General features: G+C 64.0%; 53 protein-coding genes and 1 pseudogene (1 of these 54 running past the window's edge). 36 read left to right on the top strand and 18 right to left on the bottom strand.

All coding sequences use genetic code 11. From position 1 onward, the window contains the following. The 8 genes from coxB to AB4097_RS02290 form a co-directional block, all read left to right on the top strand. Positions 1-423: the final stretch of a cytochrome c oxidase subunit II gene (gene coxB, locus AB4097_RS02325; protein ID WP_442036867.1), read on the top strand. The gene continues 432 nt to the left of window position 1, outside the view; only the last 423 of its 855 coding nucleotides appear in the window; its start codon lies beyond the left edge, outside the window; the stop codon is at positions 421-423. Positions 424-451: 28 nt separating this feature from the next. Continuing rightward, entirely contained in the window at positions 452-2,071 is a 1,620-nt protein-coding gene (gene ctaD / locus AB4097_RS02320; RefSeq protein WP_442036865.1) for a cytochrome c oxidase subunit I, read from the top strand. 132 nt (positions 2,072-2,203) lie between these two features. Further along, positions 2,204-3,160, top strand: a complete 957-nt coding sequence (locus tag AB4097_RS02315; protein ID WP_442036863.1) for a heme o synthase — start codon at positions 2,204-2,206, stop codon at positions 3,158-3,160. Positions 3,161-3,164: 4 nt separating this feature from the next. Then, entirely contained in the window at positions 3,165-3,326 is a 162-nt protein-coding gene (locus AB4097_RS02310; protein WP_442036861.1) for a hypothetical protein, read from the top strand. A gap of 8 nt (positions 3,327-3,334) precedes the next feature. After that, complete coding sequence (locus AB4097_RS02305; protein WP_442036859.1) at positions 3,335-3,925, top strand: cytochrome c oxidase assembly protein; 591 nt, start codon at positions 3,335-3,337, stop codon at positions 3,923-3,925. A gap of 68 nt (positions 3,926-3,993) precedes the next feature. Continuing rightward, a complete protein-coding gene (locus AB4097_RS02300) occupies positions 3,994-4,854 on the top strand; it encodes a cytochrome c oxidase subunit 3 (RefSeq protein ID WP_442036857.1) in 861 nt (286 codons plus the stop codon). 116 nt (positions 4,855-4,970) lie between these two features. Beyond that, complete coding sequence (locus tag AB4097_RS02295; protein WP_442036855.1) at positions 4,971-5,339, top strand: DUF983 domain-containing protein; 369 nt, start codon at positions 4,971-4,973, stop codon at positions 5,337-5,339. After that, positions 5,339-6,103: an SURF1 family protein gene (locus AB4097_RS02290; RefSeq protein ID WP_442036853.1), complete on the top strand. Its 765-nt coding sequence runs from the start codon at positions 5,339-5,341 to the stop codon at positions 6,101-6,103. The genes AB4097_RS02295 and AB4097_RS02290 overlap by 1 nt, the downstream gene beginning before the upstream one ends. On the opposite strand, the gene AB4097_RS02285 is transcribed toward AB4097_RS02290, so the two are convergent. Further along, the gene (locus tag AB4097_RS02285; protein ID WP_442036851.1) at positions 6,089-6,442 is read right to left on the bottom strand and encodes a hypothetical protein; all 354 of its coding nucleotides are present in this window, start codon (positions 6,440-6,442) and stop codon (positions 6,089-6,091) included. The two genes, AB4097_RS02290 and AB4097_RS02285, sit on opposite strands and share 15 nt — an antisense overlap. A gap of 182 nt (positions 6,443-6,624) precedes the next feature. Between AB4097_RS02285 and thrC the strand changes: the two genes are divergently transcribed. The 3 genes from thrC to AB4097_RS02270 all read left to right on the top strand — a co-directional run bounded on the left by thrC (position 6,625) and on the right by AB4097_RS02270 (position 12,400). After that, a complete protein-coding gene (gene thrC / locus AB4097_RS02280) occupies positions 6,625-8,040 on the top strand; it encodes a threonine synthase (protein ID WP_442036849.1) in 1,416 nt (471 codons plus the stop codon). Beyond that, positions 8,037-9,320 (top strand): M16 family metallopeptidase, encoded by a 1,284-nt coding sequence (locus tag AB4097_RS02275; RefSeq protein ID WP_442036847.1) that lies wholly within the window; start codon positions 8,037-8,039, stop codon positions 9,318-9,320. Before thrC ends, AB4097_RS02275 begins: the two co-directional genes overlap by 4 nt. Before the next feature lie 200 nt (positions 9,321-9,520). After that, on the top strand, positions 9,521-12,400 hold the full coding sequence (locus AB4097_RS02270) for an EAL domain-containing protein (RefSeq protein WP_442036845.1): 2,880 nt from the start codon (positions 9,521-9,523) through the stop codon (positions 12,398-12,400). Here AB4097_RS02270 and AB4097_RS02265 read toward each other — a convergent pair whose 3' ends face one another. Beyond that, complete coding sequence (locus tag AB4097_RS02265) at positions 12,401-13,012, bottom strand: YqgE/AlgH family protein (RefSeq protein ID WP_442036843.1); 612 nt, start codon at positions 13,010-13,012, stop codon at positions 12,401-12,403. It lies immediately after the preceding gene. A 103-nt stretch (positions 13,013-13,115) separates the two neighbouring features. Here AB4097_RS02265 and AB4097_RS02260 point away from each other — a divergent pair, with 103 nt between their 5' ends. Together AB4097_RS02260 and AB4097_RS02255 are read left to right on the top strand one after the other, a co-directional pair. Next, complete coding sequence (locus AB4097_RS02260) at positions 13,116-13,943, top strand: protein-disulfide reductase DsbD domain-containing protein (protein WP_442036841.1); 828 nt, start codon at positions 13,116-13,118, stop codon at positions 13,941-13,943. A gap of 40 nt (positions 13,944-13,983) precedes the next feature. Next, the gene (locus AB4097_RS02255; RefSeq protein ID WP_442036839.1) at positions 13,984-14,466 is read left to right on the top strand and encodes a peroxiredoxin; all 483 of its coding nucleotides are present in this window, start codon (positions 13,984-13,986) and stop codon (positions 14,464-14,466) included. Positions 14,467-14,601: 135 nt separating this feature from the next. On the opposite strand, the gene rnhA is transcribed toward AB4097_RS02255, so the two are convergent. From rnhA to ispH, 3 genes are read right to left on the bottom strand one after another with little or no spacing between them, the layout of a single operon-like run. Continuing rightward, entirely contained in the window at positions 14,602-15,069 is a 468-nt protein-coding gene (rnhA, locus tag AB4097_RS02250) for a ribonuclease HI (RefSeq protein WP_442036837.1), read from the bottom strand. Then, complete coding sequence (locus AB4097_RS02245; RefSeq protein ID WP_442036835.1) at positions 15,066-16,031, bottom strand: homoserine kinase; 966 nt, start codon at positions 16,029-16,031, stop codon at positions 15,066-15,068. Before AB4097_RS02245 ends, rnhA begins: the two co-directional genes overlap by 4 nt. Before the next feature lie 3 nt (positions 16,032-16,034). Next, the gene (gene ispH / locus AB4097_RS02240; RefSeq protein ID WP_442036833.1) at positions 16,035-16,994 is read right to left on the bottom strand and encodes a 4-hydroxy-3-methylbut-2-enyl diphosphate reductase; all 960 of its coding nucleotides are present in this window, start codon (positions 16,992-16,994) and stop codon (positions 16,035-16,037) included. Between the two features lie 330 nt (positions 16,995-17,324). Between ispH and AB4097_RS02235 the strand changes: the two genes are divergently transcribed. The 3 genes from AB4097_RS02235 to AB4097_RS02225 are packed head-to-tail and all read left to right on the top strand — an operon-like array spanning position 17,325 to position 21,308. Continuing rightward, positions 17,325-19,175 (top strand): monovalent cation:proton antiporter-2 (CPA2) family protein, encoded by a 1,851-nt coding sequence (locus AB4097_RS02235; RefSeq protein ID WP_442036832.1) that lies wholly within the window; start codon positions 17,325-17,327, stop codon positions 19,173-19,175. Then, positions 19,175-20,554, top strand: coding sequence for an MATE family efflux transporter (locus AB4097_RS02230; protein WP_442036830.1), 1,380 nt, complete (start codon positions 19,175-19,177; stop codon positions 20,552-20,554). Before AB4097_RS02235 ends, AB4097_RS02230 begins: the two co-directional genes overlap by 1 nt. A 37-nt stretch (positions 20,555-20,591) precedes the next feature. Then, the gene (locus AB4097_RS02225) at positions 20,592-21,308 is read left to right on the top strand and encodes a DUF937 domain-containing protein (RefSeq protein WP_442036828.1); all 717 of its coding nucleotides are present in this window, start codon (positions 20,592-20,594) and stop codon (positions 21,306-21,308) included. 98 nt (positions 21,309-21,406) lie between these two features. On the opposite strand, the gene AB4097_RS02220 is transcribed toward AB4097_RS02225, so the two are convergent. Continuing rightward, positions 21,407-21,961 carry a DUF1127 domain-containing protein gene (locus AB4097_RS02220; RefSeq protein WP_442036826.1) on the bottom strand — a complete coding sequence of 185 codons (555 nt, stop codon included), beginning with the start codon at positions 21,959-21,961 and terminating at the stop codon, positions 21,407-21,409. On the opposite strand from AB4097_RS02220, the gene AB4097_RS02215 reads away from it, so the two are divergent. Further along, the gene (locus AB4097_RS02215) at positions 21,956-22,846 is read left to right on the top strand and encodes a LysR substrate-binding domain-containing protein (RefSeq protein ID WP_442036824.1); all 891 of its coding nucleotides are present in this window, start codon (positions 21,956-21,958) and stop codon (positions 22,844-22,846) included. The two genes, AB4097_RS02220 and AB4097_RS02215, sit on opposite strands and share 6 nt — an antisense overlap. Positions 22,847-22,903: 57 nt before the next feature. Here AB4097_RS02215 and AB4097_RS02210 read toward each other — a convergent pair whose 3' ends face one another. Continuing rightward, positions 22,904-23,836 carry a DMT family transporter gene (locus tag AB4097_RS02210; protein WP_442036822.1) on the bottom strand — a complete coding sequence of 311 codons (933 nt, stop codon included), beginning with the start codon at positions 23,834-23,836 and terminating at the stop codon, positions 22,904-22,906. A gap of 565 nt (positions 23,837-24,401) precedes the next feature. Here AB4097_RS02210 and AB4097_RS02205 point away from each other — a divergent pair. Then, the gene (locus AB4097_RS02205) at positions 24,402-25,052 is read left to right on the top strand and encodes a hypothetical protein (RefSeq protein ID WP_442036820.1); all 651 of its coding nucleotides are present in this window, start codon (positions 24,402-24,404) and stop codon (positions 25,050-25,052) included. A gap of 107 nt (positions 25,053-25,159) precedes the next feature. On the opposite strand, the gene AB4097_RS02200 is transcribed toward AB4097_RS02205, so the two are convergent. Continuing rightward, a complete protein-coding gene (locus tag AB4097_RS02200) occupies positions 25,160-26,164 on the bottom strand; it encodes an AraC family transcriptional regulator (RefSeq protein ID WP_442036818.1) in 1,005 nt (334 codons plus the stop codon). A gap of 241 nt (positions 26,165-26,405) precedes the next feature. Here AB4097_RS02200 and AB4097_RS02195 point away from each other — a divergent pair, with 241 nt between their 5' ends. The 6 genes from AB4097_RS02195 (at position 26,406) to AB4097_RS02170 (ending at position 32,250) form a co-directional block, all read left to right on the top strand. After that, positions 26,406-26,777 carry a hypothetical protein gene (locus AB4097_RS02195; RefSeq protein WP_442036816.1) on the top strand — a complete coding sequence of 124 codons (372 nt, stop codon included), beginning with the start codon at positions 26,406-26,408 and terminating at the stop codon, positions 26,775-26,777. A 194-nt stretch (positions 26,778-26,971) separates the two neighbouring features. After that, the gene (locus AB4097_RS02190; RefSeq protein ID WP_442036814.1) at positions 26,972-27,229 is read left to right on the top strand and encodes a DUF6894 family protein; all 258 of its coding nucleotides are present in this window, start codon (positions 26,972-26,974) and stop codon (positions 27,227-27,229) included. Between the two features lie 465 nt (positions 27,230-27,694). Further along, positions 27,695-28,045 carry a hypothetical protein gene (locus AB4097_RS02185; RefSeq protein ID WP_442036812.1) on the top strand — a complete coding sequence of 117 codons (351 nt, stop codon included), beginning with the start codon at positions 27,695-27,697 and terminating at the stop codon, positions 28,043-28,045. 277 nt (positions 28,046-28,322) lie between these two features. Then, positions 28,323-30,080 (top strand): adenylate/guanylate cyclase domain-containing protein, encoded by a 1,758-nt coding sequence (locus AB4097_RS02180; protein ID WP_442036810.1) that lies wholly within the window; start codon positions 28,323-28,325, stop codon positions 30,078-30,080. Positions 30,081-30,419: 339 nt separating this feature from the next. Continuing rightward, positions 30,420-30,683, top strand: a complete 264-nt coding sequence (locus tag AB4097_RS02175; protein WP_442036808.1) for a DUF6894 family protein — start codon at positions 30,420-30,422, stop codon at positions 30,681-30,683. 697 nt (positions 30,684-31,380) lie between these two features. Further along, positions 31,381-32,250 carry a hypothetical protein gene (locus tag AB4097_RS02170; RefSeq protein ID WP_442036806.1) on the top strand — a complete coding sequence of 290 codons (870 nt, stop codon included), beginning with the start codon at positions 31,381-31,383 and terminating at the stop codon, positions 32,248-32,250. 230 nt (positions 32,251-32,480) lie between these two features. On the opposite strand, the gene AB4097_RS02165 is transcribed toward AB4097_RS02170, so the two are convergent. Beyond that, positions 32,481-34,241 carry an adenylate/guanylate cyclase domain-containing protein gene (locus AB4097_RS02165; RefSeq protein WP_442036804.1) on the bottom strand — a complete coding sequence of 587 codons (1,761 nt, stop codon included), beginning with the start codon at positions 34,239-34,241 and terminating at the stop codon, positions 32,481-32,483. A 392-nt stretch (positions 34,242-34,633) separates the two neighbouring features. Here AB4097_RS02165 and AB4097_RS02160 point away from each other — a divergent pair, with 392 nt between their 5' ends. The 4 genes from AB4097_RS02160 (at position 34,634) to AB4097_RS02145 (ending at position 38,119) form a co-directional block, all read left to right on the top strand. Next, positions 34,634-35,458, top strand: a complete 825-nt coding sequence (locus AB4097_RS02160) for an alpha/beta fold hydrolase (protein WP_442036802.1) — start codon at positions 34,634-34,636, stop codon at positions 35,456-35,458. After that, entirely contained in the window at positions 35,455-37,119 is a 1,665-nt protein-coding gene (locus tag AB4097_RS02155) for an ATP-binding protein (protein ID WP_442036800.1), read from the top strand. Before AB4097_RS02160 ends, AB4097_RS02155 begins: the two co-directional genes overlap by 4 nt. A gap of 234 nt (positions 37,120-37,353) precedes the next feature. Next, positions 37,354-37,827 (top strand): VOC family protein, encoded by a 474-nt coding sequence (locus AB4097_RS02150; RefSeq protein WP_442036798.1) that lies wholly within the window; start codon positions 37,354-37,356, stop codon positions 37,825-37,827. A gap of 28 nt (positions 37,828-37,855) precedes the next feature. Continuing rightward, positions 37,856-38,119, top strand: coding sequence for a hypothetical protein (locus tag AB4097_RS02145; RefSeq protein ID WP_442037065.1), 264 nt, complete (start codon positions 37,856-37,858; stop codon positions 38,117-38,119). Between the two features lie 81 nt (positions 38,120-38,200). Here AB4097_RS02145 and AB4097_RS02140 read toward each other — a convergent pair whose 3' ends face one another. Next, the gene (locus AB4097_RS02140; protein ID WP_442036796.1) at positions 38,201-38,449 is read right to left on the bottom strand and encodes a DUF6894 family protein; all 249 of its coding nucleotides are present in this window, start codon (positions 38,447-38,449) and stop codon (positions 38,201-38,203) included. Positions 38,450-39,129: 680 nt separating this feature from the next. On the opposite strand from AB4097_RS02140, the gene AB4097_RS02135 reads away from it, so the two are divergent. The 7 genes from AB4097_RS02135 to AB4097_RS02105 all read left to right on the top strand — a co-directional run bounded on the left by AB4097_RS02135 (position 39,130) and on the right by AB4097_RS02105 (position 46,059). Next, positions 39,130-40,473, top strand: a complete 1,344-nt coding sequence (locus AB4097_RS02135) for an MFS transporter (protein WP_442036794.1) — start codon at positions 39,130-39,132, stop codon at positions 40,471-40,473. Between the two features lie 3 nt (positions 40,474-40,476). After that, complete coding sequence (cyoA, locus tag AB4097_RS02130) at positions 40,477-41,727, top strand: ubiquinol oxidase subunit II (protein WP_442036792.1); 1,251 nt, start codon at positions 40,477-40,479, stop codon at positions 41,725-41,727. A gap of 17 nt (positions 41,728-41,744) precedes the next feature. Then, on the top strand, positions 41,745-43,748 hold the full coding sequence (gene cyoB, locus AB4097_RS02125) for a cytochrome o ubiquinol oxidase subunit I (RefSeq protein WP_442036790.1): 2,004 nt from the start codon (positions 41,745-41,747) through the stop codon (positions 43,746-43,748). 4 nt (positions 43,749-43,752) lie between these two features. After that, positions 43,753-44,379, top strand: a complete 627-nt coding sequence (gene cyoC, locus AB4097_RS02120) for a cytochrome o ubiquinol oxidase subunit III (protein WP_442036788.1) — start codon at positions 43,753-43,755, stop codon at positions 44,377-44,379. Next, the gene (gene cyoD, locus AB4097_RS02115; RefSeq protein ID WP_442036786.1) at positions 44,376-44,786 is read left to right on the top strand and encodes a cytochrome o ubiquinol oxidase subunit IV; all 411 of its coding nucleotides are present in this window, start codon (positions 44,376-44,378) and stop codon (positions 44,784-44,786) included. The genes cyoC and cyoD overlap by 4 nt, the downstream gene beginning before the upstream one ends. Positions 44,787-44,821: 35 nt before the next feature. Beyond that, positions 44,822-45,538, top strand: coding sequence for an SURF1 family protein (locus tag AB4097_RS02110; protein WP_442036784.1), 717 nt, complete (start codon positions 44,822-44,824; stop codon positions 45,536-45,538). Between the two features lie 197 nt (positions 45,539-45,735). Continuing rightward, complete coding sequence (locus tag AB4097_RS02105) at positions 45,736-46,059, top strand: hypothetical protein (protein ID WP_442036782.1); 324 nt, start codon at positions 45,736-45,738, stop codon at positions 46,057-46,059. Positions 46,060-46,117: 58 nt separating this feature from the next. Here the strand turns inward: AB4097_RS02105 and AB4097_RS02100 are convergent, their stop codons facing one another. Then, the gene (locus tag AB4097_RS02100; RefSeq protein WP_442036780.1) at positions 46,118-48,658 is read right to left on the bottom strand and encodes an arylsulfatase; all 2,541 of its coding nucleotides are present in this window, start codon (positions 48,656-48,658) and stop codon (positions 46,118-46,120) included. Between the two features lie 362 nt (positions 48,659-49,020). On the opposite strand from AB4097_RS02100, the gene AB4097_RS02095 reads away from it, so the two are divergent. Continuing rightward, positions 49,021-49,287, top strand: coding sequence for a hypothetical protein (locus AB4097_RS02095; protein ID WP_442036778.1), 267 nt, complete (start codon positions 49,021-49,023; stop codon positions 49,285-49,287). A gap of 90 nt (positions 49,288-49,377) precedes the next feature. Here the strand turns inward: AB4097_RS02095 and AB4097_RS02090 are convergent, their stop codons facing one another. From AB4097_RS02090 to AB4097_RS02060, 7 genes and pseudogenes are all read right to left on the bottom strand, one after another. After that, on the bottom strand, positions 49,378-49,935 hold the full coding sequence (locus AB4097_RS02090) for a hypothetical protein (protein ID WP_442036776.1): 558 nt from the start codon (positions 49,933-49,935) through the stop codon (positions 49,378-49,380). Between the two features lie 117 nt (positions 49,936-50,052). Next, a complete protein-coding gene (locus tag AB4097_RS02085; protein ID WP_442036774.1) occupies positions 50,053-51,075 on the bottom strand; it encodes a hypothetical protein in 1,023 nt (340 codons plus the stop codon). 15 nt (positions 51,076-51,090) lie between these two features. Then, complete coding sequence (locus AB4097_RS02080; RefSeq protein ID WP_442036772.1) at positions 51,091-52,464, bottom strand: MBOAT family O-acyltransferase; 1,374 nt, start codon at positions 52,462-52,464, stop codon at positions 51,091-51,093. A gap of 390 nt (positions 52,465-52,854) precedes the next feature. Further along, on the bottom strand, positions 52,855-54,090 hold the full coding sequence (gene pepT / locus AB4097_RS02075; protein WP_442036770.1) for a peptidase T: 1,236 nt from the start codon (positions 54,088-54,090) through the stop codon (positions 52,855-52,857). A gap of 135 nt (positions 54,091-54,225) precedes the next feature. Further along, positions 54,226-54,966, bottom strand: coding sequence for an energy-coupling factor transporter transmembrane component T family protein (locus tag AB4097_RS02070; protein WP_442036768.1), 741 nt, complete (start codon positions 54,964-54,966; stop codon positions 54,226-54,228). Next, complete coding sequence (locus AB4097_RS02065; RefSeq protein WP_442036766.1) at positions 54,960-56,723, bottom strand: ABC transporter ATP-binding protein; 1,764 nt, start codon at positions 56,721-56,723, stop codon at positions 54,960-54,962. The genes AB4097_RS02070 and AB4097_RS02065 overlap by 7 nt, the downstream gene beginning before the upstream one ends. Positions 56,724-56,783: 60 nt before the next feature. After that, positions 56,784-56,915 (bottom strand): annotated as a pseudogene (locus AB4097_RS02060) (IS5/IS1182 family transposase); the annotation flags it as partial.

Here is a 56,915-nt window from a genome sequence, read left to right as displayed (position 1 = left end):
TATGAGTACCCAGCCGACCAGGGTGGCTTCAAATTCGATTCGAACATGATCACCGAGGCCAAGGACCGTAAGCCCGACCAGCCCCGTCTGCTCGGTGCCGACAACGCCATGGTCGTTCCGGTGGGCAAGGTCGTGAAGATTCAGACCACATCCGCCGACGTGATCCACTCCTTCGCCATGCCGTCCTTCTACATCAAGGTGGACGCGATCCCGGGCCGCCTGAACGAGACCTGGTTCAAGGCCGAGAAGGAAGGCGTGTATTTCGGCCAGTGCTCCGAGCTCTGCGGCAACGGCCACCCCTACATGCCGATCGAAATCCGCGTCGTGAGCGAGCAACAATTTGCCGCTTGGCTCACCGAGGCGAAGCAGAAGTATGCTTCGACCGAGAGCGACGCTCCGCTCAAGTTCGCGACCGCTCAGTAATTGTAAGAAGGACCACAGAGGTCTCATCATGGCACATGCAGCTGATGCCGCTCACGCGGATCACCACGATCACCTTCCGAGCTTCTGGCGCCGGTGGTTCTATTCCACGAACCACAAGGATATCGGCACGCTCTACCTCATCTTCGGCTTCACGGCCGGCATCGTCGGCGGCCTTCTGTCCATCGGCATGCGCCTAGAGCTCCAGGAGCCGGGCCTTCAGTATTTTTCCAATCCGCAGGCCTTCAACGTCTTCGTGACCGGCCACGGCCTCATCATGGTGTTCTTCATGGTGATGCCCACCCTCATCGGTGGCTTCGGCAACTGGTTCATCCCGATCATGATCGGCGCGCCGGACATGGCCTTCCCGCGGATGAACAACATCTCGTATTGGCTCACCGTCTCGGCCTTCTGCCTGATGCTCTGCTCGCTCTTCGTCGAAGGCGCGCCGGGCTCGCTCGGCTTCGGCGGCGGCTGGACCGTGTACCCGCCGCTCTCGACCGTCGGCCATCCCGGCCCGGCGCTCGACTTCGGCATCCTGGCCCTGCACCTTGCCGGTGCGGCCTCGATCCTGGGTGCGATCAACTTCATCACCACGATCCTCAACATGCGCGCTCCGGGCATGACGCTGCACAAGATGCCGCTCTTCGCCTGGTCCATGCTAGTGACCGCGTTCCTGCTGCTCCTGTCGCTGCCGGTTCTCGCGGGCGCGATCACGATGCTGCTGACCGACCGCAACTTCGGCACGACCTTCTTCGAGCCGGCGGGCGGCGGTGACCCGGTGCTCTACCAGCATCTGTTCTGGTTCTTCGGCCACCCCGAAGTGTACATCATGATCCTGCCGGCCTTCGGCATCGTGTCCCACATCATCTCCACCTTCTCCAAGAAGCCGATCTTCGGCTATCTCGGCATGGCCTACGCCATGGTGGCGATTGGTGTGGTCGGCTTCGTCGTGTGGGCGCACCACATGTACACGGTCGGCCTCTCGCTCCAGACGCAGGCCTATTTCGTGTTCGCCACGATGGTGATCGCGGTTCCCACGGGCGTGAAGATCTTCTCGTGGATCGCCACCATGTGGGGCGGCTCCATCCGCTTCACGGCGGCCATGCAGTGGGCCGTGGGCTTCGTGTTCCTGTTCACGGTCGGCGGCGTCACCGGCGTCGTTCTGGCGAACGCTCCCGTCGACCGCTACATGCACGACACCTACTACGTGGTGGCGCACTTCCACTACGTGCTGTCGCTCGGCGCCGTGTTCGTGATCTTCGCCGGCATCTACTACTGGTTCCCGAAGATCACGGGCTACGTGATGCCCGACTGGATCGGCAGGCTGCACTTCTGGATCGCGTTCATCGGCGCCAACGTCCTGTTCTTCCCGATGCACTTCCTCGGCCTGTCCGGCATGCCGCGTCGCTATGCGGATTATCCGGACGCCTTCGCGGGCTGGAACCTCGTCTCCTCGATCGGTTCCTACATCTTCTTCGCCGGTCTCTTCGTCTTCATCGGCGGCGTAGTCTATGCCTTCGTCCGCAAGGAGAAGGCTGCCGACAACCCGTGGGGCGAAGGTGCGACGACGCTGGAATGGACCCTGTCCTCCCCGCCTCCGTATCACCAGTTCGAGACGCTGCCCCGCGTCGTCGACACCGGGCACTAAGTCAATCGAGTGGGCGGCATCACGCCGCCCGCTCCTCCCCAGAGGGCTTGCGCTGACAAGCCTTCCGGCGAGGAGCCGACTTTCAAGAGGCCTTTTCGGCCTCGTCACGGCATTTCGGAAGATCAAGCAGTTATGAGCACCATGTCGAACAGTTTGACCGAAACCCAAGCAGAGCACCTTGCCACGGCAGGTCTCTCGCAGGGTGACGTGTCCGACTTCTTCGCCCTTCTCAAGCCGCGCGTGATGTTTCTCGTGGTGTTCACGGCGCTCGTCGGCATGGTCGTGAGCCATTCGGACGTTCATCCCGTCGTGGCTTTCGTGTCGCTTCTGATGATCGCCATCGGCGGCGGCGCGTCCGGCTGCCTGAACATGTGGTGGGATGCGGATATCGATGCCGTCATGACCCGCACCCGCAAGCGTCCGATCCCGGCCGGCAAGATCCAGCCGGGCGAGGCCCTTGCCTTCGGCGTGACGCTCTCCGTCGGGTCGGTGATCATCCTGGGCCTGGCCAGCAACTTGTTGGCGGCCGGATTGCTCGCCTTCACCATCTTCTTCTACGTGGTCGTCTATTCCATGTGGCTGAAGCGCTCGACGCCGCAGAACATCGTCATCGGCGGTGCGGCGGGCGCCCTCCCCCCGATCGTGGCTCAGGCGGCCGTCACGGGTCATGTGGCGTGGGACAGCATCGTTCTGTTCGCCATCATCTTCATGTGGACGCCGCCGCATTTCTGGGCCCTGGCCCTGGTGAAGTCCGGTGACTACGAGCGCGCCGGCATTCCCATGATGCCGAACGTGGCCGGTCCCGATTCCACGCGTTTCCAGATCCTGGCCTACACGGTTCTCCTGGCCCCGCTCGGCCTTGCTCCGGTGGCTCTCGGCTTCGGCGGACTGGCCTATGCCATCATCGCTCTGATCGGCGGCCTCGGCATGCTGGCGCTCGCCGTGCAGGTCTATCGCCTGCGCCAGGGCGAACCCGCCATGCGTGTTGCCCAGCATCTCTTCGGCTTCTCGATTCTTTATCTTTTCCTTCTCTTCGCGACCCTTCTCGCGGAGCACGGCTTCGGCTTCTTCCGGCCGGTTTTCGGGTGATCGAATGGCAGACCGCACCGACTACGTTCGTCTGACGCCCGAGGAACAGAAGCGCCGCCGCAGGCGTTCGGTGGCTTTGGCCCTGACCCTAGCGGCATTCTGCATCCTGCTCTTCGCCATCACCCTCGTGAAGCTTGGACCGGGCGTCCTTCAGCGTCCCCTGTGAGGCTTAAAATGGCTGAAACATCCCACAACCAGCGCACGATGAATCGCACGGCCTTCGCCTGCGTCGGCGTTGTCGTGGGCATGGTCGGTCTGGCTTACGCCTCCGTGCCGCTCTACGATCTGTTCTGCAAGGTCACTGGGTTCGGCGGCACGCCGATCATTCGCGATGCCAACGGCTCCGAGGTGATGGACCGGACGATCGCCGTCCGCTTCGACTCCAATGTGGCTCCGGGCCTGAACTGGCGCTTCGCGCCGGAGAAGCCCGAAATCAAGGTGAAGCTCGGCGAGACCACCACGGTCTATTACAAGGTCACCAACACGGGCGACAAGCCGAGCACGGGCATCGCCACCTACAATGTGCAGCCGGATCTGGCAGGCACCTATTTCTCCAAGCTCGAATGCTTCTGCTTCACCGAGCAGACCCTGCAGCCGGGAGAAACCCTGGAATCAGCCGTTGTCTTCTACGTCGATCCCCGCCTCGTGCAGGACAGCGACGTGAAGGACCTGACCTCCCTCACCCTCTCCTACACCTACTTCCCCTCCAAGGGGGGCAAGCCGGTGGCGGAGGTGACATCATCCACCAAACCCATTGCTCAATAAGGGACGTGACAAGCTGGGCGGAAACGTCTTAAAGCGAGTTCACATTCGAGGCACGGAGACGACACGAAATGGCCGAGGCCCACGCCAAGAACCACGACTACCACATTCTTGAACCGAGCCCGTGGCCGCTCATCGGCGCGGTCAGCGCCTTCCTGATGGCATCCGGGTTCGTGACCTGGTGGAAGGAGATCGCCATCGCGGGCATGCATCTGGGCCCGTTCGTCTTCGGCGCGGGTATCATCGGCGTGCTCTACACCATGCTCAGCTGGTGGACCGATGTCGTTAAGGAAGCCAACACCGGCTATCACACCCGCGTGGTCCAGCTTCACCACCGCTACGGCATGATGATGTTCATCGCCTCCGAGGTGATGTTCTTCGCCGCTTGGTTCTGGGCCTATTTCGATGCCGCTCTCTATGCCGGCGACCCGCAGCTCTATTCCCGCATAGACGTTCTCGGCGGCGTCTGGCCGCCCAAGGGCATCGAGACCTTCGATCCCTGGCACCTGCCGCTGCTCAACACGCTGATCCTGCTCACCTCCGGCACCACGGTCACCTGGGCGCACCATGCGCTCCTGGAGAACGACCGCCAGGGCCTCAAGGCGGGCCTGTGGCTCACGGTGATCCTCGGCCTGATCTTCTCCTGCGTTCAGGCCTACGAGTACAGCCACGCCACCTTCGGCTTCTCGGGCAACATCTACGGCGCCACCTTCTTCATGGCGACGGGCTTCCACGGCGCGCACGTGATCATCGGCACGATCTTCCTGGCCGTCTGCCTCCTGCGCGCCTATCGCGGCGACTTCACGCCCAAGCAACACCTCGGCTTCGAGTTCGCCGCCTGGTACTGGCACTTCGTCGACGTGGTGTGGCTGTTCCTCTTCGCCGCCATCTACGTCTGGGGCTACGGCGGACACGCGGCCGCCGGGCACTAAACCGCTAGCGACATCAAACTCAGCAAGGGCGGCCTCAAAGCCGCCCTTCGCTTTTGGGCTCCCCGCCACCATCCGGCCTGGAGTTCGTTGACCGGCACCCCCTTTGGAGAACAGCCGTGGCCCATGACCCTTCCGCACCCTCCCCCGTCATCACGGGCCTCAAGGGCCTGTGCCCCCGCTGCGGCAAGGGACATCTTTTCCAGGGCTATCTGAAGGTTCGACCGACATGCGGGGTCTGCGGCCTCGATCTCGCCTTCGCCGACACGGGTGACGGGCCGGCCTTCTTCGTCATGTCCATCGTGGGCATCGTCGTGGTGGGCCTCGCCCTCTGGGCCGAATTCGCCTTTTCCCCGCCGATCTGGCTCCACCTCGTCATGTGGACGGTCCTGAGCATCGTCATGAGCCTCGTCCTCGTGCGTCCGCTCAAGGGCGTCCTGGTGAACCTGCAATACCACCACAAGGCCGAGGAAGGGCGCTTCCGGTAGTGACAGCCTCATCCCGCAAGATCCGCTCGCTGATCATACCAAGCCTCGCGACGCTCATCGCTCTCGCGATCCTGATCGGGCTCGGCACATGGCAGCTCCAGCGCAAGGCCTGGAAGGAAAGCCTCATCGCGCAGATCGAGGCCCGAGCCTATGGCGAGCCCGGCGCCATTGTGCCGGAGGCCGATTGGGCGTCCTGGCGGGCCGACCAGGACGAGTTCCGCAAGGTGCGGGTGACCGGCCGCTTTCTCAATGAGTTCGAAGCCCCCGTCTACGGCCTCCTCCCCGGCGAACGGCAGGGGGCACCGATCCAGGGCTATTACCTGATCACGCCCCTCAAGCTCGCGAGCGGCGCCATCGTCATGATCAACCGGGGCTTCGTGCCCATGGACCTGCGCGATCCCGCCCGCCGGCCCGAGAGTCAGCCCCAGGGCGAGGTGACGATCACCGGGCTCGTGCGAGCGCCCGAGGCTCGAAACCCGTTCACCCCGAACGACGATCCCGCCAAAAATCAATGGTTCGCCCGCGATCCGCAGGCCATCGCCGAGGCCCACAAGCTTGAGCGTGTCGCGCCCTTCCTGATTGACGCCGATGCCAGTCCCAATCCGGGCGGCTGGCCCCGAGGAGGGCAGACCCCGCTCACCCTGCCAAACAACCACCTGCAATACGCCGTGACCTGGTTCGGTCTCGCCCTCACGTTGATCGGCGTCTTCTCCGCCTTCGCGTGGCGGCGGCTGAGGGAGCCGGAATCATCAGAGCTGAAATAGAACGAAGAAGCCGAAGCCGAGGATGATCAGCCCGGCGCTGACAACCTTCGCGACGAACAGGATCTTCAAGAGGGCCTCATTCTCCGCCCTTCGCTCGGCACGCTCGGCACGGGTCATGCTCTCCTGCGCCTTGATCTGCTGCGCATAGAGCGAGGTCGTCATGTCATTGCTGGTAGCGCCATCCTTCTCCAGCTCGATGCGTTGGGCCATGACGCCGATGATGAGGCCGAGAACGCCAAACCCGAGGAAGCCGGCGAGCAGGAACGCGCCTACAACCACGCCAGCCAGCACGCCGAGCAAAACGGGAAGCAGGATCCAGTCCATTCGGGTCATGCGCATAGACCGCCCCTCTCCGAGAACTGCGGCGGTAACATTATCATGCTTTTGAGAACCGGTGCAGAACTTCCCGGGGTCATCTCCTAGTGAGGCGGACCAACAAACTTGAGAAGGTGCGGCCGGATGCAGCTTGCCGTCATCGGTCCGGGACCATAATGTCCGGCCGAATTTCCAGGAGATCCACCGTGCTCCATGTCTCGACCCGGGGGGAAGCCCCCGCGCTCGGTTTCGCCGATGCCCTGCTGACCGGCCTTGCCCGCGACGGCGGCCTCTACCTGCCGGAAAGCTGGCCGACCCTCTCCCAGGACACGATCCGGGGCTTTGCCGGAAAGCCCTATGCGGAGGTGGCGAAAGCCGTGCTCGGCCCGCTGGTGGACGGCGACATCCCGGACGCCGCGCTCGGCCGCATGATCGATGATTCCTACGCCTCCTTCCGTCACGCGGCCGTCTGCCCGCTGACCCAGATCGGCGACAATCTCTTCGTGTTGGAACTCTTCCACGGCCCCACGCTCGCCTTCAAGGACGTGGCGATGCAGCTGCTCGGCCGTCTCATGGATCACGTGCTCAAAGCCCGAGGCGCCCGCGCGACCATTGTCGGGGCAACCTCGGGCGATACGGGCAGCGCCGCCGTCGACGCATTCAAGGGCCTCGATCAGGTCGATATCTTCATCCTCTACCCGCATGGGCGCGTCTCGGACGTGCAGCGGCGGCAGATGACCACGGTGGCCTCGCCCAACGTCCATGCGCTCGCCGTCGAAGGCACGTTCGACGATTGCCAGTCCATGGTGAAGGGCATGTTCAACCATGCCCGCTTCCGCGACGAGCTTCAGCTCTCCGGCGTGAACTCCATCAACTGGGCCCGCGTCGCAGCCCAAGCGGTCTATTACTTCACCGCCGCCGTGGCCCTGGGCTCGCCCTATCGCCCCGTCTCGTTCTCCGTACCGACCGGCAATTTCGGCGACATCCTCGCAGCTTACGTCGCCAAGCGCATGGGCCTCCCCATCGATCGGCTGATGATCGGCACGAACGCCAACGACATCCTGGCCCGCACGCTCGGCTCCGGCTCCTATGAGATCAAGGGCGTACAGCCCACGACCTCGCCGTCCATGGACATCCAGATCTCGTCCAATTTCGAGCGCCTGCTGTTCGAATCTTACGGCCGCGACGGCGAGGCGATCCGCCGCCTCATGGCGAATCTCGGTCAGTCCCGCGCCTTCACGATCGACGCGGAGCCGCTTGCCCGCATCCGCCGGGAGTTCTCGGCCGAGGCTGTGAACGAAGACAACGTGCTCGCCGAGATGGCGGAGACCTATCGCACGACCGGCTACGTGCTCGATCCGCACAGCGCCGTCGGCACGCATGCCGGACGCGCCCTGCTCAAGGAAAAGCCCGAGACGCCGGTGGTCGCCCTGTCCACCGCCCACCCGGCCAAGTTCCCCGATGCGGTCGAGCGCGCGACGGGCCTTCGCCCCGCACTTCCGCCGCACATGGCTGATCTGATGGAGCGCAAGGAGAGCTTCACGGTTCTTCCCAACGACCAGGCTGCGGTCGAGCGCTTCATCCGCGAGCGCGCGCGGGCGGTCAAAGGCGCGGCCGCATGAACCAGCACTTCGTCCACGAGAAGCGGATCGAGATCACGACCCTGTCCAACGGCCTGATGGTCGCGACCGAGCGGATGCCGGCCATCGCCACGGCGACGCTCGGCGTCTGGGTCGGCACCGGATCCCGGCACGAGCGGGCCCACGAGCACGGCCTGTCCCATCTCATCGAGCACATGGCCTTCAAGGGCACGGCGCGCCGCTCGGCGCGGCAGATCGCCGAGGACATCGAGAATGTGGGCGGCGACATCAACGCCGCCACCAGCGTCGAATATACGAGCTATACGGCCCGCGTTCTCGGCGAGAACGTGGATGTCGCGCTCGACGTCCTGGGCGACATCCTCATTCATTCGGCTTTCGACGCGAACGAGCTTGCCCGCGAAAAGGGCGTGATCCTGCAGGAATACGCCGCCGTCGAGGACACGCCCGACGACCTGATCTACGACGCCTTCATGGAAACGGCGTTCTCGCGCCAGGCGGTCGGACGGCCGATCCTCGGTACGCCGGAGACGATCAAGAGCTTCGACGAGGCGACGATCCGCGCCTTCCTGGCGCGGGAATACACGCCGGGCAAGATGGTGATCGCCGCCGCTGGCGACGTGGAACACTCCCGCATCGTCGACATGGCGGAACGGCTCTTCGGCGGGATGCCGAGCGTCGTCCCTCAGGCTCCGGAACCGGGACGCTACACGGGTGGCGAGAGGCGGATCTCGCGCAAGCTCGAACAGGCCAATCTGGTGCTCGGCTTGCCGGGCCTCTCGTTCAAGGATCCGGGCTACTACGCCGTCCATCTGTTCGCCCACATGCTCGGCGGCGGATTGACGTCACGCCTATGGCACGAGGTTCGCGAGACCCGGGGCCTCGCCTATTCCATCGATTCCTTCCATTGGCCCTTCTCCGATTGCGGCCTGTTCGGCATTGGGGCCGGAACGGCCGGTTCGGACGTGCGCGAACTGATGGACGTGACGCTTGCCTGCATGGCCCAGGCGACCCGCGACATCAGCGAGATCGAACTGATGCGTGCCAAAGCCCAGATGAAGGTCGCTCTCCTCACGGCCCTGGAGACGCCCGGCGGCCGGATCGAGCGCGTCGCGCGCCAGCTCCTGTCCTGGGGCCGGGTCGTGGCGAGCGAGGAGATCGTCAGGAAGGTCGATGCCCTCGAGGTGGAGCACGTTCGCGAGGCGGGACGTCAGCTTCTGCAGGGCGCTCCGACGCTCGCGGCCATCGGGCCGATCAAGGGGTTGCCATCCCTGGACGGCATTGCCTCGGGGCTGAGGGGCTGATTTTTTCTGCCTTCCCTTCCCCTAGGTCACGCCTGTTTCTCCTCAATCCCGCCGCAAAGTGACCTCATCGCCACTGGTAACAATAACCAACGAGTCCTGCGGACAAGTGGGGAGCGTCTTCGGCCCCACCTTGCCCTCAAGGCTCCTGACCGGTACCAATCCTGTTCCATTGTTTTAGTACCGGACGAAAGACCGAAGCATTGCGGATCGTATCTTTCGCCTTAACCCTTCTTTTGGCGACTTTCCTGGGGCTGGCTTTGCCGTCCACCGGCTGGGCGGTGGAATCCGTCCGCGTCGACCCCAAGATGAAGGCCATCGATCTCACCCCGGCCATCGAACGCTACAACTCGGACGGTGACGAGATCAAAATCTCGACCGCGCCGGGACGCGACGGCATCGTCCGCCGCATCGCCGTGAAGGCGCGCGAGGCCGGCACCCGGCCCGACTGGATCGTCTTCGCGCTCACCAACGACACGGACGAGCAGGTGGACCGCCTGCTCGTCGCTCCCCATTTCCGCCTCACCGGTTCCGGCGTTCTCTGGCCCGATCTGGGGGCGACCCGCATCGCCGCCATCACGGCCAGCCAGGGCATCCGGCCCGACCGGGACGACAGCGAAGATGCGGACATCTTCCTCATCACCCTCGATCCGGGCACGACCGTCACCTTCGTGGCGGAGCTGAGGTCCAACAACCTGCCCCAGCTCCATCTTTGGGATGCGAATGCCTACAAGGACCGCGTCAACGGGCTGACCCTCTACAAGGGCATCATCATCGGCATCGCGGGCCTCCTGGCGTTGTTCCTCACCATCGTGTTCGTGGTGAAGGGAGCCCTGATCTTCCCGGCGGCCGCGGCGCTTGCCTGGGCGGTGCTGGCTTATGCCTGCATCGATTTCGGCTTTTTCCAGCGCGTCTTCCCGATCAGCGAGGCAACGGAGCAGATCTATCGCGCCGGCGCCGAGGCGGTACTGTCGGCGACGCTCCTCGTCTTCCTCTTCGCCTATCTCAACCTCAACCGCTGGCACGTGCGCTACAGCCACGTGACCGCCTTCTGGCTGCTCTTCCTCGGAGCCATGGTGGCGCTCGCCATCGTGGATCCGCCCGTGGCCTCAGGCGTGGCGCGCATGTCCATCGCGGCCGTGGCCGGCATCGGCTTCGTGCTCGTGATCCATCTGGCGACCCATGGCTATGACCGCGCGGTGATGCTGGTTCCAACTTGGCTCCTTCTGGTGGCCTGGGTGACGGCTGCGAGCTTTACGATCGTGGGGCAGCTCTCGTCCGATCTCGTTCCCCCTGCTCTCGTCGGCGGCCTCGTTCTGGTGGTCATGCTCATCGGCTTCACGGTCATGCAGCACGCCTTCGCCGGCGGCGCGTTCACGCGCGGCTTCGTGAACGACACGGAGCGCCGGGCCCTGGCCCTGACCGGTGCCGGCGACATCGTGTTCGACTGGGACGTGGTTTCCGACAACATCTTCGTCAGCCCCGAGGTCGAGCATCAGCTCGGGCTCAAGCGCGGCTCGCTCGAAGGCCCGGCCTCCGCCTGGCTCAACCTGATCCACCCCTTCGACAAGGACCGCTACCGCCTCGCCCTCGATGCGGTGATCGAGCAGCGTCGCGGCCGCCTGACCCAGGATTTCCGCCTGCGCTCGTCATCCGGCGCTCACCATTGGTTCCGCCTCAAGGCCCGGCCGGTCATCGGCTCGGACGGCGAGGTGCTGCGCATCGTCGGCACGCTCGCCGACGTCATGGACAGCAAGACCGCCGAGGAGCGTCTGCTTTACGATGCCGTGCACGACAATCTGACGAGCCTGCCGAACCGGCAGCTCTTCTACGACCGCCTGGAAGCGGCCCTCACCTTCGCCAGCCAGGACGATTCCTTACGTCCCACGGTGCTCGTCATCGACATCGACAAGCTGAAGGACGCGAATGCCACGGCAGGCTACGCGGCCGGAGACTCGGTTCTGCTCACCCTGTCCCGTCGCCTGAGCCGCTTGCTCAAGCCGCAGGATACCCTGGCGCGCATCTCGGGCGACGAATTCGCCATCATCCTGCTCTCAGAGCGCGAGCCGGATCGCATCATCTCATTCGCCGACATGGTCCGGCGAGTCGTGACGACGCCCTTCACCTATGCCGACCGCGAGATCTTTCTGACCGCCTCCATCGGCATCGCCCTGCACGATCCGCAGATCGCCGCACGGCGCGAGGAAGTGCTGCGCAACGCCGAGATCGCCATGGCCCATGCCCGCCGGCACGGGGGCGACCGGATCGAGGTGTTCCGGCCCACCATGCGCTCGGACCGCAGCGACCATTTCACGATGGAGACCGATCTTCGCCACGCGCTCGACCGCAACGAGATGAAGGTGCTGTTCAAGCCCATCGTGCGCCTGGAAGATCGGACCATCGCCGGCTTCGAATCGATGTTGCGCTGGGATCATCCACGGCTCGGGCGCATCGGGCCCGAGGACTTCATGTCGATCGCCGAGGAAACCGGCCTCATCGTCAAGCTCAGCGTCTTCCTGCTGGAGCAGACGGGCTATGAACTCGCCGCTTGGCAGAACGCGCTCGAGGTCGAGCCGCCGATCTTCGCCAGCGTCAACATGTCGAGCCATCACCTCCTGCGCCACGACCTGCTGCAGGACGTGAAGACGGTCATCGCCCGAACGGGCGTCATTCCCGGCTCGCTCAAGATCGAGATGACCGAGAGCCTCGTGATGGAAAATCCGGAATACTCGGCCCAGATGCTCACGCGCCTGCGCGATCTTGGAGCGGGCCTCTCGCTCGACGATTTCGGAACGGGGTATTCCGCCCTCTCCTATCTGCAGCGGTTCCCGTTCGACACGATCAAGGTGGACGAATCCTTCGTGCGCCTGATGGCTTCCGGCAAGCCGGTCATCCTGCGCTCCATCGTCAAGATGGCCCACGAGCTCGGCATGGAGATCGTCGCCGAGGGTGCGGAGAGCGAGTCCGAAGCCATCGAGCTCTATCAGCTCGGCTGCGAATACGCGCAGGGTCCCGTTTTCGGAGAGCCGATGTCGACGCTGCAGGCGCGCCAGCTCGTAGGGGCCGCTCCGGCTGCCGCCTGATCAGGCGTGGCCGGTTTCCATCGACAGCATGGCCGGCTCGATCCCGATCCGGCGCAGGGCCATCTCGTAGCGAAGGTCGGCGGCGGTGCTGAAGATCAGCTCCGCATCAGCCGGACAGTTGAGCCATCCGTTGGCCTGGAGTTCCAGCTCGAGCTGCCCGGCGCCCCAGCCGGCATAGCCCAGCGCCAGCACAGCGCTCTCCGGCCCGTCGCCGCGGGCGATGGCGCGCAGGATGTCGATGGTCGCCGTCAGGCAGATGTGATCGTCGATCGGCAGGGTCGACTGGGCGAGGTGGAAATCGGGGGAATGAAGAACGAAGCCCCGGCTCGTCTCCACGGGCCCACCCATCAGCACCTGCATGCTGCCGACCTTCTGCGGCAGGCGGATCCGCTCGGGTTCGGGAAGGATTTCGAGCTGCACCAGCAGGTCGGGCATGTTCAGATTGGCGGCGGGGCGATTGAGGACGATTCCCATCGCTCCTTCGGCCGAATGGGCGCAGATATAGATCACGGACCGCGCGAAGCGCTCATCCATCATGCCCGGCATGGCCACGAGGATCTGCCCGTCCAGGTAAGGGGATTCAATGTCATACAAAGGAAGCTGCGAGCCCATATCCTAAAATCTGCCTTGCCGGGCCTGGCCGGATCACAGGATCGTGGATGGCAAGCCCGAAGATAAACGCATAAGTGAAGCGCGTCAGGGAGGTGTCAGTTCCATGGCATTCATGCTCCGGATCGCATCGATCACGATTTTTTCGATTCTGTCCTTTACGGCGGTCGTTGCGCAACCCGTCAAATCGCCCGCCTCAGCCCAGGGCTTCCATTCCCGCGCGCGCCTGATCTCGGGAGGCCAGCAGGGCGCAGCTTGGCTCGCCGGAATCGAGATCACCCTCGACCCGGGTTTCAAGACCTATTGGCGCAACCCGGGCGATTCCGGCCTGCCGCCCCGTTTCGACTGGTCGGGCTCCGAGAACGTGGCCGATGTCGCGATCCGCTATCCCGCCCCGTACCGGCACGAGGATGCGGCTGGCGTGGCCTATGTCTATGGCAAGAAGGTCGTGCTGCCGGTTCTCGTCACAGCCAAGGACAACACCAAGCCGGTCAGGCTGGCCATGTCGGCGGATTACGGAGTGTGCAAGGACATCTGCATCCCGGCCCGGGCCGACATGAGCGTGGATCTGACAGCCGACGGCCCGGACCGGAGCGCCATCGAGGCGGCTCTGGCGAAGGTGCCGCGCCCGCAGGCGTTGGGAGCGCAGGCGGAGCTGTCCGTTCTCGCCGTCGAACCCGTGACCCAGGACAAGCCGACCTTCTCTGTGACGGTCCGCGCCCCCGACGGGACCAAGCCTTCCCTCTTCGCCGAGGGTCCCGAGAACTGGTATTTCTCGACCTCCCAGCCCGATGATGCCAATCGCTTCACCGTAACGGTCGAGGAGAAGCCCAAGGACGCCTCGGGCCCTGTTCCCCTGCGCCTGACCCTCGTGGCAGGGGGAAAGTCGGTTGAAACGGAAGTCAGCCTCGACGGCAACGGGCAGCCGCGCTAGGGATGAGGCACTGAACGGCATTCCTTTGGAGTCATAACCCATGCCCATCCAGGTTGGAGAACGCCTACCCCAGGTCACCTTCCGCATCATGACGCCGGATGGACCGGTGGCGAAAACGACGGACGATCTGTTCAAGGGCCGCAAGGTGGTGCTCGTCGCCGTTCCCGGCGCCTTCACGCCGACCTGCCACCGCAACCACCTGCCGGGTTACGTCCAGAAGAAGGACGAGATCAGGGCCAAGGGCGTCGACGCGATTCTGGTGACTTCGGTCAACGACGTCTTCGTTCTGGAGGCCTGGGACAAGGCCTCGGGCGCCGAGGGCATCGAGTTCCTGTCCGATGGCAACGCCGACTTCGCCAAGGCCATCGGCCTGTCCATGGACGGCACGGGCTTCGGCCTCGGCACGCGCTCGCAGCGCTATTCCATGGTCGTCGACGACGGCGTCGTGAAGGCGATCAACGTGGAGGACGCTCCCTCCAAGGCGCAGCATTCCGGCGCCGACAACATCATGAAGGATCTCTGATCTTCAGAATATCGCCTGCCCCGTCATCATCGGCCTTGTGCCGGTGATCTCGATTGGAGAAGTGGAGGCGCTCTACAGAAGCGGGATGGCCGGCACAAGGCCGGCCATGACGTACAATTCAAAAGATCCGGAGAGTCAGACGCCCACTCTCCGGCCGCTCTTCTTGAAGGGTTTCATGGCCGCGACGGCGAGCTCGTCGACGCGGATATTGGTCGGATCGTCCGCGTGGCCCTTCACCCAATGCCAGGCGACGTCGTGCCGGGAGGCCGCCTCGTCGAGCGCACGCCAAAGATCCTCGTTCTTCACCGGCTTATTGTCGGCTGTGCGCCAGCCACGCCGTTTCCAGTTGTGCATCCATTGCGTGATGCCCTGGCGCACATATTGCGAATCCGTGAACAGGTCGACCGCGCAGGACCGCTTGAGGGCATTCAGGCCCTCGATGGCGGCGCGGATTTCCATGCGGTTGTTAGTGGTGTAGGCCTCCCCGCCAGAGACCTCCTTCTCGCTGCCCTTGAAGAGCAGGATCGCCCCCCACCCGCCCGGCCCGGGATTTCCCGAGCAGGCGCCGTCCGTATAGATCGTTATGCGTTCCGGGGCGCTCATGCTTCAAGTCCGTATTCGCGCGCATGCTTCACATGGCGGTGAAAGTTGAGTTTCCGGTCGTATTCCAGTGGGTCCTTCGGCTTCACCAACGCCCCCGGCGGCACGTTGAGCCAGTCCACGAGGCGGGTCAGCATGAAGCGCATGGCCGAGCCACGGCAGAGAACCGGCAGGGCTTCGACCTCGTCCGCATCGAGCCTGCGGACGCTCTGATAACCTGCCAGCATCGCCCGGCCCTTGGTGAGGTTGAACGAGGCGTCGATCTCGAAACACCAGGCGTTGAGGCAGATCGCGACGTCGTAGGCGAAGGCATCCGTGCAGGCGAAGTAGAAGTCGATCAGCCCCGAAACCTCGGAGCCGATGAAGAACACGTTGTCGGTGAACAGATCCGCATGGATGATGCCGGACGGCAGGTTGCGGGGCCAAGCCTCCGCCAAGCTCGCGAGTTCCCGCCGCGTGCGCCCGGCAAGGCCCAGGGATACCGTGTCGGCCTGAGCCTCGGCCTGAGCGAAGAGCGGAGCCCAGGCCTCAAGGGAGAGGGCGTTTGGCCGCTGCATGGGAAAATCCTGCCCCGCCAGATGCAGCTTCGCCAGGGCGGCGCCAAGCGCTCCGCAATGCTGCGCCGTGGGGCGGCGGACCGCGATGCCTTCCAGAAACGTGATGATGACGGCCGGCCGACCGGCAACCCGGCCCAGGGGCTCGCCCCGGCGGTTATTGACCGGCAGCGGGCAGTTGAGCCCCCTGAGCGCCAGATGCTGCATCAGGCCGAGGAAGAAGGGCAGATCGCTCTCCCGCACCCGCTTCTCGTAGAGGGTCAGGATATAGGAGCCCTTCGTGGTGTGGAGGAAATAGTTGGTGTTCTCCACGCCCTCGGCGATGCCCTTGTAGGACAGCACCGTGCCGATGTCGTAGGTTTCCAGGAACGCCGAGAGTTCCTCGTCGCTGACTTCCGTATAGACTGCCACCGCTTACTCCGCCGCCTGCTCACGAAGCTCGCGAGGCAAAGGAAAGAACACGCTCTCATCCGCCGTCGACACGCTCTCGACGGTCACCTCGTAGCGCTCGGCGAAGGCGTCGATGATTTCCTCGACGAGAATCTCGGGCGCGGAGGCCCCGGCCGTAATGCCGAGACTGCGAATATTGCCGAACAGGCTCCAGTCGATGTCCTCGGCCCGCAGGATCAGGCGCACCAGGGGGCATCCCTCCCGTTCGGCGACCTCGCGCAGGCGCTGGGAATTGGAGGAATTGGGCGAGCCCACCACGATCATGGCGTCGACCTGGGGCGCCACGCGTTTCACCGCGCCCTGGCGGTTCGTGGTGGCGTAGCAGATGTCTTCCTTGTGAGGACCGACGATCGACGGGAACCGCGTCTTCAGCGCGTCCACCATGTCCTGGGTGTCGTCGACCGAAAGGGTCGTCTGGGTCACGAAGGCGAGATTGTCCGGATCCACCGGCTGGAGCCGGGTGATATCGTCCACGGTCTCCACCAGGGTGGCGGCCCCCTCGGGCAGCTGCCCCATGGTGCCGACCACCTCCGGGTGACCAGCGTGGCCGATCAGCACGATGTGCCGGCCCCGCTTGTGGTGGACCTGAGCCTCGCGATGAACCTTCGTCACCAGCGGACAGGTGGCGTCGATCCCGAAAAGGTTGCGGGCCTGCGCGGCCTCCGGCACCGATTTGGGAACGCCGTGGGCCGAGAAGATCACCGGAGCCTTCGTGTCGGGCACCTCGTCGAGCTCCCGGACGAAGACCGCGCCTTTCCGCCTCAGGTTTTCCACGACATATTTGTTGTGCACGATCTCATGGCGCACATAGACCGGCGCCCCATGGATCGCGAGCGCCTTCTCGACCGCATCGATGGCACGGACGACCCCGGCGCAGAAGCCGCGCGGGGCACAGAGCTGAATGTCGAGAGAGGGCTTCGTCATGATCCGGCGATGTGGCGAGACGAAGCCCCTCCTGTCAAGCGGGAGCGACGCTTATTCGCGGCGGAGCGACACCCTCTGACGTGATGGCCGGGCTTGTCCCGGCCATCCCGATACGGAAAAGCGCCGCGCCTCACGGGATCGGGATCACCGGCACGAGGCCGGTGATGACATAGGAGGGGCAAGTCCAAAATGAAGGGCTCCATCGCGAATCTGTGCGCGCGAATCTGTGCGGCAAGGCACGAAACGGGGCCTCTTCGGCAAGAAACGCTCGCCCTCGCCCGTCAGAATCCCTAGAAAGGTGAGATAGCCCCTCACCTCCCTTGATCGTTCATGGCCTCCACTGCTTCCCATGTCAGCTTCCTACCGCCCGTCCTGACCTTCTGCGCGGCGGCCGTCGTGGCCGTGCCCGTGTTCCGGCTTCTGGGGCTGAGCGCCGTTCTGGGCTACCTCGCGGCAGGCGTGGCCATCGGCCCGTCGGGCCTGAGCCTGGTCGAGGATCCGCAGACCATCGCCACCGTCGCGGAACTGGGCGTGGTGCTGCTTCTGTTCATCATCGGCCTGGAGCTGAAGCTGTCCCATCTTTGGGAGATGAAGCGGGACATCTTCGGCCTCGGCTTCGCTCAATTGGCCGTGACCACCCTGTGCCTCGGCGGCGCGGCCTATCTCGTTGGCTTCACACCCAAGGCCTCGTTCGTCACCGGAGCGGCCGTCGCACTCTCGGCAACGGCCATCGCCTTGCAGATGCTTGGGGAGCGGAACGACCTGCAGACGCCTTACGGCCAGCGCTCCTTCGCGATCCTGCTGTTCCAGGACCTGTCGGTCGTTCCCCTCCTGGCCGTTCTGCCGCTTCTCGCCTCCGGCGCGGCTGCGGAGCACGGCTCGCTCATGGACCGTCTTCTGGCCGTCGGCGAAGCGCTGCTCGGCATCGGCGCGGTCGTACTGATCGGCCGCTATGGCCTCAACCCTTTCTTCCGTATTCTCGCCCGCAGCGGCGCCCGCGAGGTCATGACCGCATCGGCCCTGCTCGTCGTGCTCGGTGCCGCCCTGCTCATGCAGGAAGTCGGGCTCTCCATGGCGATGGGTGCATTCCTCGCGGGGCTGCTTCTCGCCGAATCTAACTTCCGGCATCAGCTCGAGGCCGATATCGAGCCCTTCCGCGGCATGCTGCTCGGCCTGTTCTTCATGAGCGTGGGCATGTCGATCGATCTCGCCCTTGTCCGCGAGCAATGGATGCTGCTCGCCATTGCGACCCCAGTCGTGATCGTCGGCAAGAGCCTTCTTATCGCGCTCCTGTCGCGCCTTTTCGGCGCGAGCTGGCGCGATGGGCTGCGCTCGGGAGCGCTGCTGTGCACGGCGGGCGAGTTCGCCTTCGTCCTGCTCCCCGTGGCGACGGGCCTCGGCCTCATGTCGACGGCGGAGGCGCAGCCCGTCACGGCACTTGCCGCCATTACCATGCTGCTGGGCCCGCTCCTGTCGACCTTCGTCGAGAGAATGGTCGCTAAGAGGGGCGAGAACGAGGAGCAGCCTGAAGAATCAGGTATTCTCGGCCAGGAAGGCGAGCTCGAAAGCCGCATTCTCGTGATCGGCTTCGGCCGCTTCGGGCAGATCGTGAACCAAGTCCTGCTGGCGCAAAGCATCGAGGCGACCGTGATCGACAAGGATGTGGAACGCATTCGCGATGCGGGACGTTTCGGGCTTCAGGTCTATTACGGCGACGGAACCCGCCTCGACGTGCTGCGCGCGGCCGGCGCCGAAAAAGCCGAGATGATCTGCATCTGCATCGACGATCACGATGCCATCTTGAAGATCATCGAGATCATTCACGAGAACTTCCAGAATGCACGCAGCTTCGTGCGCGCCTTCGACCGCATCCACGCCATCGAACTCATGAACCGGGACGTGGATTATCAGATCCGCGAGGTGTTCGAATCGGCCATCGTGTTCGGGCGGGCGGCGCTCGAGGAACTCGGGACCGAGCCTGAGGCCGCTACAGCCGCAGCCAATGACGTGCGCAAGCGCGATATCGCGCGCCTTGTGCTGCAGAAGGAAGTCGGCTCCATGGGCGGCGCCGAGCTGGTGGTGGGTTCCAAGATCACTCCCGAGCCGCTCACCACTCCCACGAGCCGGGCCAGGGCTCTCAGTCCCGAGACGCGGGACATTCTCGGCGAAGGTGTGTCGTGATGGATTCCAGTCCTTCCGTGAAAAGGGCCGACGCACCGAACGAGCCCCCGCGCTTCGTCATCGGCTCGACCATGCGCCACGTTCTCGTCATGACGGGAACGGGAGCGGCCGGCCTCGTGGCTATCTTCATCGTCGACCTCGTGTCGCTTCTCTACATCTCCTGGCTGAACGACCCGAGCCTGACGGCCGGCGTCGGCCTCGCCACGGTGGTGATGTTCTTCACGGTCTCGATCAATGTGGGGCTGATGATCCCCATCGGGGCTCTCGTCTCCCGCGCTCTCGGGGCGCGCAGGCCCAATGATGCGCGTCGATTGGCGACGTCGTGCAGCATCCTCATGGCGGCAGTCGCGGCCGTGGTCAGTCTCATCATCCTGCCCCTGCTGCCCACCATCCTGACCATGATCGGCGCCAGCGAGCAGACCTACGAGGTGGCACGCAACTTCCTCTGGATCGCGCTGCCGACCAACGTTCTCATGGCCATCGGCATGGCGTTCTCCACCGTCCTGCGCGCGGCGGGTGATGCAAAGCGCAGCATGTACGCCACCTTGTCGGTTGCCGCCGTCACAGTCGTCCTCGATCCCATCCTCATCTTCGGACTGGGCCTGAAGACCAACGGCGCGGCGATCACCATCAACATCGCGCGCGTCGCCTATGTCTATGTGAGCTTTCTTTATCTCACGCGCGCTCATGACCTGCTGGGTCGACCGAACTGGAAGACGATTGCTGCCGATGCGAGGCCGTTCTTCGCCATCGCGATCCCGGCCATTCTCACCAACATCGCGGCGCCGGCGGCCAATGCATTCTTCACCGGCGTGATGGCACGGTTCGGTGATCAGGCAATTGCCGCTTCCGCGATCATAGACCGGGTCACGCCCGTGTCCTTCGCCGGCGTCTTCGCGCTCGCCGGCGCCATCGGCCCCGTTCTCGGACAGAACTGGGGCGCGCAGCGCTACGACCGCATGATGCAAACGCTCAAGGACGCACTGACCTTCACGATCGTCTATGTAGGCAGCGTATGGCTGCTCCTCGTCCTCATGCAGGTTCCGATCACCAGGGCCTTCAACGCACCTCCGGCTACCGCCGAGATCGTCCAGGTCTTCTGCCAGCTCAGCGGCTTCATCTGGTTCTTCGTCAGCCTCGTCTTCGTGGCGAATGCCTCGTTCAACAACCTTGGCTATCCGCTGCTGTCCACCTTCTTCAACTGGGGCCGGGCTACGCTGGGGATGATCCCCTTCGCCTATTTCGGCGCCGAGATCGGCGGGCCCAAGGGGGCCCTCGTGGGCATCGGGGCAGGATCCGTGGTGTTCGGCATCGCGGCCGTCATCACTGCGTTCTGGACAATCCGGCGGTTGGAGAGGCAAGCTGTCCCGGCGGTGTAAGAATTCAGCCGCAGTGTTTCACCGGGAGGAGGCTGCCATGTTCAATTGGTTCGACCTGATGCGCCAAGCCCAGACCAGTGCAGCCCTGGCTTCCCTCGCACAGCAGTTCAACCTGTCGGGTGATCAGACCCAGAAGACCATGGCGGCCTTCATGCCGGCCTTCGCCATGGCGCTGCAGCACGCCACCGCGTCCAGCGACCCGATGCGCCTCTTTCAGCCGATGATGAGCGGCGCCTACCAGAATTTCTGGCAGGCCGCCGGGAACCCCTTTACGCCGCAAGCCCAGCAGGAAGGCCGACGGCTGCTGGACCAGCTCTTCGGATCCGACGAGGTCAGCCGCCGCGTGGCGCATCAGGCTGCCGATTACGCGGGGATCAGCACCGAGACCATGCAGCAATTGCTGCCGGTTCTGGCCGGCATCATGGCAGGGGGCATGTCGCATTGGATGGCCGCACATGCACAGGCCCTGCAATCCTTCGCGTCATCGAATGATAAGCCCGGCAGCTCCAACCCCTGGGCCGATCTCTGGGCCGGATGGATGACCGCGCCGACGCCTGAGAAGAAGCATGCCAACCCGTTCGAGGACATGATGGCGAGCGTTCTCAAGGCACCCCCAGCACAAGCCCCGCAGGAGGAGCCTCCCTCGTCCTTCGACGAGATGGTGGAAAAAGGACGCGAGATGCAGCTGCAATATCTCGCGTCCCTTCAGTCGATCTTCACGGAGGCTTGGCAGGGCCAGGACAAGAAGGGCTGAAGCATCGGACGTGAGTTCGAGTTCACGCCCGATGCTTCAAGATTTTGGTTTCTCGCATCTTTGCACGAAAACCGGTTCCCACTTTTGCGTTCGATGCTCTAGGCGCAGCGCTTAAGCGGCCTCACCATGGGAACCACGGGTCGGACCGGCTTCGCCGAATAGTCGAGTCTCTCGGCTCGGGAGTGCCGTGACGCACTTCGAACCAATACCCACGATGGATTGCGGATGAGAGGCTCGTCGAGTGCGCCCGTCACATCGCTGCGGGTCAGGCCGATATCAGCGAGCATCCGATCGTCGAGCTCGGCCAAGTGCCTGACCTCTCGGCGATGCTTCAACGCGACGACTAGATTCGTGAGGGCACGGGCCAACAGCCCCAGAGCGGCCGTTCCTGAGAAGGTCGTTGGCGAAGATGCGGACCGGTTCATCGGAAGTCTCCTTGCTCTCACTTGCGATCGGGTTGCACTGATAGGAGTGGTAGCTCCTTCCAGATGCTTTCTGAGAGCTCCTTCCGGGAAACTCCCAATCAAGTCTTTGATTTTGCTGAAGTCTGTTTCTTCATGGGAAGGTATGTACCAGACGGTTTTCATCACTTGAAACGATTGTTTGAGATATGTATCATCAACTTGATTGATGATGAGGGTGTTGCCATGCATCTGCTTGATATCGACCAGCTCCGGACCTTCGTGGCCATTGCCGACACGGGGTCTTTCACCCGTGCGGCGGAGATCGTGCACAAGACGCAGAGCGCCGTGTCCATGCAGATGAAGCGGCTGGAGGACCGGGTCGGCAAGGCGATCTTCGAGCGCGACGGGCGCCTGTCGAAGCTCACCGACGAGGGCGAGCGCCTGCTCGATTACGCGCGCCGGATCGTGCGGCTGAACACGGAATGCATGGCCTCCTTCAACGAGCACGAGCTCACGGGGCGCGTACGCCTCGGCCTTCCCGACGATTACGCCGACCGCTACCTGCCGGAGATCCTGGCCCGTTTCTCGCGCTCCAACCCGAAGGCCGAGGTGACGGTGGTGTGCGAGCCGAGCCACAACCTGATCGAGCGTGTGCAGCATGGGGATCTCGACCTTGCGATCATCACCCATGTGGACCGGCGCGGCCCGTCCGAGATCGTGCGCATCGAGCAGCTTCTATGGGTCACCTCGGCCCGTCACGGCGTGCACGAGGAAAGCCCCGTTCCGCTGGCGCTCGGACGCCCGAACTGCGACTGGCGCCACTCCGCCACGGAAGCACTGGAAAGCGCCGACCGGACCTTCCGCGTCGCCTATGTGAGCTATCACTCGACCGCCGTCGGCGCGGCCGTTCTGGCGGGCCTCGCGGTCTCGGTTCTGCCCGAGAGCGCCGTGCGTCCCGGCATGCGGATCCTCGGACCGTCCGACGGCTTCCCGGCCCTGCCCTCGTGCAAGATCGGCCTGATCCGCGCCCGCGGCGAGGAGAACCCGCTCGCGGATGCGCTCGGCTTCCACATCAAGCAGTCGCTCGACAATCTCGGCTCGACCCGCACGATGGCGCCGCTGGCGGCAGAGTAACGCGTTGCCCGGCGAAGTGGATACAGGTTCGCCGATAAGACAACGCGACAGAGGGAGTCAGGCTTTCGCCGCGGGTCTGCGCAGCACGAGCACGTTGCCGGCAAGCGCCAGCACGACGCCGATCACGGCGAGCGGCGTCCACACATAGCCCTCGATCAGGGTCGAGACGGTCAGCGCCACGATGGGAAACAGCACCGTGGCATAGCCCGCCCGCGCGGCCCCGAGCCGCCGCAGCAGGGTGAGGTACGACATGAAGGCCAGCACCGACGCGCCGACCGAGAGATAAAGCAGCGAGCCGATGTACTTCATCGTCGGCTCGATGATGAAGGCGTTGCCGCGCAACAGGTTCAGCGCCAGCAGCACCGCGCAGCCATAGGTCATGCCCCAGGCGGTGGCCGAGAGAAGCGGCACGCCCCGGCGCTGCACCACCGTCGAGATCATGTTGCCCGAGCAGAAGAACAGCGTCCCCATCACGCAGAGCGCGAGGCCCTTCAGCGCCGCCGCGTTGAAGCCCGCACCGGTGATTTCCGGCCAGAACAGGAACAGGATTCCCGCGACCCCGACCACGCCGCCGAGCGCCACCCGCGGCTCGACATTCTGCCGAAACACGAGGAAGCCGAGCACGAGGTTGAACACCGAGGCGAGCGAGAACACCACCGAGAGCAGTCCGGACGGCACGCTCAAGCCGCCGTAATAGAACGAGATGAAGTTGAACGAGAACAGGCAGCATCCCACCGCCGCGAAGCGCAGGTGATCGGCCGCCGGAAACCGCACCCGGTGCCCGGTGGCGAGAACCCAGCCCCACATGAGCGCGGCCGCGAGCAGGAACCGCCACAGCACCGACATCTCCGGCGCCACCACGCCGAGCTGCGCCCGGATCCCGATCCAGCTCACGCCCCACAGGAGCACGGTGGCGGCGTAGAGCCCCAACGTCGTCCCGTCGAGCCCTTTCAGGCTTTGATTCGGCATGGCCGCGGCAGCATCCGTCATGGCGTCCCGTCCCCTCTCGAAGTCCCCGGAATACGCTCAGGCATGCATCAGGACAAATGATGATAAGTGATCGATCACCCTTGGAACGATGATGAGACGTTCCAAGGCTTCCCATAGGGCAAGTCCTGGAACGGCCCGCCGAAACGGCGTTGGAACGGTTGGAACAGCTGGAACGGGCGTTCCAACGCAAACTCATGCCCTCGGGGAAGACCGTCATTCCGGATGGCGTGGCGGATTGAGCGTGAGGACCAAAGCCGAAGCGATGCGCTTCATCGGAGAAGCCCCACACCGCCACGGCATCCCCTCTCCCCGGCGGGAGAGGGGCAAGGGTGAGGGCGGGCCATCTCAGGATAGCGCTCGCCGTTCACCGCCCGCGGCATGGAATCGTCAGCGCCTCCTCCGGCACCGTCCCTCCCTCACCCCAACCCTCTCCCATCCGGGAGAGGGAGAAGCGCCTCATTCGGCAACCACTCACCCGATCCGACACCTCACCGCAACCTTGACCGCTCTCCGCCTCACATTATAATGTTCTTGTTTTGTTCTTAGATCGTGAAGCCCGATTGCCATGACGTCTCCCTCCTCCCCTGTCCCGTCCGGCCCGGACCACGCGAGTTCCTCGGGGTTCCGGCAGAAGCTCCCGCCGGAGAGGATCGCCCTGCTGCGCGAATGGGTGGAATGCACCACCCGCCCGCTCAGGAAGATCGGCCAGGAACTCGGCGTCTCGCCCGCGACCATCTCGCGCTATGCCAAGGAAGGCGGCTGGAAGCGTCCGGCCGCGGCGCCCCCGCCGCCCGCCATCGCCCGGCGCAACCCGCAGGCCGCGCCCCGGCGCACCGACGTCCCGCCCTCCTCACCGGACCCGAGGCGCCGGTCCGCCCCATCGGCCCATCCGCGCGATCACATCGTCGAGCGGCTCTGGAGCCTCGCGGAGCGCCATGCCGAGATCCTGGAGACCCAGCCCATCGAGCGCGCCGAACGCTCCCTCCAAACGCTTGCCCGCCTCACCCGCACCCTCGGCGAGATCGACAAGCACGCCCGCGCACCCCTGCCCGCGCACGAGGTCGACACCGGCTACGAGATCGACGCCCCCAAACCCCGCCGCACCCTCCACGAACTGCGCGACGAACTCGCCGCCCATCTGGAGCGCATCAACCGCGAGGAAGGCGACGGCTGGGAGATACGGGAATGGTGGTTCATGGGTGGCGAGGGGATCTAGAGGAACGGCCTCAGTGTCCAGGAAGAGATCGTCAGCCGACATCGAAGACGCCGCAATTGGCTTGCGCTTCTGACCCTACCCGTAACTTCCCGCGGCCATCCTGCCGATCAATGCGGGGCTGCCGTCGCATGGCTGTGATGACGGGTGCGCATCTCCGTCGGGGTAACCCCGGTCCACCGCCTGAAGGAGTTCGTGAAGGCACTTGCTTCCTGATAACCAAGCAGCCAGGCAATGCGCGAGATCGGCAGGTTGGGATCCTTGAGATAATGCTGCGCCATGTCTCGACGGACGCTCTCCAGGATGTCGGTAAAGGTCAGGCCCTCTTCCGCCAGATGCCTCGCGAGCGTCCGCCGGCTCATCCCGAGGCTGTTTGCAACCTCGCCCACCCGAGCCCGGCCGTGCGGCAGCAACGGGGCAATCGCGTTCTCAACGCGAGCCTGGAATGGTCCTGTCGGCCTCACGCGTCGGGCCAGACTGTCCTCGCATTGGCGGACCAGCACCCTGTTCAGATAGGGATCCGCATTCTCCAGCCGAAGCAGGGGCGCGCCGCGCGCGAACCCGATCTCATCCGATCCGGCTCCGAACACAATCGGGCACTGGAGATAGTCTGTGAGGGCCATCGAGGCGGCGCAGCGGGGATGGATCATGGAGATCCGGACAGGTCTGAGATCCGTGTCGGTCAGATGCCGACAGACCCGCACGAGCGCCGTAATCCAGAACTCCATCTGATGCCGGTCCGCGTGCCGCGGAATGCCGACATAGCTGAAGCGGATGCCCATCTCGCTGCCCGGCATGCGGCTGAGCGCAATGCTTTCATTGGCGATGATGCTGTAGCGCTCGGCCCGGGCCAGGGCGTCGCCGAGTGTATCGGATGAGGCGAGCACGTAGTAGAGCAACCCGACCTGCCGGAGGTCGAACTCTCGGGCGAGGTGAAACCCGAGTAGGTCATCCCGGAGCGCGTCCGCGGCCAAATTGAGAAGCGTGACTTGCGCGTCGGCTGCCACTTCGGCCTCGGTATCGTCAACCTGCGCGGGGGTGATCCCCGCCTGCCGAAGGAGGGGGATGGGATCGACGCTAGCTCCGGCGAGGCGGGCCACTGCAAGCCGGGCCATGACCCCGCCCGCGCTGGGCGGCAACCCATCATGGGTTCTCCTGGATCGAAGCATGTTCCTCCGGCGGGCTTCCATACCGCCGATCGTACACTGGCGGCCCAATCCGACAAGCGTTTGTCCCATAATGGCAATCCATTCGGGCTCCGTCTCGGCTATGAATCCGGCCATCGACATCCCTGGGTGGGAGGGGTTGCTGGAGCACGCCGCCCATTGCGGTTGCCCGTTGAGGCCGCCGGATGTCATGACTCTGATGGAGAGTGTGATGCCTCATTCGCGTGCAATGCCCGCGGACCATGCAGCGTATCCCGAGTTGTGTTCCGACTGGATCGAGCAGAAGATCATCCGTGCCTACGTTCAACTTGCCGTCGGGCCGGGCCATGGGGAGACATCCCGGACCGTAACGCTTGGCCGTTTCGGCACCATCGAGATCAGCCTGACCGAAGAATACGGAGCCGAGATGAGTGGCCTGCCGCCTTTTTGGCTGGAGGTTCGCGCACAGGAGAGCGGCGGGACCATCGACCGCATCGGCTGCCATGAATTCGACGAGGATGAAATGGCCGCCGCTGTCGCGTTCGTGCAGGAAGCCGACCGAAGGCTGCGTGTCCTGCACTGAAGGCTGGCACGATCTACTATGTCAATGGCCCAACACAGCAAGACCGCTGGATCTGTTCCCATTAATAACCTGCCTGTCGGTTCGTAGGGGTTGCTGTGTACCGATGCCGACCCGCCCGCCTGCCAAGCGGCTCCCCCTGAGAAGAGCGCTGACGGGCGGGCGGATTGTCTCTCCCATTGAAGTTCCCCTCACCAATGCCGCGCTTCTACCTCGATCTGTTCCTCGGATCGCAATCCAACCTCGATGAGGAGGGGCACGAGATCGGCAGCCTTCGGGCTGCAGAGATCGAGGCCCTGCGTACGGCGGGGGAACTCGCGAAGGATCGAACATTCATGATGCGCGAGGCAGATGCGGAGGACATCCGGATCGAGGTGAAGGACGAGCATCGACAGCCGGTTCTCACCGTGACGCTCTCGATCCGGGTCGACCGGGCCGGACAGAGGTCGCAATAGTTGAGCAGGCCCTTGCCTCGTTACCCTTACACTACACCGGTTGCTCAGCAGCGGATCCGCGACCGTCAGTCATGATACCCGAGACGCGGCGGGCATTGCCGAGACGGGTGCGACCATTCATGCTGGGGACGGGAGAAAGATTTCTTCCTGATACATAGCTGAAAGTAATCAAACGGCAGCTTCAGAAGAACGGTGTGGAGGATGCGCCGGGCCATTGACCCTGCACCCCTGTTACGTGTTATCTCGTCACCGGAGCCAACTGTCCCTGGCTCTGGGGCGTCAGAACCCCTCACAAGGCGGCCGGTATCGGCCGTCAACGATACCTTCCCAACCTTACGGTCGGGGAGGTGCTGTCGCATGTCCAGGGTGAAAGCCTAAAGGGCAGCGCGGTCGTCCTTGTGCGGCTTCTGAACTCCCCGACCACCAGCGGTGCTGGTGGTCGTCTCGACAATGGGAGTTGCCGCGATGGATCAGCCGTACAGCCTGTGGGCCGATTGGCTCTCGAAATTTCAAAGCTCGTCCGAACCCATCCAGGCCCTGTGGGTCGTCGCCGTGCCGGTGACGGTGCTCGGCCTCGCACGGCTGACGATGCGCGGCCTCGTCCAGCTCGCTCCCCTGCTCTCCCGCCGCCAGTGGCGCGGCCACGGCGAGTGGCGCGGCCACCTGATTTACGGCGTGTACCAGGACGATCAGGGCCGCTGGATGGTCTATTGGCACGGGCGCGAGCCCGAGGCGATTGACTGGGGAAACCCGCCGCCGGAGCTGATCGGACGCGGATCGGGGATCCAGGGCGTGTTCCGCCGACCGGAGGCGTGAAAGGCTCGGCACGTTCAGCGCGCCAGTGCATTCGAAGTCCCGAAAACGGACCTTCGTTCGGATGACGCCGTCCTTCCACTGGACCGCAACGGACCTTTGCAGTGACCGCTTCGCGGATCCTGTTCCTGTTGAAGGCGGCTCTCCCGTGAAGCGTCGTCACAGGACCGTCTCGGTGGTATCATGAACCGGCACGGTCGCGGTGTCGAGCAACCGGATGGTGCATGTCGCGTCAATCGCCCGGGCTTTATTCGGCGGATCTCCCGAGGGAGAGACAGCCATGGCGACTGCAAGAGCGGAGCGGCGGCTGGCCGCGATCCTGGCCGCTGACGTCGTCGGCTATTCCCGCCTCGTCGAACATGACGAGGCTGGGACCTTGTCGGCCCTGAAGGCTCTCCGCCGCCAGGTGATCGATCCGCTGCTGGCCGAGCACCAGGGCCGTATCGTCAAGCTGATGGGCGACGGTGCGCTCGTGGAGTTCGGCTCTGTCGTCGATGCCGTCGCGTGCGCGGTCGCCATCCAGAAGGGCGTTGCCGAGAACCAGGCCGATATCCCGACGGAGCGACGCATCGTCTTCCGGATCGGCGTCAATCTCGGTGATGTGATCCACGAGGTCGACGGGGACCTCTACGGCGATGGCGTCAACATCGCGGCCCGCCTCCAGACCCTGGCGGATCCAGGCGGCATTTGCATTTCGGGCACGGCGTATGATCACCTCCAGGGCAAGCTCGATTGCGGCTACGAGTATTTGGGCGAACGCGCGCTCAAGAACATGGAGCGGCCGGTGCGACTGTACCGCCCTCTTCCGGAAGGGACGGCCGCACGAACGGCAGCGCCCAGGCCCGCACTTCCGGACCGACCATCCATTGCCGTGCTGCCGTTCAACGCCATGAGCGCCGACCCGGAGCAGGACTTCTTCAGCGATGGGCTCACCGACGACATCACCACCGCGCTATCCCGGCTCAAGGGCTTCTTCGTGATCGCCCGCAACACGATGTTCACCTACAAGGGAAAGCCCGTGGATGTGCGCGCCATCGGGCGCGAACTCGGGATCCGCTATGTTCTCGAGGGGAGTGTCCGCAAGTCCGGCAACCGCGTCAGGGTGACCGCGCAGCTCGTCGATGCGGCCTCCGAAGCCCATCTCTGGGCCGAGAGGTATGACGGCGATCTCGGCGACATCTTCGTCATTCAGGACGAAATCACCGCAAGCGTCGTCGGCCGCATCGGTCCGGAACTCATGGCGGCAGAGCATGCCCGCGAAAGCCGCAAGCCGCATCATGGCCTCGATGCCTGGGAATGTGTCGTGCGGGCGGTGTTCCTGTGTTCCCAGTTGTCCGAGGAGAGCAGCCGGAAGATGCTCCCCCTGCTCGACCGGGCCATCGGACTGGCTCCCGACTACGCTCAGGCGCTCGCCATGAAAGGCTGGATTACGATGTGGCGCGCGTTCCAGGGGTGGGAGGATATGGGATACGCCCTGGCGCTTGCCAGGGATGTCGTCCGGCAGGCCATTGCCGCGGACGATAAGGAGCCGTGGGCTTACCTTGCGCAGACGATGACGGCCTATGCGACGCGTGACGATGCTTTGGGGATGGCAGCGATCAGCCAGGCTGTCGCGATCAACCCCAACTCCGCGTTCGCACACGGCCAGTTGGGACTTGTGCATGCCAACGGGGGCCGCGCGGCGGACGCCATTCCTTGCATCGACTACGCCCTCAGACTGAGCCCGCGCGAGGCCTTTCTCGGCGACTTTCAGTTCTATTACGCCATGGCTTACTTCCAGGGCGCGAATTACGAGCTTGGATTGAGTTATGCGCTGGAGGCGCATCGCCTGCGGTCCGGCCACGCATATCCGCTGGTCATCGGCACGGCCTGTGCCGGACTTCTGGGCAACCAGGAGGCTGCCACGGACTTGCTCGGGCGGCTCAAGTCGCTGGTCCCTGACATCTCACGGGACTGGGTCGGGGCAACATCTTGTTTCGTCCGCGCCGAGGATCGGGCGCGCCTGATCGAGGGACTTGCCCGCGCCGGCCTGAATTGACCTCGAGAACCGACTGCCCGTCGGTGGAGGCGTTCCCGGCAGCATGTCTCGACGACTTTCGGAATTGTGCTGCGTGGAAGCCCATCTCGCGGCCGCCGCAACAAAGCTGCCAACACGAAGGTCGCTTCAGCTGGCGCTGAAACGCTCCCCGTGATCGGCTCATCGCGAGTAACGCCAACCGGACGCTGAAGGCGTGACTCAAGTCGGGTGGCGTTTGCGACCGACTGCCGGACCGATGAGCGGCGATCCAGGAAAGAGCGCTTGAGTCCAAGAGGAGAGGTATCGGTCTTATTCGTGGAACTCTCATTGCTAAGGGTACTTGGCTCTCACGGGGTGTCCATGCAGAGTGAAGCGATGCCAAAGTACTTCTTCAATATCCATATCGGCGGTGACGTGCTTAGCGATCCCGAGGGGCAGTCCCTGCGCGATCCCGACCAGGCGTGGGAAGTCGCGAGCGCCATGGCTCGGAATTTGATGGACACCCAGTTCGACAAGCCGATCGATTGGGCTTCATCGCACATCGAAGTGAAGGATGACCTGGATGAGATCGTCCTGGAATTTCCGTTCCTGGAAGCCCTTCAGTTCACGCCGAAGTCCCATTGACGCGCTCAGCCGGGCAAGCGTCGGATCGACAGACAGCAGATCCCGGTTCAATCCTTATCCACGCTCTCCACAGGCTCCTCTTCAGCCTATCGACGAATCCGGACGGCTCATGAGACGTTCCCTATATGTTCTTAGGGAGATTCGTCGTGCCAACCCGAAACCGAAAGCTGACCACTGAGCAGGTTCTTGAGGCTCGTCTGAGGTTTGCGTCTGGGGAGCGGGAGTGGAGTAAACTCTCAAGGGACTATGGCGTGAGCCGGGAGACGATCAAATGCGCCGTTGTGGGTGAGACCTTCAAGGAACTCCCGATGCCGCCCAAGAATGCTTTGGGCCATCGACCATTTCCCTATGGCTAGACCATTTCGCCAATCCATCCTCCCACGTCATCACCGACCTTGATCGGGCCATGACGTCGGAGGGTGCCATTCCGGGATAACCCCTCTCCCGCGCGTGAGAGGGGCAGGGGTGAGGGTGTGGCGTCGCAGAACCGGGCTCCGGCGGCAGGCCTCCGACATACGTCTCTCAGCACCTTGTCCGGCTCCGACCAAACAGGGCAGGATTGGGATACTGCTCTCATGTGCTCCGACGACAACACCGGCGTACTTTCGACGCTCGGGTGACGGCGTCGTCTTGTGCAGGATGACGGGCTCTGGTTGACTTGCCGAGCGTGGGCTGGGGCAGGTCGGGGGACGATCTCATGAAGCACAGACACACGCGTTACAGGCACTCTGGAGCCCACCTCGCCCTGGCCATCTTGCTTTCGTTGGGAGGTTCAGGTGCCTTTGCCCAGGAGCAGCACGAGGCAAGCGCGGGCGATCTCGCCAAGGCGGCGCAGAACCCGATCGCCGACATGATCAGCCTGCCGTTCCAGAACAACTTCAACTTCAATGTCGGTCCGCACGAGCAGCTCCAGAACATCCTCAACATCCAGCCCGTCATTCCGATTCATCTCGACCAGGATTGGAACCTGATCACCCGCTGGATCACGCCGGTGATCTCGCAACCGCCCTTGACGATCCCCGGTGACCGCGAGTTCGGCCTCGGCGACATCAATCCGAGCTTTTTCTTCTCGCCGAAGCAGCCGACGCACGGCCTCACCTGGGGCATCGGCCCGACCTTCGTGTTTCCGTCGGGTACCGACAGGACGCTCACGCAGGGCAAGTATTCGATCGGCCCGACCTTCGTCGCGGTCGTGGACAAGGGGCCGTGGCTGTTCGGCGTTCTCATCAACAACGTCTGGTCCTTCGCCGGCAGGAGCAACCGCCCCGACGTCAACCAGATGCTGGTGCAGCCGTTCGTGAACTACAACTTTCCGGGCGGCTGGTACCTGACGTCGGCCCCGGTCATCACGGCGAATTGGGAGGCGGACCGCGGCGAGCGCTGGACCGTGCCGGTCGGCGGCGGCTTCGGGCGCGTGTTCAAGATCGACAAGCAGCCGGTCAACGCCCAGCTCTCCGCATATTACAACGTCGCGTCTCCGACCGCCGGCGCGGATTGGCAGCTTCGGGCGGAGCTGACGTTCCTGTTCCCGGAACAAGCCAAGCCCGCCTTGTCACATCAGCGCTGAAATGGACGCGGCAACTCTCCCTTGGTCGTCTCGACAAAGGGAGAGTTGCCGCGATGGACCAGCCGCACAGCCTGTGGGTCGATTGGCTCTCGAAGCTCCAAAACTCGCCGGACCCCATATCCAGGCTCTGTGGCTCGTCGCCATGCCGGCGACCATGCTCGGCCTCGCATGGCTCACGCTGCGCGGCCTGTCCGGAGCGCATCGACCGCGAGGGACCACGGCCCATCGGTTCATTCGGATAGTCCAGCCTGACGGAGCCCTTCGCATAAGCGGCCGATGACCTCCTGGTTGAACGGAGGGGCGGCTCTCACGGCTGCCACCGTGAGGCCAGGGTAGACTGTGAGAAGCCGTTGAATGCAGGCCTCCGCCTCCTGCTGCCTGCCGATCAGGGCATAGGATGCCGCCAGGAACCGGTTGATCCAGGCCGCTCTCGGATGAGCAAGACGGGCCTTCTCGAGCCATGTGACGGCCTCCGGATAGCGGCCCGCCGCGAAGTGAGCATCCCCGATGCCGGCATAGGTGTTGAAAACCATGGGATCGAATGGACTCAGACGGATTGCCCTCTCGAAGTGATCGATCCCGGTTTGCGGATCATCCAGAAACGTGTGAAGCCACCCGCTGCGGTTCCATGCCCAGGCCGAGTTCGGATCGAGCATCAGCGCCTTATCCAGCAAATACCGCGCGGTCGGGAACTCGCGGGTGATCGTGTGGGCGGCCCCAAGGACGGTCAGAACGAACGGGTCGTCGGATGCCAGACCTGCGGCCAGCTGCGCTTTCTCCAAGGCATCGCGTCTGTCGCCCTCAGGATTCGTCGACCAGTTGTAGATGACCCGTTGCCCGCTGCACCAGGACGCAAGGGACAGGGCCAGAGGATAGACAGGGTCGAGCTTCAGCGCCTGATCGAGAAGACGGGTTGCAGACTGATTGGACGCTTCGTCCAAGGACCAGACATGGGGCAGTGCCTGCATGACCAGATCGTATGCATTCAGGCTGTCCGGCCGCTTACGGCGGGCTCGCTCGATCTCGGCCGCCCGAATCGAGGGTTGGATCGCGCCCACGACGCTGGCCGTGATGCGGTCCTGTAGGTCGAAGATGTCGTCGACCGTGCCGTCATAGCGGTCCCCCCAGAGATGCGCTCCGGTTGTCGCGTCGATCAGCTGCGCCGTGATGCGCACCTTGTCACGACTGCGGCGGACACTGCCCTCAAGCACATAGCGGACGCCGAGGTCCCGACTCACCTGCTGCACGTTTACAGGCTGCCCCTTGTACATGAAGGTCGAGTTCCGAGCGATCACGAAGAAGGAACGGATCCGCGACAGGGCTGCAATGATGTCCTCCGAGAGGCCGTCGGCCAGAAACTCGCCGTCCCGGCTCTCACTCATGTAGTCGAACGGCAGAACCGCGATCGAGGGCCGCTCCGGAATGGGCGGGCTTGATTGTGGCGCTGCCTCGTTGCCGTCGAAGAGGCTGTAGACCCGAACGGGCTTGGCAATATTCTTGACCAGCTGTTCGCCCTGATCCTGGAAGCTGTAAGGCAGCTTGTCCCGCACCTCCTCATAAACCTTGGCTGAAATGCAGATGGCTCCCGGTTGGGCCAGCTGCTCCAGGCGGGCCGCGATATTCACCCCGTCGCCATAGAGATCGCCGTCCAGTTCGCGAATGATGTCCCCGAGATTGATCCCGATCCGAAGCTGGAGGGGACGGGTGCCTCTGCCCGTCGCGCCCGAGGCGAGAACGTCCCGTATCTCCACGGCAAACAGGACGGCCTCGAGGGGACTGCCGAATTCCACCAGGAACCCATCGCCCGTTGTCTTCACCACCCGACCCCGATGCTCGGCAGCCCTGGGTTCGATAAGGTCCTGGCGGAGGCTCCTGATCTGCGCGAGGGTTCCTTCCTCATCCTCACCCATGAGCGTGGAGAAGCCGACCACGTCAGCCGCAAGGATCGCCGCGAGGTGTCGGTGGACTTTTGCGCTGCCGGAGCCGCTCATGGCCGTCCTCTCCGATAGGAAGCCCGATGGTGCGTCTTTGCGGATGCTTCGTCTAGAGCGGGGGATTCACCAAGCTGAGCTCAATGGGTCGTTCCTCCGGCAGGAGGGGTGAGAGACCGTTCAGCCTTCTCCGCCTTGGCCGCGCCGGGTCCTGTAGCACTGGCCCAGCAACAAGAGCCCAACGTCGTCTTCATCCCCGCCAACGACATTGGCGGCGACGCGTTGCGCGGAGCACCGATGCCGCCTCTCGACCAGATGGACCGCGAGGGCTATTGCAGCGGCGATGAAAGAAGGGCAGAGATCCTTAGATAGATCGCCTGAACTGCACAGCTTGCGCCGATCCCCGGAGCAAGCGACCCTTGCCATCAGCCCTCGGATTGTATGGAGCGTCCATGTCTGCCGTTCTCCAGCGCAACAATGTTAAGATCATCGGCAAAGGTCAGCAGCCCATGCTGTTTGCCCATGGCTATGGCTGCGATCAGAACATGTGGCGCTTCATCACGCCCGCCTTCGAAGACCGTTACAAGATCATTCTCTTCGATCATGTCGGGCACGGGCAATCGGACGCGACAGCCTTCGATCCGGCGAGGCACGGCTCGCTTGGCGGCTATGCCGACGACGTGCTGGCGATCTGCCGGGAGCTGGACCTGAAGGACGTGATCTTCGTCGGCCACTCGGTCAGCGCCATGATCGGCGTTCTCGCCGCCATCCAGGAGCCGGAGCGGTTCGAGCGACTGGTTCTGATCGGCCCGTCGCCCCGCTACATCAACGACGGCGACTATGTCGGCGGGTTCAGGCAGGAGGATATCGAGGGCCTGCTCGACTTCCTCGACAGCAACCATCTCGGCTGGTCGAGCACCATGGCCCCGACGATCATGGGCAACCCGGACCGGCCGGAACTCGGCGAGGAGCTGACCAACAGCTTCTGCCGCACCAATCCGGACATCGCCAAGCACTTCGCTCGCGTGACGTTTCTCTCGGACAACCGTGCGGATCTGCCGGAGGTGAAGACGAAGGCGCTCATCCTCCAATGCTCGCAGGACGTGATTGCCCCCGAAGGTGTCGGGCGCTACTTGCATCAGAACCTGCCGGACAGCGAACTCGTCCTGATGCAGGCGACTGGGCATTGCCCAAACCTGAGTGCCCCCGAGGAGACCATCTTAGCCATGAAAGCCTTTCTTGGAGAGCCGGCCCCCGTGAAGGCGGCAGCCGAGTGACCATCGATCCGGGAGCGCTGCTCGAGACGGCTGAGGAACTCTACGAAAGCGCCCCCTGCGGCTATCTATCGACCCTGCCGGACGGCACCATCGTCAAGGCCAATCAGACGTTCCTGACCTGGATCGGCATGGAGCGGCAGGAGCTGATCGGCCACAGGTGCTTCCAGGATCTTCTGAGCATCGGCGGCAGGATTTTCTACGACACGCACTTCGCGCCGCTGTTGCGGATGCAGGGCTTCGTCAACGAGATCGCGTTTGATCTGACCTGTGCCGATGGCCGGCAACTGCCGGTCCTGGCCAACTCTGTTCAGAAGCTGGATGCGGCTGCGCGCCCGATGGTTCATCGCATCACGCTCTTCAATGCGGCCGACCGGCGCAAATACGAGCGCGAGCTCCTGCTGGCCCGCCAGAAGGCGGAGCAGGCCACGGAGGACCTCAAGCGCCTGAACGAGACGCTGGAGGAGCGGGTCGCACAGGAGGTCGCCGAGCGGATGAAGGCCGAGGAGGCGCTGCGCCAAGCCCAGAAGATGGAAGCGGTAGGCCAGCTCACGGGCGGCATCGCGCACGACTTCAACAACCTGCTCACCATCATCGTCGGCAACATCGAGCTTCTGCAGCGCCGTCTGCCGGAGGGCAACGAGCGGCTCGAGCGAGCGGCCAACCACGCCATGGAGGCCACACGGCGGGCCGCCACCCTGACGCAGCGGCTTTTGGCCTTCTCCCGCCGGCAGCCCCTCGAACCCAAGCCCATCGACGCCAACAAGCTGGTGGCGGGCATGTCCGAGCTGCTGCGTCGGACGCTGGGCGAAATGATCGTATTGGAGACAGTTCTCGCCGGCGGCCTCTGGCGGACGCAGGCCGACCCGAACCAGCTGGAGAACGCCATCGTCAACCTGGCGGTGAATGCCCGGGACGCTATGCCGGGTGGTGGCAAGCTCACCATCGAGACGGCGAACACCCGCCTGGATGAGGCCTATGTGGAAGCCTTGGCCGAAACGGTGCCGCCCGGACAGTATGTGCAGGTATCGGTGTCCGACACGGGAACGGGCATGGACAAGGCCACGATGGAGAAGGTGTTCGAGCCGTTCTTCACCACCAAGGCGGCCGGCAAGGGAACCGGTCTGGGCTTGAGCCAGGTCTATGGCTTCGTGCGCCAGTCGAACGGTCACGTCAGGATCTACAGCGAGCTCGGCGAGGGAACGACGATCAAGATCTACCTGCCTCGCCTGATCGGCTCCGTCGAGGAGCCGGACGAGGCCCCCGCGCAGCGCCCTGCGATGGTGAAGGGCTCCGGCGAAACCATTCTGGTCGTTGAGGATGAGCCCGCTCTGCGGGCCTATGCGATCGAGGCTCTGCGCGACCTCGGGTATCGTGCGCTCGAGGCGGCCAATGGGCGAGAGGCTCTCTCACTCGTGGAGCAGCACCCCGAGATTGCATTGCTGTTTACCGATGTGGTGCTGACCGGCGGCATGAACGGACGCGTGCTCGCGGACGAGGTTACACGCCATAAGCCTGATCTCCCTGTTCTCTACACCACGGGTTATACGGCCAATGCCATTGTCCATCATGGCCGCCTTGACTCGGGAACGCACCTGATCGGCAAACCCTTCACCTATGCTGAACTCGCTACCAAGGTGCGCCGGATGCTTGATGGAGCGTGAGCTGACGAGGGGCCGCTCCTGAGAGAAGCCGGCACCTGCAACAGATGACGTTGCAGAGAGGAGCGTTACGTTGCTCGCTCTTCCCTGTGGCATCGGCGGCTACAGGTTCCGGGTTCGCCTGCGGCGCTCCGGAACGACAAGGAGTGTCATCCCCTCCCCGCCCTTGATCCGGGGGGCGAAATGCGGTTCGCTGCCGCTGAGAATAAGCATCGGGAAATGGGAAGGAACACACGCATGGCGAAGAACACGATCTGCCTCTGGTACGACAAGGATGCGGAGGCGGCCGCCCGCTTCTATGCCGAGGTCTTTCCCGACAGCGCGGTCCATGCCGTGCACCGCGCGCCCGGCGATTACCCCTCGGGCCGGGAGGGCGACGTGCTGACGGTCGAGTTCACCGTGGCGGGCGTGGCCTGTCTCGGCCTCAACGGAGGGCCCGCGTTCAAGCACAGCGAAGCCTTCTCGTTCCAGATCGCCACGGACGACCAGGAGGAGACCGACCGCTACTGGAACGCCATCGTGGGCAATGGCGGCCAAGCGAGCGAGTGCGGCTGGTGCAAGGACCGGTGGGGCATATCCTGGCAGATCACGCCGCGCGTCCTGATGCAGGCGCTGGCGGCCGGCGGCGGTGAAGCCAAGCGCGCCTTCGCAGCGATGATGACCATGCAGAAGATCAACGTCGCGGCCATCGAGGCGGCGCGGCGCGGCTGAGGGCTTCGGGGAATTCGCCCACGACCTTCTGGTTGGGAATTTCGGGGACGGGAGGATTAATGCCTACGATCCTCACGACTTCCATTTCCTCGGCACGGTGGACGATCCCAGCGGCAATCAGGTCGTGATCGGCGATCTCTGGGCCCTCGTGCCCGGCAACCGCGGCCCGCACAGCGATCCGCACAGCATCTATTTCACCGCGGGCGTGCAGGACGAAGCGCATGGCCTGTTCGGAAAACTCACGGCCGCCCCGGCGCATCACAATAGCGGAGCAACGGATTTGCTCATCTGATCCGGCAGAGCGCATCGTGCGTGATCCGGCAGAGCGCATCGTGCGGCCCTCCGGGTCCGCACGATGCGCCCACGGCAAATGTCACACGAGCGCGCGGACCGTTCGACGCACGACCAGGGACACGGTGGTGGTCGACATCAGGAAGCCGCGTTCGTCCCGCACCTCGACCACGACTTCGTGAGCGTCGCCCTTCTGCAGCTTCTCCCGCGCGATGTCCGCCGCGCCTTTGGCGGCCTCATGCTCGGCGGCGTCCAGATCCGCGCATTCGACCCCGAGTTGGTCCGTTGAGACCGTCCCGTCTTCCCGCACGTCGAAATAGAACCGAGGCAATACGTTCTCCTGACCGGAACTTGTCAACGACGCAGGAGGCCCCTTGTTCGACGCGCCTGACAGGAAGCTTCGAGAAACATGCCGTCTCGCTTGAACGAAACTGGACCTGATAGGTTATTCCTTATCACCAGCCGATCAAAACCCGTAGATCCTGGTGGCTGAGAGACGTGCGCCCCCGCCTGCACAAGACGAGGAGCACCGCGATGGTCGACACATCCCGGATATCGATGCCGCCTGTAACGGGCGGGTTCTTCGGCTCTCGCAGCTGATCCTGAAACGGTCACGCGATCTCCTCGACGAAACCTCTCTTTTGGTGAAAGCGATCGAGGCGGCTCCATCATCGGGATGCCTACGCCCAATGCAGGTGAACGCGAAACCCCGGACACGCCGGAGCAAAGCGCGGACCGCCTTGGAGGACGACCTCCGGGTCGGGCCGATCGCCCGACGATGGCGGCCGCGACTTGGCGCAGCCCCCTCGCCATCCAGGGCGCCATTCCAGGTCAAATACTCGCCGCCATCGGGTTGTTGAACAGGACAACGGCCCTACAACACTTGGCTAAGTTTAACCTGAATTGCGACAACAAGGCCTCAGATCGAGTAGCCCGAAGCGCAGGCCGACATGGGACTGAACCGGACTGACCGACTGAGCTGAACTATTCTCGCTGGAGGCGTTCGCCCGGATGACGATGGATCAGGTTCAAGGATCGCAGCCTTCCTCCACGGCTCTGGAGCGCGACGCGCGCCTCGTGTCCACGGACCACAGGGTCGCGCCGAGCGAGATCGCCATCGGGGTCGTGATCGGCCGGGCGGCGGAATATTTCGACTTCTTCGTCTTCGCCATCGCGTCCGTGGTGGTGTTCCCCAAGGTGTTCTTTCCGTTCGCGGAACCCGTGACGGCGACGCTCTATTCCTTCGCCCTGTTCTCGCTGGCCTTCATCGCCCGGCCGATCGGCACGGTCATCTTCATGGCCATCGACAGCCGGCACGGGCGCGGCGTCAAGCTCACCATCGCGCTCTTCCTGCTCGGCTTCTCCACCATGGCGGTGTCCTTCCTGCCCCGCTACGAGCAGATCGGCGCCTGGTCGATTTATCTCCTGGCCATCCTGCGCATCGGGCAGGGCCTCGCCCAGGGCGGCGCCTGGGACGGGCTTGCGTCACTTCTCGCGCTCAACGCGCCCGCAGAGCGGCGGGGCTTCTACACCGCCGTCGCGCAACTCGGCGCTCCGATCGGCTTCATGGTCGCCAGCGTCCTGTTCGCGTTCTTCATGCTCAACCTGTCCGACGCCGATTTCCTGGATTGGGGCTGGCGCTATCCGTTCTTCTGCGCGTTCACGATCAACGTCGTGGCCGTGTTCGCGCGGCTGCGGCTCGTGGCGACGGAAGAGTTTTCGCGGCTTCTCGAACAGCGGCGGCTCGAACCCTCACCGGTCATCCCGCTGATCCGCACCCAGGGGCGCGTTCTCATCGTCGGCGCGCTGATCCCGCTGGCCAGCTTCGCCCTCTTCCATCTCGTCACCGTGTTTCCCATCAGCTGGATCACCCTGTTCACCCAGCGCTCCGCAGGCGAGTTCCTGATGATCCAATGCTCAGGCGCGTTCATCTGCGCCGGAGCCGTCGTGGCCTCTGGCCTCATCGCCGACCAGATCGGCCGCCGCAGGCTGCTCATCTTCTCGGCCGGCCTCATCGCGATCTTCGCCGTCTGCAGCATCATCGCCCCCCTGATCGTCGAGGAAAACGCCATCGGCCAGACGATCTACGTCAATGCGGGTTTCGCGCTGCTCGGCCTGTCCTACGGCCAATCGTCCGGCGCGATCACGTCGCAGCTCGAACGACGCTACCGCTATACGGGCGCGGCCCTCACAACCGACCTCGCCTGGCTGCTCGGCGCCGGCTTCGCGCCGCTGATCGTCCTGTTCCTGTCGGCCCGCTACGGGCTCGCCTGCGTCGGCCTGTACCTGCTGTCGGGGGCGGTCACGACCCTCCTGGCGCTCATCCTGTCCCGCTCCGAAATCCGGCAGGTTTGAACCATGCGGAAGCCGATCCGACCGACCCGTCAGAACGCATCTCGCCCGAGCGGATCCTTGAAGCGCAAGTCCCTCCATGGTCTGACGCTGCTCGCCACCGCGGGCCTGCTCGCCGGATGCAACATGACCGTCATGTTTCCATCGGGTGACGTGGCGGTCCAGCAGCGCAACCTCGTCGTCGCGTCCGTCGCCTTGATGCTGCTCGTGGTCCTGCCCGTGATCGCGCTCACCTTCATCTTCGCGTGGCGCTACCGCGCATCGAACACGGACGCGCCCTACGACCCCGAATTTCACCATTCGACGCAGCTCGAAGTCGTCATCTGGACCGTGCCCCTGCTCATTATCATCGCGCTGGGCGCGATGACTTGGATCAGCACGCACACGCTCGATCCCTACCGTCCGCTCGCGCGGATCGGACCGGGCAAGCCCGTGCCCCCCGACGTGAAGCCCCTGACCGTCGAGGTCGTCGCGCTCGACTGGAAATGGCTGTTCATCTACCCCGATTACGGCGTCGCGAGCGTGAACGAGATGGCCGCACCGGTGGACGTGCCGATCTCCTTCAAGATCACGTCGTCCTCCGTTTTCAACACGTTGTCCGTGCCCGCCCTCGCGGGCATGATCTATGCCATGCCGGGCATGCAAACGAACCTTCAGGCTGTCATAAACCATGAGGGGGAGTTCACCGGGCTATCGGGGCACTACAGCGGGTCGGGCTTCTCCCGCATGAACTTCGGCTTCCAAAGCCTCAGCCGGCAAGGCTTCGACGAGTGGATCGCGAAGGTCAAGTCAGCAGGGACGCCCCTCGACCGGGAGGCTTATCTCGAACTCGAAAAGCCGAGCGAAGCAGAGCCGGTCCGCCATTTCGCGTCGGTCGAGGGCGGTCTCTTCGACGCCATTCTCGGCCTGTGCGTCAGACCGGGTCAGATGTGCATCAGCGAAATGCGCCATATCGATAGGACGGGTGGCACGGCCGAGAGCAGCGAGGAAAACCGCAGGCGCCTGGACTACGACAACCGCCGGCTGGAAAGCGGCGACGAGCCGGCCGGGGCGACCTTCCCGGCTTCCGGCCGACCGCCTCAGGGCTCCGTCCAGCCTCAGGGCATGATGCCGCGGGACCAGGACCTGACCCGCGGCGGCGTCAACGCTCCCCAGACGCAACCCGACCAGGGACAGGGCAACGCCGTCCCGGGCGCCGACAGGGGACCTGCGCCGGCCCAATTGAACAATCAACCTGCCGACGGTCACCAGCACTGATTGGAACGAGCATCCTCATGTTCTCGAACGTCGATCTCCAGCAACTCATCTTCGGGCGCCTTTCGCTCGAAGCCATTCCCTATCACGAGCCCATCCTGCTCGTGACCTTCGCGGTCGTGGCCCTGGGCGGGATCGCGCTCCTCGCCGCCATCACGTGGTACGGCAAGTGGGGCTACCTGTGGCACGAATGGTTCACGAGCGTCGATCACAAGAAGATCGGCATCATGTATGTCATCCTGGCTATCGTGATGCTGCTGCGCGGCTTCGCCGACGCGGTCATGATGATCACCCAGAAGGCGCTTTCGGTCGGCGTGAACGAGGGCTACCTGCCTCCGCACCATTACGATCAGGTCTTTTCCGCCCATGGCATGATCATGATCTTCTTCATGGCCATGCCGTTCGTGACCGGCATCATGAACTACATCATGCCGCTGCAGATCGGTGCGCGCGACGTGGCCTTCCCGTTCCTGAACAATTTCAGCTTCTGGATGACGGCGGGCGGCGCCGTCCTGACGATGATGTCCCTGTTCGTCGGTGAGTTCTCGCGCGCCACATGGCTCGGCTTCGCTCCGTTGTCGGGGGCGGCATACAGTCCGGGCGTCGGGGTCGACTACTACATCTGGGGCCTCCAGATCGCGGGCGTCGGTACCACGTTGTCGGGCATCAACCTGATCGCCACCATCGTCAAGATGCGCGCTCCGGGCATGACGATGATGAAGCTGCCCGTCTTCTGCTGGACGACGCTTGCCAGCAACGCCATCATCGTGACGATCTTCCCGGTCCTGACCGCGACCTTGGCGCTCCTCGCCCTCGACCGTTACGTGGGAACGCATTTCTTCACGAACGATTTCGGCGGCAATGCGATGATGTACATGAACCTCATCTGGATCTGGGGCCATCCGGAGGTCTACGTTCTCATCCTGCCCGCCTTCGGCATCTTCTCGGAGGTCACCTCGACCTTCTGCAGCAAGCGGCTGTTCGGCTACACGTCGATGGTCTACGCCACGATGGTGATCGCCCTCGTGTCCTGGCTCGTCTGGCTGCACCACTTCTTCACCATGGGTGCGGGTCCCACCGTCAACGCCTTCTTCGGCATCGCCAGCATGATCATCTCGATCCCGACGGGCGCGAAGGTGTTCAACTGGCTCTTCACCATGTATCGCGGCAAGATCCGCTTCGAGACGCCGTTCATCTGGGTGGTGGGCTTCATCCCGACCTTCGTGATCGGCGGCCTGACGGGCGTTCTGCTCGCGGTGCCACCCGCCGACTTCGTGGTGCACAACAGCCTGTTCCTCGTGGCCCATTTCCACAATGTCATCATCGGCGGCGTCGTGTTCGGGCTGCTGGCGGGCGTCCAGTACTGGTTCCCCAAGGCGTTCGGCTACAAGCTCGACCCGTTCTGGGGCAAGGCGTCGTTCTGGTGCTGGCTCGTCGGATTCTGGACCGTGTTCGGGCCGCTCTACATCCTCGGCCTGATGGGCGTGACGCGCCGGACGCAGCATTTCGACGACCCGAGCGTGCAGCCCTTCCTGACCGTGGCGGCCATCGGCGTCTTCATCATCGCGGCCGGTATCCTGGCCTTCCTGATCCAGCTCGTCGTCAGCTATATCCGGCGCGAGAGCCTGCGCGACCTCACCGGCGATCCCTGGGACGGGCGCACGCTCGAATGGGCGACGTCCTCGCCTCCCCCGCCCTACAATTTCGCCTTCACGCCCGTGGTCCACGACCTCGATGCCTGGTGGGACATGAAGAGGCGCGGCGCTGATCACCCCTTGGAAGGCTTCAGGCCGATCCACATGCCCAGGAACACCGGCGCGGGCGTGGTGCTGGCCGGGCTCAGCACCGTGCTCGGCTTCGCCTTGGTCTGGTACATCTGGTGGCTGGCCGCCCTGTCCTTCGTGGCGCTCCTGGCGACCGCCATCATCCACACCTTCAACTACAACCGGGACTACTACATCCCGGCCGAGGACGTCGTGCGGCTTGAAAGCCAACGCATGGCGCAACTCGCAGGAAGGGCCTGAGCCGATGCATGAAATGACCCCGCCGCCGGGCGCCACGGCGCCGGTCTTCTACGAGCAGGAAGAGCACGCCCACGGCGATGGGGGCACGTTGTTCGGCTTCTGGATCTACCTGATGGGGGACAGCCTCATCTTCGCGGTCCTGTTCGCCTGCTATGGCGTGCTCGGCCGCAACTACGCGGCCGGCCCGTCGGGCGCCGAGCTGTTCGACCTGCGGCTGGTCGCGGTCAACACGACCCTCCTGCTCCTGTCCTCCATCACCTACGGCTTCGCCATGCTGGAGATGGACAAGGAAAAGGCCCGCACAACACTCATCTGGCTCGCGGTCACGGGCCTGCTCGGCGCGGGGTTCCTCGCGATCGAGCTTTATGAATTCGCCCATCTGATCCGCGAGGGCGCCACGCCTCAGCGCAGTGCCTTCCTGTCCTCGTTCTTCGCGCTGGTGGGCACCCACGGGCTGCACGTCACGTTCGGCATCGTCTGGCTCGTGACCCTGATGGTCCAGGTGCGCATGCGCGGACTGATGCTGGAAAACAAGCGCCGGCTCATGTGTCTGTCCATGTTCTGGCATTTCCTCGACGTGGTCTGGATCGGCGTGTTCACCTTCGTCTACCTGATGGGAGTCATGCGATGAGCGACGTCGTCGAGCACGGGCTCGCCGGGAGGCCCCAAGGCCACGGCGAGGCGCATGGACCGCATGATGCGCACGGCTCGCAGGGCACGTTCAGAAGCTACATGACCGGCTTCGTCCTGTCGGTCATCCTCACGGCCATTCCGTTCTGGCTCGTGATGGGCAACGTGCTGGACGACACGCGCACGACCGGCATCGTGATCATGGCGCTGGCGGCCGTGCAGATCGTCGTTCATATGATCTACTTCCTGCATATGAACACGAAATCCGAGGGCGGCTGGACCTTCCTGGCCCTGCTGTTCACGCTCATTCTCGTCGTCGTCACGCTGGTTGGCTCGATATGGGTCATGTACCACCTCGACCAGAACATGATGCAGATGCCGCCCCACGAGGCGGTGCAAAAGCCCTGACGGGCAAACGCATCGCGGCTCTGGTCGCTTTCGACGTGATCGCACTGCTGCTCGTGGTCGGTCTCGCGTCGCTCGCGGTCTGGCAGGTCCATCGCCGTGCCACCAAGCTCGACCTGATCGCGCGCGTGGACGCCCGCGTTCATGCGGCTCCCACGCCTGCGCCGGGTCGGGAACAATGGGCCGACGTGTCGGCGGCCGCGGACGAGTACCGCCACGTGGGCGTGACGGGCCGATGGCTCGTGGATCGCTCCGCGCGCGTGCAGGCGGTCACGGAACTGGGCGGTGGGTATTGGATCATGACGCCCTTGGCCCGGGACGATGGGACGACGGTTCTCGTCAATCGCGGCTTCGTTCCTGAGACCGAGCGCGATCCGGCCTCGTGGCAGCCGCACAGCGCCGGCCCCGTCACGGTCGTGGGCCTGTTGCGCATCTCGGAGCCGCATGGCGGCTTTCTGCGCGCGAACGATCCCGCGTCCGGCCGGTGGTACTCCCGCGACGTGGCGGCGATCGCCGCAACCCAAGGTCTCGACAATGTCGCGCCGTATTTCATCGACGCCGAACGGACACCGGGTCAGAGCGGCCTGCCCGTCCCCGGACTGACCGTGATCGCCTTTTCGAACAACCACCTCGTCTACGCGCTCACCTGGGTGGCTTTGGCCCTGATGACCGCAGCGGGAGCGATCTTCGTCAACCTGGACCTGCTACGACCCCGCTGGTTCGGATTGCGGCAGGCGAGCCTGCACGAATCATGATTTGACGCTGGGCCTCGGTTCATTCGTTTCTTTTGCGAAACAAAAACCGCTCGCCTCCGCACAAGTTTCAATCTTCCGCCCCCTGTGACGCGCTTCACAGCCCACCTCCGCACAATGGTTCAAAGTCCCATCATCGCCAACCGAGATCGCATCTCCGGCGGTACGGAACGCAACCCTTGAACTGCAGAGGATTTGTCATGAACATCAACGTGAATGCCAGCCCGATCACCCAGGTCGCCACCACCACGGCCATCGGCGGCCCCGGTCTCTTCGGCGATGGTGGCGATGCCACGGCGGTGACGAACCAGCACGCCGACAGCTCGAACGTCCAGCTGGGCGACAGCTATCACTTCCCCTGGGGTGGCCCGGCCGATTTCGGCCCCGACATCAACGTCAATGCCAGCCCGATCACCCAGGTGGCGGAGACGACCGCCATCGGCGGTGTCGGCCTCTTCGGCCACGGCGGCGACGCTTTCGCGCTCACCAACCAGGACGCCCACATCTTCAACCATCAGGGCTGATCCCGCCCTGGAGCGCCAGGGCCGCAGGCTTTGGCGCTCCGCTTCCCTTCCGGCCTTATCATTGAGGCCCGGCCTGAACGCGCGTCAGCGGCGTGCCGTCCACCGCAGTCGCTTCGGCGCTCTCGAGCTTTTTGACATCCTCAGGCGAGAGCGCCGGCCGGTTCACCTTGATCGTCAGCTTGTTCAACCTGGCGGTCAGCGGGAACGGCGGCGTGTAATCGGCATCGTTCACGCCGGTGAGCGTGTCCGAGCCGATGTCAAAGGACTCGTCCCATTGCAGGATCATCGGCAACGTGTGTTCCAGCGTGATCGTCTGCACCGCCGTGCCGTCGACCTTGAGGGTGCCGGCACCGGGACGGCCGACCCCGCTCATGCTGTTGAACGCAAGGGTGCCGGCGCCCAGGCCATCGTACTTGAAGTCGAATTCCAGCGTGTGCTTGCCAGGCGTAAGCGCCTCCGGCCCCTCCCACTTCACCCGCTTCAGGTCGACCAAGTTCCACAGGAACACCGGCTTGCCCTTGAGCAGGTAGAAGCCGTAGCCGGCAAAGCGCCCGCCCGACGTCAGGATCATTCCCTCGGCTCCTCCCGGCGGCACCTCGATGTCGGCCGTGATCGTGTACGAGGTGTTCAGCAGCACCGGCGAGTCGCCCTGCGGCAACCCGGTCATCGGCCGAGTATAGACAAATTCGGAGCGCCCCGCCGTGATGTTCGGGCGCGGCGCGGCGATGCGCGCGGCCACCGAGGCATCCATCGGGAACACCTGGTACCTATTCGCCTCGGCGACGAACATCCGCTTCAGCTCCTCCACCTTCTGCGGATTCCTGTCCGCCACGTCGGTGGTCTGGCTGAAATCCGTGTTCAGGTCGTAGAGCTGGAGCACCTGGTTGTTGAGCGGGTCGGGATTGGCCGGGCCGAAGGCCTCCCACGGGGCGCGGTTGACCTGGGTGCTCAGGAGCCAGCCGTCGTTGTACAGCGCCCACTGCCCCATCATCTCGAAATACTGCGTCGTGTGCCGCGATGGCGCCTTGGCGTTCGCCGCGTCGAAGGTGTAGGCGAAACTCGTGCCCTCGATCGGCGCCTGCTTGATCCCGTCGACGACATCCGGCGCGCGGATGCCCGCGGCCTCGAGGATCGTCGGCACCACGTCGATGACGTGGACGAACTGCTCGCGGAGGGCTCCCTTGTCCTTGATGCGCGCCGGCCACGACACGGCCATGTTCTGGTTGATGCCGCCGAGTTGCGAGGCATTCTGCTTGAACCAGGAGAACGGCGTGTCGAAGGCCCACGACCAGCCGGCCGACATGTGATTGTAGGTCTGCTCGGTGCCCCAGACATCGTAGAACTTCATCTGGACGTCGACCGGCAACTCGTTCAGGCCGTTGAAGAACGCCACTTCGTTGGGCGTTCCCTTCGGCCCGCCCTCGGCACTGGTGCCGTTGTCGCCGTTGATGTAGATGACCAGCGTGTTGTCGTGTTGTCCGATATCGTCGAAGGCCTGGATCACCCGTCCGATCTCGTGGTCGTTATAGGCCGCATAGGCGGCGAAGACTTCGACCTGGCGAATGTAGAGCTTCTTCTCATCGGCCGAGAGCGCATCCCATTCCTTCAGCACATCCTTGGGCCAAGGTGCCAACCTGGTATCGCTAGGAACGACCCCGAGCCGCTTCTGGTTCTCGAAGATACGCTCGCGCAGCTTGTTCCATCCCTCGTCGAACAGGTGCATGTCGCTGATCTTCTTCACCCACTCCGCCGTCGGGTGATGCGGGGCGTGCGTGGCCCCGGGCGCGTATTTGACGAAGATCGGCTTCGACGGCTGAATCTGATGCATCCGGTTGACGTAGTCGATGGCATCGTCGGCCATCGCGGTGACCAGGTTCCAGCTCCCGGCCGGCTTGCCCTCGAAGGGATAGATCTGCGTCGTGTTGCGGAAGAGGTTCGGCTGCCACTGGTTGGCATCGCCGCCTACGAAACCGTAGAAGTACTCGAAGCCCATGCCGGTCGGCCACTGGTCGAACGGTCCAGCCTGGCTGGCCGCGAAGGCGGGCGTGTTGTGGTCCTTGCCGAACCAGGACGTGGCATAGCCGTTGTCGAGCAGGATCCGGCCGATGGTGGCCTTGTCCTTGGCGATGATGCTGTTGTAGCCGGGGAAGCCCGTGGACTGCTCGGAGATCACGCCGAACCCGGCCGAGTGATGGTTGCGCCCGGTGATGAGTGCGGCGCGCGTCGGCGAACACAGGGCGGTGGAGAACACGCGGTTGTAGCGCAGGCCTTCGTTGGCGACCCGGTCGAGCGCCGGCGTCGGGATGACCCCGCCGAAGGTGCCGGGCACGCCGAAGCCGGCGTCGTCGGTGATAATCAGCAGGACGTTGGGTGCATCTTTCGGCGGCACGATGCGCGGCGCCCACCACGGCGTGGACTGCAAGGCCTCGTTCCTGATCACGCCGCCGAATTGCGGGTCCGGCGCAGGGAGTTGGCGTCCATCGATGGTCGTGGTCGCATCCGGCGCCCCGGGTGTGCCGGTGACCTGCTGGGCCTGCGCCACGGAGATGGACAGAAGGCTGGCGGCGGCGAGGGAAAAGGCTGCGGAGATCGCTTTCATGGTGGGCTCCTCCCGAGACCGGCACGGCAAGCCTGTGCCACACGAACGGGACGCCGCCGTGCCTCCATGCAAGGCGGCTCATGGGGTGGAGATCGTGCTGCCCCGATTGCGACAGTGTCGCCCAGCGCCGGGCTTCCGGGCTATCGGGGATATTCCTGAAATCGGCAGCGGCAAACCCTGATTTCAGCTGCGGTGATTTTGCACGCCGCCGGACAGATGGCGGCTCCGGGCTAGCGCGACAATACGCGTCGTTCGGGACCGAAGCGTTATGGTATTCTGTCCATCGGACCCGGCCGCACCTGGACCGGCGCCATCATAACGGAACGCGGCCGGGCCGAACCGGCCTTGGAGGGGGGCCTCTCATGGAAACAACAGTCATCGGCGTCTTGAGGAAGGCCTGCGATCTCGTCGGCAGCGGGGAATCCCTCGGGATCCTCGAAGCCATCAGCTCCCTGAGGGATCAGACCAGCGGGCGGACGCGGGATCTCGCCTATTACGCCGTGCTCGAAACCGCGATGGTGAGCCGTGGCGATGCCTCTCTGGCGATGCTCTCCGCCGATGATCGGACAGAATCCACGATCGAACTGCTCGAGGCAACCATCCGGCGCATCATGTCGGCGCTTCACTAGAGCATCGCACGGACCCGGAGGGCCGCGTCAGCGAAAAGTGGACCCGGTTTTCCGCGCCCAACGATGCGCCAGCCAAGAGAAAAAGCATCGTCAAAGGTTGCCTTCAGACCCGCAGGCGATCTGTGCTCCCGTCATGTGGACGGGCGTGACCGGCTTCACGTCCCGGCCGGCGACGGCGCAAGTGAGGCGTGCCTCGGACCGGCATTGCGGTCCTTTCGCCGGACCGACGCGCGGTCCGACGGCGAATTGAACCGTCACTTCTCCGGGCGCCAATTCGAGAAAGCCTTCGACCGACGACAGCCAGGTCTGGCCGACGAGATCCTCCGTGGCGCGCGCTTCGCTCAGGGCCTGCTCGACGCAGGCCACGGCGGCTTCCTTCGGCTGCAAGGGTTCGAGCACGACGGGCGGCGTGATGGCAGCGGTGGTTTCCACCTCGGGAACCTGCTTCGTCGCGGAAGCTTGCTGCTCGGTGTCCTGCGGCTCGCCACGAAACCCGTTGATGATCGCAAGCACCAGAACCGCGAACACCGCCGTCTGGATCGGGATGCGTTTCAGTTTGCTCAGCAGCGGAGCCCGGCGGAAGAGGATCGGGCCGTACAGATGAACGAAAATGGTGACGAGGGTGAGAAGAAGGAGGAAACGCAACATAATGGATCGTGCCCGCGCGGTATCGTGCGAAATGAACGGCTTGTCCTGGGAACTCCTCCAACCTAACCCAGGATCCCGGTCATCGCATGCGGCAAGTGCCGCTTCTCGTTTTTATGGTTAGCGAAGGGTTAAAGAGCCTGCGCGCTTCCTGATGTCGAGCAACGCCGCCGCAATGTCCTGCTCCATGGTTCGGGCGATCGGGTGGCGATAATGAATCTGATCGATGAATGCGTCGGTCTTCTTCAGCTCCGGGCGATCATCCCACCAATCGACCAAGGCCGTATTCGGCCGCCCCGCTGCGAGTTCGATCAGACGCTGCCTGCAGGCCTGCTCGGCGCGATGTCTCGGCGTTCCAGCCTGCGGTTGCCTCGCCGTGAACACCGGCGGGACCACGAGAACGATCGGGAGATCGGCCGGCAAAGCCGCAAGCCTTTCGCCCAGAACGCGGACACCCGGAAACGACGGCTCGCCCAAAGCGTGCCGATCGTTCATACGCTTGAACAGGAGTTCGCGACGGCGGGGCTCATCCGTGAAAAGCGTCGCGTAGAGAGGCTCGTAATCCCAGTATCCGTCTGGCCCGGACTTGGCTCTTGAAGCCGGAAGAATGCCCAGGCGTCGGCCAGCCTGCTTCGCGCTGCTCATGCTGATCAGGCCGGCCAGATACTCGGCCGTCGAATCGCCGATGCGCCAGAACGGAAAGGAGTTGTTGCCGGGTTGCGTCGGATCGGAGTCGCACCAGACATCCCGGCTGAGCGCCATCACGAGAGCTTTCGCCGTGCCGTCATGATGCTTCATGAACCACTCGAGGACCGCCATCTGTTCGGGAATCTGCGCACCGGGCACGGCCAACTGGCCGAACGGCATCCCGGTCAGCTCCGTCAGCCGCGACGGTGAGATTTGGGAGATCGTCGAATTCCCGATCACCATCGCTTGGTATCGCGGGTTGCGTCCTACGCTTGCCGTCGCATTGAGTTCCCTCTGCCCCCGCAGGTCCGGCTCGCGGGAGAACGGCGAGCGTCCCGTGTCGTAGGGATCGATCAGGTACATCGCACCCACGAGTGTCAGAACCAAAGCAACGGACGAGAACACCGCCCATGTGGCGAAGCGCTTCCAAGCCTGGTTCTGATTGTCTGCCGTCATCGGATGCGCTGCCCGTCAGAACTGGAAATAGATGAATTCATAATTCGCGGAATCCCCGATCGTGAGCAGGACTCCCACCAGAACAACAGCGAAGCCGACAGCGATCCAGCGCCGGGGCGGAACGAGTTGGACCGCCGTCCATGCAGTCGGCCCCAGGCATGCCACGGCGGCCGCGAGGGCGATGGCGCGCCACTTGAACGTCCCGCCGTGTGTCGTGAGCCCGAGCATGCCTTCATAGATCCGCAATGCGGCATCGAAACTCGTCGCTCGGAACAGGACCCACGTGAACATGACGAACAGCATTGTCAGCACCCAGCCTGCGATGGCCGGCATGCGAAGCCCGGCCCGGCGCCAGAGGACGCCTGCGCCGAGGCCGAGACCATGCGCGACGCCCCAGGCGATGAAGGTGAGCCCGGCCCCGTGCCAGAGCCCTCCGAGCGCCATGGTGGCGAACAGGGCACCGATCTGAACGCCGAGCCCGTTCCGGCTGCCGCCGAGGGGGATGTAGAGATAATCGCGCAGGAAACGCGACAGGGTCATGTGCCAGCGACGCCAGAAATCCTGGAGCGACGTCGAGGCATAGGGTTTGTCGAAGTTCTGCGGCAGGACGATTCCAAGCATGAGCGCCATGCCCAGCGCCATGTCCGTATAGCCCGAGAAGTCGAAATAGATCTGGAACGTGAAGCCGAGCGTCGCCTGCCATGCATCGATGGTGGGGATCGCGGCGCCGGTTGCCGCCTTGGCGAAGACTGGATTCACGTATTCGGCCAGGGGATCGCTGACGAAGACCTTTTTCGCGAGGCCGAGAATGAGCAGCATGAACCCGCGCCCGAAGCGCTCCGCTGCGTCGGGGCGCTTGTAGGGCCGCTCGTCGAACTGGTGCATGATCTCGCTCCAGCGGACGAGCGGACCGGCGAGCACCTGGGGGAAGAAGGCGATGTAGAGACCATAGCGCACGAGGCCAAAGCGAGGCGCGCGCCCGGCCTTCAGATCGACCAGGTACATGACATGGTGGAACGTGAAGAACGAGATGCCCAACGGCAGCGCGATGTCCCATTTCGGGATTGTGAACGTGGAAAGGAGGTTTGTCAGGTCGGCGAAGAAGTTGAAATACTTGAAGATGCCGAGAACGAGGAGGTTCGCGATCAACGCCAGAATGATCAGGACACCCTGCCGCGTTCGCAGGAAGGCCTGCGCGACGAGCCAGTTCACCAGGATCGAAGCGGCAAGCAGCGGCGCGAAGCGCCAATCCCAATATCCGTAGAACACGAATGACAGGACGAGCAGCAGCGGCAACCGCCATTGCGGCCGGAAGCGCTCGACCAGCCAGTGCATCACCAAGGCGGCGGGTAGGAATACGAGCAGGAACGCGAAGGAATTGAAAAGCATCGTTGACCGCAACATCCCACGGGTTGAGCGATACGGAGGCCAACGGCGTCAGAAACCCGCTCCGAATCTTCTGTGGTTCTCCGCGAGAATACAATGGGTCGTCAAGTTTTCGACGTCGACCCAAGCCTCAAATCTCATATAAAAAATCAGCATACAATGTAACAATATTAATAGTATCTTCTAGATTGTCCACCTTCAGACTGTCAAGCATGTGAGGGCAGCACAGAGGGAACTCGACCTGAGCTGAGATAATAGATCGCACCCTTTATCTCTGAGAACTTCACCAAGAGCTGCTTAGCAACTCGCCTCTCTGCCGTTCTCATATTAAAGGGCGCCTTGCTGGCAAGACGCCCTTCCACATCACGCTAGGAATAGAGAAGCGTAAGCGCGTCAAGCGCGCTCCTCCCAGACCTTGGCGAGTTCGACGATGGTCTTCACGGCCTTTTCCATGTCCTGGCTGCTGACGAATTCCAGCGGGGAGTGGAAGGCGTGGCCACCGGCGAAGATGTTGGGACAGGGCAGGCCCATGAAGGAGAGACGCGAGCCGTCCGTGCCGCCGCGGATGCTGCCGCGCACCGGATCCATGCCGGCCCGGCGGATCGCCTCGACGGCGTTCTCGACGATCTTCGGGTTCCTGTCGAGCACGACCTTCATGTTGCGGTACTGCTCCTTGACCGTGAAGGTGTAGCTGGAGCCCGGATAGAATTTCATCACCTCTCTGGTGATGTCTTCCAGCAGCGCTTCCTTGGTCTTGAGACCGTCTTCCGTGAAGTCGCGGATGATGAAGCTCAAGTTGGCTTTCTCCATCACGCCGGAGATGCCCGTCGGGTGGATGAAGCCGTCGCGGCCCTTCGTGGTCTCGGGCGCCATGTCCTTCGGCAGGCGCGCGACGATGTCGCCCGCGATCCGGATGGCGTTCTCCATCTTGCCGTAGGCGAAGCCTGGATGGATCGCCACGCCCTTGACGGCGATCTCCACGGCATCGGCCGAGAAGGTCTCGTCCTCGATGGTGCCCGCAGTCTCCCCGTCCATGGTGTAGCCGAAATCGGCGCCGAGCTTCTTTAGGTCCACCTTGTCGACGCCGCGGCCGATCTCCTCGTCCGTGGTGAAGAGGATGCGGATCGTGCCGTGCTTGACGTCCGGATTGTTGATCAGGAATTCGGCCGCCGCCACGATCTCGGCGATGCCGGCCTTGTCGTCGGCGCCAAGCAGCGTCGTGCCGTCCGACGTGACTATATCGTGGCCGATCAGGTCCTTCAGGACGGGATGGTCGGCGACACGGATGACCTGGTTCGGATCGCCCGGCAGGCGGATGTCGCCGCCCTGGTAGTTCCTGACCACCTGCGGCTTCACGTTCGTGCCGGAGAAATCCGGTGCCGTGTCCATGTGAGCCGTGATGCAGATGACCGGCACATTGTTCTTCTGCGTATTCGACGGAATGGTCGCGTAAACGTAGCCGTGTTCGTCGAGATGCGCGTCGGAAACGCCGATCTCGAGCAGTTCCTCGACCAGCAGGCGCCCGAGGTTCTTCTGCTTCTCGGTGGAGGGCTGGCTCTGGGACTTGGCGTCGGACTGGGTGTCGATGACGACGTAGCGGAGGAAACGGTCTGTAACGCTGGCGGCCATTGTTCTCGATCCGGATTGCGAGGATATGCAACGGAGTTGTAGCGGGGCCGATCCCTGTCGTGAATGGGGTTCGGGAAACTTTCTTCTCAGGTTCAGGAACCGGACCCTGCCCTTCTCTCTCCACCAGAGAACCCTCTACGGGCCCATGACCGTCACGGTGCTGCACAGGCCCAGTATCGCGAACGCGACGGCGATGAAGACACCATCGCGCCCGTGAAAGTCGGGTGCGTTCATGATCGTGCGCGGCGCATCGGGGCTGAGCCCCCTCGCCTCCATGGCGATCGCCGTGCGGCCGGCGCGGCGGATGGCGAAGGCGAGCAGCGGGATCACGAGGCTCATCAGCTCGAAAAGGCTCGGAATGCGCCGCGAGCGGCGTCCGGACTTCATGGCACGGGCGAGACGCATCTGCTGCGCTTCGCCGGCGAGATCGGGCACGAGCTGCATCGCGGCGAACAGGGAATAGCCGATGCGCGGCGGGAGCCCCGCGTGCCGCATCAGGGAGCGCACGAAAAGGCCGGGATCAGTGGTCAGCGCGAAGAACACCGAGATCATGCCGCAGGCGAGCGCGCGCAGGAACAGGGTGATACCGGCCGAGAACGCAGGCGAAGCAAGAAGCGCTTCGCCAGCCATGCGCAATGCGAAATCGCTCTCCTGGCGAAATAGCATGCTGGTGGCGAGAAAGCCGAAGCCGAACAGGGCAAAGGGGATCATCAGACCCAGGAGCACCAGCGGCGAGGTGCGATTGCCGGTGATCAGGGCGAGCGCCGGCACGAGGGTCGCGGCGAGCTGGAAGCGTGGGTCGAAGATCAGCACGGAGGCGACGAGCCAGACGCAGCAGACGAAAAGCTTCGAGAGCGGATTGAGCGCTTTCAGCATGCGGCGCTCTGTTCCGACATTGGAGCGACGGCCTTCAACCACCGCATCGCCGCAAGACATGCGGGCTCGTCAAGGCCTGCCCGCGCGAGAAGAGCCGCATCGTTCATCAGCTCCTCCGTAGGGCCATCCGCCAGGATGCCGCCCTCCCCCACCACGATGGAACGGGGGCAGAGTTTCAACGCGAAATCCATGTCGTGCGTGATCAGCGCGATCGTGCGGCCTTTCCCATGCAGCGCGAGGATCTCCTGCGTGATAAGCGTCGCCCCATGGGAATCGAGCCCGGCCATCGGCTCGTCGAGCACGAGGAGGGGCCAGCGGTCGGAGAGCGTGAGCGACGCCAAGGCGAGCTTGCGCTTCTGGCCCTGCGACAGCTCGAACGGATGGTTTGCCGCCAGATGCGCCAAGCTCCACGCTTCGAGCGCGGCATCCGTGCGGGCTTCCTTCTCCTCCGCATTCATGCGCTTCGGCCATGCGGTGAGTAGTTCCTCGCGCACGGTGCCGGCGGTGAACTGGCTCTCGGGACTCTGGAAGGCATAGCCGCCCGGGGGGCCGTTGCGCGCACCCTTCTTCAAAGGCAAGAGGCCCGCGAGGCTGAGCCCCAACGTGGATTTACCGGCACCGTTCCGACCCAGCACGCCGAGAATCTCGCCCTCGCGGATGGCGAGATCGACGCCGCGCAGCACGGTGGAGCTCAGGAACGGCGCGCAATCGGCCTGCGACAACTGCACGAGCGTGGGAGTGTCGCGCACGAAAATGGCTGTCTTGGCGGATGCGACGAAAGCCTCCACGGCAGAACGTGCCTTCTCGATGCGATGGCTCGGTGCGTTCGCAGGATCGAGATGCGCCAGCGCTTCTTCGACGGCCAGCGGCGCCAAGGGCGCCGCAACACCAGCCCGCAACAGCTCCGCATCGAGCGCGCCCGATGCGGGACACCAGACGCCGTGCGATTGCAGCAGCGCATACTTCTCGCGGAAGATCCTGCGCGGTTCACCCTCGGCGACGATCGTGCCGTCGCGACCGAGCACGACCATCCGGTCGATGGCTGCGATCAGCCCGTCGAGCCTGTGATCGACGATGAGAATGGCACGTCCATGCTCGTCGAGCGTCAGCAGATCATGCAGGCGGCGGGCCGCTTCCGGCGCAAGATGCGCGGTCGGCTCGTCGGCGACGAAGAACGGCGCATCCTGGACTAGAGTTGCCGCCAATGCGACGAGCTGGCGCTCACCGCCGGAGAGCTGCGTCGAGCGGCGGCGGCGCCACTCCTCCGGCACGCCGGTTTTTCGCATGATCTCCGTAACCGCTTGCGCGATGCGCTCCGGCGGCACGGCGCGGTTTTCGAGCGCGAAGGCGAGTTCGTCTTCGACCCGCATGCCGCAGAGCGTCTGGTCGGCGTCCTGGAAATACTGCGCCACCTGAGAGGCCCAGGCCCACGGCTTGCGTGTGCCGACATCCTGGCCGAACAGACGGACCTCTCCGCCCACCTCCGCCGGGATGCCGTCGGGGATCAGCCCTGTCAGCGTCAGCAGCAGCGTGGATTTGCCGGAGCCGGAGGGCCCGAGCAGAAGGACGCGCTCGCCCTGGCGGATCGAGAGATCCACGGGCCCGACAGCGGGGCGCTTGGCGAAGGGATAGACGACGTCGACCCCACGCCATTCCGCGACAGGTTCGTCGCATCGTGCGGACCCAGTGGGCCGCGCTAGCGAAAAGTGGATCCGGTTTTCCGCGTCGGACGATGCGCCGCTTGAAGGATTGAGCATCGGATCAGATCCCAAAAGTGGAATCCACTTTTGGGTCCGATGCTCTAGGCTCAGGACTCGTTAATTGAGGTAGAAGGCGACGGCAGCCGCGATGCAAATGGCTGAGAAGAAGGTGTGGGCGCAGCGGTCGTAGCGGGTGGCGATCCGGCGCCAGTCCTTGAGCTTGGCGAACATGTTCTCAACCTTATGCCG

This window comes from Microvirga sp. 2MCAF35 (assembly GCF_052115545.1).
Lineage (GTDB): Bacteria > Pseudomonadota > Alphaproteobacteria > Rhizobiales > Beijerinckiaceae > Microvirga.
This window is presented reverse-complemented; position numbering and strand designations above follow the sequence as displayed.

What these genes read in the sequence shown, in the direction of transcription:
- AB4097_RS02175 (WP_442036808.1), top strand. Translation starts at nt 30,420, where the DNA reads ATGCAGAGTGAAGCGATGCCAAAGTACTTCTTCAATATCCATATCGGC.
- AB4097_RS02135 (WP_442036794.1), top strand. Translation starts at nt 39,130, where the DNA reads ATGACGATGGATCAGGTTCAAGGATCGCAGCCTTCCTCCACGGCTCTG.
- AB4097_RS02080 (WP_442036772.1), bottom strand. Translation starts at nt 52,464, where the DNA reads ATGCTTTTCAATTCCTTCGCGTTCCTGCTCGTATTCCTACCCGCCGCC.
- AB4097_RS02315 (WP_442036863.1), top strand. Translation starts at nt 2,204, where the DNA reads ATGAGCACCATGTCGAACAGTTTGACCGAAACCCAAGCAGAGCACCTT.
- AB4097_RS02210 (WP_442036822.1), bottom strand. Translation starts at nt 23,836, where the DNA reads ATGACGGATGCTGCCGCGGCCATGCCGAATCAAAGCCTGAAAGGGCTC.
- AB4097_RS02085 (WP_442036774.1), bottom strand. Translation starts at nt 51,075, where the DNA reads ATGACGGCAGACAATCAGAACCAGGCTTGGAAGCGCTTCGCCACATGG.
- AB4097_RS02150 (WP_442036798.1), top strand. Translation starts at nt 37,354, where the DNA reads ATGGCGAAGAACACGATCTGCCTCTGGTACGACAAGGATGCGGAGGCG.
- AB4097_RS02220 (WP_442036826.1), bottom strand. Translation starts at nt 21,961, where the DNA reads ATGCATGGCAACACCCTCATCATCAATCAAGTTGATGATACATATCTC.
- AB4097_RS02260 (WP_442036841.1), top strand. Translation starts at nt 13,116, where the DNA reads ATGGCATTCATGCTCCGGATCGCATCGATCACGATTTTTTCGATTCTG.
- AB4097_RS02305 (WP_442036859.1), top strand. Translation starts at nt 3,335, where the DNA reads ATGGCTGAAACATCCCACAACCAGCGCACGATGAATCGCACGGCCTTC.
- AB4097_RS02190 (WP_442036814.1), top strand. Translation starts at nt 26,972, where the DNA reads ATGCCGCGCTTCTACCTCGATCTGTTCCTCGGATCGCAATCCAACCTC.
- AB4097_RS02065 (WP_442036766.1), bottom strand. Translation starts at nt 56,723, where the DNA reads ATGCTCAATCCTTCAAGCGGCGCATCGTCCGACGCGGAAAACCGGATC.
- ispH (WP_442036833.1), bottom strand. Translation starts at nt 16,994, where the DNA reads ATGACGAAGCCCTCTCTCGACATTCAGCTCTGTGCCCCGCGCGGCTTC.
- cyoA (WP_442036792.1), top strand. Translation starts at nt 40,477, where the DNA reads ATGCGGAAGCCGATCCGACCGACCCGTCAGAACGCATCTCGCCCGAGC.
- AB4097_RS02300 (WP_442036857.1), top strand. Translation starts at nt 3,994, where the DNA reads ATGGCCGAGGCCCACGCCAAGAACCACGACTACCACATTCTTGAACCG.
- AB4097_RS02160 (WP_442036802.1), top strand. Translation starts at nt 34,634, where the DNA reads ATGTCTGCCGTTCTCCAGCGCAACAATGTTAAGATCATCGGCAAAGGT.
- AB4097_RS02265 (WP_442036843.1), bottom strand. Translation starts at nt 13,012, where the DNA reads ATGGGCTCGCAGCTTCCTTTGTATGACATTGAATCCCCTTACCTGGAC.
- AB4097_RS02180 (WP_442036810.1), top strand. Translation starts at nt 28,323, where the DNA reads ATGGCGACTGCAAGAGCGGAGCGGCGGCTGGCCGCGATCCTGGCCGCT.
- cyoD (WP_442036786.1), top strand. Translation starts at nt 44,376, where the DNA reads ATGAGCGACGTCGTCGAGCACGGGCTCGCCGGGAGGCCCCAAGGCCAC.
- AB4097_RS02215 (WP_442036824.1), top strand. Translation starts at nt 21,956, where the DNA reads ATGCATCTGCTTGATATCGACCAGCTCCGGACCTTCGTGGCCATTGCC.
- AB4097_RS02255 (WP_442036839.1), top strand. Translation starts at nt 13,984, where the DNA reads ATGCCCATCCAGGTTGGAGAACGCCTACCCCAGGTCACCTTCCGCATC.
- AB4097_RS02105 (WP_442036782.1), top strand. Translation starts at nt 45,736, where the DNA reads ATGAACATCAACGTGAATGCCAGCCCGATCACCCAGGTCGCCACCACC.
- pepT (WP_442036770.1), bottom strand. Translation starts at nt 54,090, where the DNA reads ATGGCCGCCAGCGTTACAGACCGTTTCCTCCGCTACGTCGTCATCGAC.
- AB4097_RS02310 (WP_442036861.1), top strand. Translation starts at nt 3,165, where the DNA reads ATGGCAGACCGCACCGACTACGTTCGTCTGACGCCCGAGGAACAGAAG.
- AB4097_RS02185 (WP_442036812.1), top strand. Translation starts at nt 27,695, where the DNA reads ATGGATCAGCCGTACAGCCTGTGGGCCGATTGGCTCTCGAAATTTCAA.
- AB4097_RS02285 (WP_442036851.1), bottom strand. Translation starts at nt 6,442, where the DNA reads ATGCGCATGACCCGAATGGACTGGATCCTGCTTCCCGTTTTGCTCGGC.
- ctaD (WP_442036865.1), top strand. Translation starts at nt 452, where the DNA reads ATGGCACATGCAGCTGATGCCGCTCACGCGGATCACCACGATCACCTT.
- AB4097_RS02230 (WP_442036830.1), top strand. Translation starts at nt 19,175, where the DNA reads ATGGATTCCAGTCCTTCCGTGAAAAGGGCCGACGCACCGAACGAGCCC.
- AB4097_RS02235 (WP_442036832.1), top strand. Translation starts at nt 17,325, where the DNA reads ATGGCCTCCACTGCTTCCCATGTCAGCTTCCTACCGCCCGTCCTGACC.
- AB4097_RS02090 (WP_442036776.1), bottom strand. Translation starts at nt 49,935, where the DNA reads ATGTTGCGTTTCCTCCTTCTTCTCACCCTCGTCACCATTTTCGTTCAT.
- AB4097_RS02170 (WP_442036806.1), top strand. Translation starts at nt 31,381, where the DNA reads ATGAAGCACAGACACACGCGTTACAGGCACTCTGGAGCCCACCTCGCC.
- rnhA (WP_442036837.1), bottom strand. Translation starts at nt 15,069, where the DNA reads ATGAGCGCCCCGGAACGCATAACGATCTATACGGACGGCGCCTGCTCG.
- cyoB (WP_442036790.1), top strand. Translation starts at nt 41,745, where the DNA reads ATGTTCTCGAACGTCGATCTCCAGCAACTCATCTTCGGGCGCCTTTCG.
- AB4097_RS02100 (WP_442036780.1), bottom strand. Translation starts at nt 48,658, where the DNA reads ATGAAAGCGATCTCCGCAGCCTTTTCCCTCGCCGCCGCCAGCCTTCTG.
- cyoC (WP_442036788.1), top strand. Translation starts at nt 43,753, where the DNA reads ATGCATGAAATGACCCCGCCGCCGGGCGCCACGGCGCCGGTCTTCTAC.
- AB4097_RS02200 (WP_442036818.1), bottom strand. Translation starts at nt 26,164, where the DNA reads ATGGCCCGGCTTGCAGTGGCCCGCCTCGCCGGAGCTAGCGTCGATCCC.
- AB4097_RS02225 (WP_442036828.1), top strand. Translation starts at nt 20,592, where the DNA reads ATGTTCAATTGGTTCGACCTGATGCGCCAAGCCCAGACCAGTGCAGCC.
- AB4097_RS02275 (WP_442036847.1), top strand. Translation starts at nt 8,037, where the DNA reads ATGAACCAGCACTTCGTCCACGAGAAGCGGATCGAGATCACGACCCTG.
- AB4097_RS02205 (WP_442036820.1), top strand. Translation starts at nt 24,402, where the DNA reads ATGACGTCTCCCTCCTCCCCTGTCCCGTCCGGCCCGGACCACGCGAGT.
- AB4097_RS02095 (WP_442036778.1), top strand. Translation starts at nt 49,021, where the DNA reads ATGGAAACAACAGTCATCGGCGTCTTGAGGAAGGCCTGCGATCTCGTC.
- AB4097_RS02165 (WP_442036804.1), bottom strand. Translation starts at nt 34,241, where the DNA reads ATGAGCGGCTCCGGCAGCGCAAAAGTCCACCGACACCTCGCGGCGATC.
- AB4097_RS02070 (WP_442036768.1), bottom strand. Translation starts at nt 54,966, where the DNA reads ATGCTGAAAGCGCTCAATCCGCTCTCGAAGCTTTTCGTCTGCTGCGTC.
- AB4097_RS02195 (WP_442036816.1), top strand. Translation starts at nt 26,406, where the DNA reads ATGACTCTGATGGAGAGTGTGATGCCTCATTCGCGTGCAATGCCCGCG.